The 57671-nt window shown below is 70.6% G+C and carries 49 protein-coding genes, 1 tRNA gene and 1 pseudogene (2 of these 51 only partly in view); 24 read left to right on the top strand and 27 right to left on the bottom strand.

All coding sequences use genetic code 11. From position 1 onward, the window contains the following. Positions 1-355 carry the final stretch of a LacI family DNA-binding transcriptional regulator gene (locus BG482_RS08470; RefSeq protein ID WP_069768287.1) on the top strand. 695 nt of this gene lie to the left of the window's left edge, so 355 of the gene's 1050 nt are visible here — the last part of the coding sequence; its start codon lies beyond the left edge, outside the window; its stop codon occupies positions 353-355. A 254-nt stretch (positions 356-609) separates the two neighbouring features. Here the strand turns inward: BG482_RS08470 and BG482_RS45790 are convergent, their stop codons facing one another. The 5 genes from BG482_RS45790 to BG482_RS08495 all read right to left on the bottom strand — a co-directional run bounded on the left by BG482_RS45790 (position 610) and on the right by BG482_RS08495 (position 6437). Then, positions 610-2556, bottom strand: coding sequence for a protease pro-enzyme activation domain-containing protein (locus BG482_RS45790; protein ID WP_079141682.1), 1947 nt, complete (start codon positions 2554-2556; stop codon positions 610-612). A gap of 96 nt (positions 2557-2652) precedes the next feature. Beyond that, complete coding sequence (locus BG482_RS45040) at positions 2653-3846, bottom strand: M23 family metallopeptidase (RefSeq protein WP_069768288.1); 1194 nt, start codon at positions 3844-3846, stop codon at positions 2653-2655. Between the two features lie 156 nt (positions 3847-4002). After that, the gene (locus tag BG482_RS08485) at positions 4003-5091 is read right to left on the bottom strand and encodes an HTTM domain-containing protein (RefSeq protein WP_141746556.1); all 1089 of its coding nucleotides are present in this window, start codon (positions 5089-5091) and stop codon (positions 4003-4005) included. After that, on the bottom strand, positions 5088-5696 hold the full coding sequence (locus BG482_RS08490) for a DUF5819 family protein (protein WP_141746557.1): 609 nt from the start codon (positions 5694-5696) through the stop codon (positions 5088-5090). The genes BG482_RS08485 and BG482_RS08490 overlap by 4 nt, the downstream gene beginning before the upstream one ends. A 288-nt stretch (positions 5697-5984) precedes the next feature. Then, positions 5985-6437, bottom strand: coding sequence for a hypothetical protein (locus tag BG482_RS08495; RefSeq protein ID WP_141746558.1), 453 nt, complete (start codon positions 6435-6437; stop codon positions 5985-5987). A gap of 224 nt (positions 6438-6661) precedes the next feature. Here BG482_RS08495 and BG482_RS08500 point away from each other — a divergent pair, with 224 nt between their 5' ends. Then, positions 6662-7330, top strand: a complete 669-nt coding sequence (locus BG482_RS08500; RefSeq protein WP_069768292.1) for a response regulator transcription factor — start codon at positions 6662-6664, stop codon at positions 7328-7330. After that, positions 7327-8463: a sensor histidine kinase gene (locus tag BG482_RS08505; protein ID WP_069768293.1), complete on the top strand. Its 1137-nt coding sequence runs from the start codon at positions 7327-7329 to the stop codon at positions 8461-8463. Before BG482_RS08500 ends, BG482_RS08505 begins: the two co-directional genes overlap by 4 nt. A 223-nt stretch (positions 8464-8686) precedes the next feature. Here BG482_RS08505 and BG482_RS08510 read toward each other — a convergent pair whose 3' ends face one another. Both BG482_RS08510 and BG482_RS08515 read right to left on the bottom strand, forming a co-directional pair. Continuing rightward, a complete protein-coding gene (locus BG482_RS08510) occupies positions 8687-9268 on the bottom strand; it encodes a DUF6234 family protein (RefSeq protein ID WP_256096304.1) in 582 nt (193 codons plus the stop codon). Between the two features lie 346 nt (positions 9269-9614). Continuing rightward, a tRNA-Gly gene (locus BG482_RS08515) sits at positions 9615-9688 on the bottom strand. A 274-nt stretch (positions 9689-9962) separates the two neighbouring features. Between BG482_RS08515 and BG482_RS45045 the strand changes: the two genes are divergently transcribed. From BG482_RS45045 to BG482_RS08525, 3 genes are all read left to right on the top strand, one after another. After that, the gene (locus tag BG482_RS45045; protein WP_079141683.1) at positions 9963-10154 is read left to right on the top strand and encodes a hypothetical protein; all 192 of its coding nucleotides are present in this window, start codon (positions 9963-9965) and stop codon (positions 10152-10154) included. A 166-nt stretch (positions 10155-10320) separates the two neighbouring features. Then, a complete protein-coding gene (gene dcd / locus BG482_RS08520) occupies positions 10321-10896 on the top strand; it encodes a dCTP deaminase (RefSeq protein WP_069768295.1) in 576 nt (191 codons plus the stop codon). Positions 10897-10919: 23 nt separating this feature from the next. Continuing rightward, on the top strand, positions 10920-11453 hold the full coding sequence (locus BG482_RS08525; protein ID WP_069768477.1) for a phosphoribosyltransferase: 534 nt from the start codon (positions 10920-10922) through the stop codon (positions 11451-11453). A gap of 320 nt (positions 11454-11773) precedes the next feature. Here the strand turns inward: BG482_RS08525 and BG482_RS08530 are convergent, their stop codons facing one another. Together BG482_RS08530 and BG482_RS08535 are read right to left on the bottom strand one after the other, a co-directional pair. Further along, entirely contained in the window at positions 11774-12799 is a 1026-nt protein-coding gene (locus BG482_RS08530) for a Yip1 family protein (RefSeq protein WP_069768296.1), read from the bottom strand. Between the two features lie 251 nt (positions 12800-13050). After that, positions 13051-15342, bottom strand: a complete 2292-nt coding sequence (locus BG482_RS08535) for a (Fe-S)-binding protein (RefSeq protein ID WP_069768297.1) — start codon at positions 15340-15342, stop codon at positions 13051-13053. Positions 15343-15549: 207 nt separating this feature from the next. Here BG482_RS08535 and BG482_RS08540 point away from each other — a divergent pair, with 207 nt between their 5' ends. The 5 genes from BG482_RS08540 to BG482_RS08560 all read left to right on the top strand — a co-directional run bounded on the left by BG482_RS08540 (position 15550) and on the right by BG482_RS08560 (position 21102). Further along, complete coding sequence (locus BG482_RS08540) at positions 15550-16797, top strand: MraY family glycosyltransferase (protein WP_069768298.1); 1248 nt, start codon at positions 15550-15552, stop codon at positions 16795-16797. A 95-nt stretch (positions 16798-16892) separates the two neighbouring features. After that, positions 16893-18743 carry a molecular chaperone DnaK gene (dnaK, locus tag BG482_RS08545; protein WP_069768299.1) on the top strand — a complete coding sequence of 617 codons (1851 nt, stop codon included), beginning with the start codon at positions 16893-16895 and terminating at the stop codon, positions 18741-18743. Then, positions 18740-19411: a nucleotide exchange factor GrpE gene (grpE, locus tag BG482_RS08550; RefSeq protein ID WP_069768300.1), complete on the top strand. Its 672-nt coding sequence runs from the start codon at positions 18740-18742 to the stop codon at positions 19409-19411. Before dnaK ends, grpE begins: the two co-directional genes overlap by 4 nt. A 57-nt stretch (positions 19412-19468) precedes the next feature. Continuing rightward, positions 19469-20644 (top strand): molecular chaperone DnaJ, encoded by a 1176-nt coding sequence (gene dnaJ / locus BG482_RS08555; protein ID WP_069768301.1) that lies wholly within the window; start codon positions 19469-19471, stop codon positions 20642-20644. 5 nt (positions 20645-20649) lie between these two features. Further along, positions 20650-21102 carry a heat shock protein transcriptional repressor HspR gene (locus tag BG482_RS08560; protein ID WP_069768478.1) on the top strand — a complete coding sequence of 151 codons (453 nt, stop codon included), beginning with the start codon at positions 20650-20652 and terminating at the stop codon, positions 21100-21102. 124 nt (positions 21103-21226) lie between these two features. On the opposite strand, the gene BG482_RS08565 is transcribed toward BG482_RS08560, so the two are convergent. Beyond that, the gene (locus tag BG482_RS08565; RefSeq protein ID WP_069768302.1) at positions 21227-24031 is read right to left on the bottom strand and encodes a hypothetical protein; all 2805 of its coding nucleotides are present in this window, start codon (positions 24029-24031) and stop codon (positions 21227-21229) included. A 60-nt stretch (positions 24032-24091) separates the two neighbouring features. Here BG482_RS08565 and BG482_RS08570 point away from each other — a divergent pair, with 60 nt between their 5' ends. Further along, positions 24092-24691, top strand: a complete 600-nt coding sequence (locus BG482_RS08570) for a hypothetical protein (RefSeq protein WP_069768303.1) — start codon at positions 24092-24094, stop codon at positions 24689-24691. Positions 24692-24818: 127 nt separating this feature from the next. Here the strand turns inward: BG482_RS08570 and BG482_RS08575 are convergent, their stop codons facing one another. From BG482_RS08575 to BG482_RS45050, 13 genes are all read right to left on the bottom strand, one after another. After that, the gene (locus BG482_RS08575; RefSeq protein ID WP_069768304.1) at positions 24819-25082 is read right to left on the bottom strand and encodes a hypothetical protein; all 264 of its coding nucleotides are present in this window, start codon (positions 25080-25082) and stop codon (positions 24819-24821) included. A 43-nt stretch (positions 25083-25125) separates the two neighbouring features. After that, a complete protein-coding gene (locus BG482_RS08580; protein ID WP_069768305.1) occupies positions 25126-26676 on the bottom strand; it encodes a WhiB family transcriptional regulator in 1551 nt (516 codons plus the stop codon). 133 nt (positions 26677-26809) lie between these two features. Next, positions 26810-27505, bottom strand: a complete 696-nt coding sequence (locus tag BG482_RS08585; protein ID WP_256096305.1) for a hypothetical protein — start codon at positions 27503-27505, stop codon at positions 26810-26812. A gap of 7 nt (positions 27506-27512) precedes the next feature. Beyond that, complete coding sequence (locus BG482_RS08590; RefSeq protein WP_079141684.1) at positions 27513-28766, bottom strand: hypothetical protein; 1254 nt, start codon at positions 28764-28766, stop codon at positions 27513-27515. Continuing rightward, the gene (locus BG482_RS08595) at positions 28763-29371 is read right to left on the bottom strand and encodes a hypothetical protein (protein ID WP_069768306.1); all 609 of its coding nucleotides are present in this window, start codon (positions 29369-29371) and stop codon (positions 28763-28765) included. Before BG482_RS08595 ends, BG482_RS08590 begins: the two co-directional genes overlap by 4 nt. Positions 29372-29408: 37 nt before the next feature. Beyond that, positions 29409-30038 carry a hypothetical protein gene (locus BG482_RS08600; RefSeq protein ID WP_069768307.1) on the bottom strand — a complete coding sequence of 210 codons (630 nt, stop codon included), beginning with the start codon at positions 30036-30038 and terminating at the stop codon, positions 29409-29411. Positions 30039-30077: 39 nt separating this feature from the next. Then, positions 30078-32306 (bottom strand): hypothetical protein, encoded by a 2229-nt coding sequence (locus BG482_RS08605; RefSeq protein WP_069768308.1) that lies wholly within the window; start codon positions 32304-32306, stop codon positions 30078-30080. 51 nt (positions 32307-32357) lie between these two features. Further along, positions 32358-32966, bottom strand: coding sequence for a hypothetical protein (locus tag BG482_RS08610; RefSeq protein WP_069768309.1), 609 nt, complete (start codon positions 32964-32966; stop codon positions 32358-32360). A gap of 6 nt (positions 32967-32972) precedes the next feature. Next, positions 32973-33677 (bottom strand): hypothetical protein, encoded by a 705-nt coding sequence (locus tag BG482_RS08615; RefSeq protein WP_069768310.1) that lies wholly within the window; start codon positions 33675-33677, stop codon positions 32973-32975. Next, the gene (locus BG482_RS08620) at positions 33674-36670 is read right to left on the bottom strand and encodes an ATP-binding protein (protein WP_069768311.1); all 2997 of its coding nucleotides are present in this window, start codon (positions 36668-36670) and stop codon (positions 33674-33676) included. Before BG482_RS08620 ends, BG482_RS08615 begins: the two co-directional genes overlap by 4 nt. A gap of 54 nt (positions 36671-36724) precedes the next feature. Beyond that, positions 36725-37210: a hypothetical protein gene (locus BG482_RS08625; RefSeq protein ID WP_069768312.1), complete on the bottom strand. Its 486-nt coding sequence runs from the start codon at positions 37208-37210 to the stop codon at positions 36725-36727. A gap of 62 nt (positions 37211-37272) precedes the next feature. After that, positions 37273-37536 carry a TrbC/VirB2 family protein gene (locus BG482_RS08630; RefSeq protein ID WP_069768313.1) on the bottom strand — a complete coding sequence of 88 codons (264 nt, stop codon included), beginning with the start codon at positions 37534-37536 and terminating at the stop codon, positions 37273-37275. Between the two features lie 63 nt (positions 37537-37599). Then, positions 37600-39273, bottom strand: a complete 1674-nt coding sequence (locus BG482_RS45050; protein WP_256096306.1) for a conjugal transfer protein — start codon at positions 39271-39273, stop codon at positions 37600-37602. 329 nt (positions 39274-39602) lie between these two features. Here BG482_RS45050 and BG482_RS08640 point away from each other — a divergent pair, with 329 nt between their 5' ends. The 8 genes and pseudogenes from BG482_RS08640 to BG482_RS08675 all read left to right on the top strand — a co-directional run. Further along, a complete protein-coding gene (locus BG482_RS08640) occupies positions 39603-40139 on the top strand; it encodes a hypothetical protein (RefSeq protein WP_069768314.1) in 537 nt (178 codons plus the stop codon). A gap of 174 nt (positions 40140-40313) precedes the next feature. Beyond that, positions 40314-40685 (top strand): DUF4913 domain-containing protein, encoded by a 372-nt coding sequence (locus BG482_RS08645; RefSeq protein ID WP_107450441.1) that lies wholly within the window; start codon positions 40314-40316, stop codon positions 40683-40685. 181 nt (positions 40686-40866) lie between these two features. Beyond that, entirely contained in the window at positions 40867-41526 is a 660-nt protein-coding gene (locus BG482_RS08650; protein WP_069768316.1) for a hypothetical protein, read from the top strand. 7 nt (positions 41527-41533) lie between these two features. Continuing rightward, positions 41534-43657, top strand: a complete 2124-nt coding sequence (locus BG482_RS08655) for a peptidoglycan DD-metalloendopeptidase family protein (RefSeq protein WP_069768317.1) — start codon at positions 41534-41536, stop codon at positions 43655-43657. Between the two features lie 97 nt (positions 43658-43754). After that, complete coding sequence (locus tag BG482_RS08660) at positions 43755-45143, top strand: PQQ-binding-like beta-propeller repeat protein (protein WP_069768318.1); 1389 nt, start codon at positions 43755-43757, stop codon at positions 45141-45143. Positions 45144-45235: 92 nt separating this feature from the next. Further along, positions 45236-46966: a type IV secretory system conjugative DNA transfer family protein gene (locus BG482_RS08665; protein WP_069768319.1), complete on the top strand. Its 1731-nt coding sequence runs from the start codon at positions 45236-45238 to the stop codon at positions 46964-46966. A 465-nt stretch (positions 46967-47431) separates the two neighbouring features. Then, positions 47432-48541 (top strand): sugar ABC transporter substrate-binding protein, encoded by a 1110-nt coding sequence (locus BG482_RS08670; RefSeq protein WP_069768320.1) that lies wholly within the window; start codon positions 47432-47434, stop codon positions 48539-48541. Positions 48542-49112: 571 nt separating this feature from the next. Next, positions 49113-50120: pseudogene (locus BG482_RS08675) on the top strand (LuxR C-terminal-related transcriptional regulator); the annotation flags it as partial. A gap of 199 nt (positions 50121-50319) precedes the next feature. Here the strand turns inward: BG482_RS08675 and BG482_RS08680 are convergent. Then, complete coding sequence (locus BG482_RS08680; RefSeq protein WP_069768321.1) at positions 50320-51357, bottom strand: helix-turn-helix transcriptional regulator; 1038 nt, start codon at positions 51355-51357, stop codon at positions 50320-50322. Between the two features lie 37 nt (positions 51358-51394). Then, positions 51395-52378 carry a helix-turn-helix transcriptional regulator gene (locus BG482_RS08685; protein ID WP_079141685.1) on the bottom strand — a complete coding sequence of 328 codons (984 nt, stop codon included), beginning with the start codon at positions 52376-52378 and terminating at the stop codon, positions 51395-51397. Between the two features lie 142 nt (positions 52379-52520). On the opposite strand from BG482_RS08685, the gene BG482_RS08690 reads away from it, so the two are divergent. Continuing rightward, the gene (locus tag BG482_RS08690) at positions 52521-52796 is read left to right on the top strand and encodes a hypothetical protein (RefSeq protein WP_069768323.1); all 276 of its coding nucleotides are present in this window, start codon (positions 52521-52523) and stop codon (positions 52794-52796) included. After that, positions 52793-53128, top strand: a complete 336-nt coding sequence (locus tag BG482_RS08695) for a hypothetical protein (protein ID WP_069768324.1) — start codon at positions 52793-52795, stop codon at positions 53126-53128. The genes BG482_RS08690 and BG482_RS08695 overlap by 4 nt, the downstream gene beginning before the upstream one ends. A gap of 319 nt (positions 53129-53447) precedes the next feature. On the opposite strand, the gene BG482_RS08700 is transcribed toward BG482_RS08695, so the two are convergent. Beyond that, positions 53448-53861: a pyridoxamine 5'-phosphate oxidase family protein gene (locus BG482_RS08700; protein WP_069768325.1), complete on the bottom strand. Its 414-nt coding sequence runs from the start codon at positions 53859-53861 to the stop codon at positions 53448-53450. Positions 53862-53980: 119 nt separating this feature from the next. On the opposite strand from BG482_RS08700, the gene clpB reads away from it, so the two are divergent. Together clpB and BG482_RS08710 are read left to right on the top strand one after the other, a co-directional pair. Continuing rightward, complete coding sequence (gene clpB / locus BG482_RS08705) at positions 53981-56578, top strand: ATP-dependent chaperone ClpB (protein ID WP_069768326.1); 2598 nt, start codon at positions 53981-53983, stop codon at positions 56576-56578. A gap of 196 nt (positions 56579-56774) precedes the next feature. After that, positions 56775-57311 carry a YbjN domain-containing protein gene (locus tag BG482_RS08710; RefSeq protein ID WP_069768327.1) on the top strand — a complete coding sequence of 179 codons (537 nt, stop codon included), beginning with the start codon at positions 56775-56777 and terminating at the stop codon, positions 57309-57311. A gap of 124 nt (positions 57312-57435) precedes the next feature. On the opposite strand, the gene BG482_RS08715 is transcribed toward BG482_RS08710, so the two are convergent. Continuing rightward, on the bottom strand, positions 57436-57671 hold the 3' portion of the coding sequence (locus BG482_RS08715; RefSeq protein ID WP_256096307.1) for a GH59 galactosidase. It continues 2686 nt past the right edge of the window; only the last 236 of its 2922 coding nucleotides appear in the window; its start codon lies off the right edge, out of view; it ends in the stop codon at positions 57436-57438.

Consider the following 57671-nt stretch of genomic DNA (forward strand, 5'->3'; position numbering starts at 1 on the left):
CTCCGACTTCGAGCGCGGCCGTGGCGCGGTGGGGCGGGCTCGCGCGGAGGGCGTGGAGTTCGACTCGGTCTTCGCACACAGCGACCCCTCGGCGGCCGGCGTGCTGGCCGCACTGCACGAGGCCGGTCTGTGGGTGCCGCAGGATGTCGCAGTGGTGGGCTTCGACGACCTCGAGACGGCGTCGTACACCTATCCGGCCCTGACGACCGTCCGGCGGCCGGTGCGGGAGATGGGCGAGGCGGCGGCGCGTCTGCTGCTGGACCACGTGCGCGGATCGCCGAAGGCCGCTCCCTCGTGCATCGTCCCCACCAGCCTCGTGGTCCGCGGCTCGACGTCACAGCCGGGCTCGAACTGACACTGCGTCATCGCCGGCCCACTGTGTCGGTGGGGTGGCGCGGGGACGGAAAGCGGGATGGCCCGTCCGGGAAGGGATACGCCGCGTTCGTGCAGGGGATGCGCGGGCGGGTCGCCCAGGGCGGTGGAGCGGGCGCGGTGGCACGCATGCGGCACGGCGGCTGAGACCCGGAAGGGCCGGCCTGGGAGGAAACCCTCCTGAGCCGGCCCTTCCGGGGCGGGGGCAGGGACCGGGAGGAGCGAGAGCCCCACCGATCAGCGATTCACCCTCCAGCCGCCCCGGCGCCGGAACCAGTCCAGGTACGACGGGGCGGGCGAGCCCAGACCGGAGGACATGTCGTAGCCCTTGGTGGCCTTGAGGCCGTAGTCGTGGCCGAGGGTGTAAAGGAGGTAGCGATACGTTCCGGCGTCCGGGCCCATGTCGCGGACGACGGCGGTCGGCCGGGCCGGGTCCCGGATGTCGCGGAAGACTCCGGCGTTTCGCATCGCGTACAGCAAGGGATTGGCGAAGCCCAGGCTGTGGCCGGACAGCTGCTCGGCGTCCGCCTGGAGGGCGGCGAAGGCCGGGGCGGCGGCGGAGGTGCCGCCGTAGCCGACCGTTTCGTACCGCCCGGAGACGGTGTAGCCGATCAGGACAGGGAGCGCGCCGTCCCCCTCCATCGAGATGTCCGGTGTGACGCGGTGACCGTGGGCGAGCGAGTCGGGGACGGCGCCGCGCTGGTACCAGGGCCGGCGGAAGTCGCTGGGGCCGCCGCCGCTGCCGAAGGTGAACAGGCCGGGCATGGGCTCCCACTCGGTGCCCTGCGGGGAGAGGATGGAGAGGTTGTCGCCCATGCTGGTCTCCCAGGCGTAGCTGCCGTCCTTGGCGGTGGCCAGTGTCGTGCCGCCGACAGAGGTCACCCACGGTGAGCCGCTGGGGAAGTCGGCCTGTGCCCGGGTGGTGTTCGGGTCGCAGTTGAGGCCGCCAAGGGTGGCGTCGGGGGACTGGTCGCCGCAGTCGCCGGCGGCGAAGTACACGCCGATGCCCTCGGCTGCCGCCTGGCGGAACAGCATGTTCCAGGCTCTGAGGAGGTCGGGCGTGAGGTGTGGCCGACTGGTGTGGATGACCTCGGCCCACGAGTTCGATATCGCGTCGGCGGCGTGGTGGTCGATGATGTACGACTCGGCGTCCATGAGGTCCGCGTCCAGGCAGGAGTCGGCGCCGACGTAGAGGATGTCCGCTTCCGGTGCGTAGCCGTGGGCCATTTCCACGTCGAGTGCCTGTTCCCCTGCCCAACTCGCGGGTGGCGCACATGCTTTGGTGATGTTCCAGTCGGACGGGGTGACGCGCTCGCGGTACTGGCCGGGCCGGAAGGGATGGTCGCCGGTGGCCGTGGCGTAGGTGTTCGCGTCCTGTTCGGCCGTGGGGCTGCCGTAGGCGCCCACGATGGCGACGGTGCGGCCCTTGCCCGTGGCTCCTGAGGCGGTCACGCCGTAGGCGCCGCGCAGGAGGGGCGGGGTGTAGGGGCAGGGGGCGTAGGTCTGCGTTCTCCCGTATGTCTTCGGGAGGGTGGTGGCGGGACGTTCGCCGAAGTACGAGGAGCAGGAGGCCTGTTGATCGACGGAATACGGCTCGGGGTGGCCCAGGGGCCGGGCGGCGGCCGGCACGTCGAAGGAGAAGCCCTCGACACCCCTCACGTCCTGGGCCAGAGAGGGGGGAAGGCGTAGGTCCCCGGTGGGCGCCTGGACGGTCCCGCCCGGGGTGTCGTAGCGGTGGATGTCGGTGCCCAGAGCCCCCGCGAACTCCGCTTCTGTGCCTGCTATTTGGAGATAGTGCGGGGCGTTCGCGATGACGCGTAGGTGTGCGCTGGTGAGCCACTGCCGGATTCTGTGCCGTGCAGCGGGGGTCATGCCGAAGCGTCTGTCGTACTGGGGCGGCGTGAGGAAGTGCCGGTAGTGGGGGCTGGAGGGGGTGGTCACGGCAGTGAGGAAGGCGTCCAGACCGTCCGGGTCGCGGGTGCCGAGGTAGAGGCGGGCGGTGAGAGGTGTGGTTGCGGGGATCCGGCCGGCGTCGGTCCCGAGGGTGGCGTGGTGGGGGTGGTCGGTCGACAGGGATACGGGACTGGGCGGCTCGGCGGCGCGGGCTGTGGGCGCGAGGACGGCGGCCGTTGCGGCCACGGCGGCCGCGATGGCGAAAGCGCGGCGTACGGGAAGAGGGCGCACGGGAGCGCAGGCCTCCTTCGAGAGGGCCAGGTGGGCGTTTTTTTCGGGGGAGGGGTGGTGTTGCGTATCGCGGGGTGTCGGAGGGTGCGTCTTGCTTCAGGCGCGGATCGTTCGCCCGCGGTGCAGTCGCCCGGGCACTCCGGTGAACTCCAGGTCCAGCCCGATGCCGTCGCGTTCGGCGTGGATGTGCAGGTGCGGCTCGGTGGTGTTCCCGGTGTTGCCGACCTCGCCGAGGAGTTGGCCCGCGCGGACGATGTCGCCCTTGGCCACCGTCACCGAGCCGGGGCGCAGATGCGCCAGTTTGACGATCTCCCGGCCGGTGTCGAGGAACACGTGGTTGCCGTAGGGCGGCTGGTAGCGGATTTCACCCGGCTGCTGGTCCTGGACCGTGTCGGCGGCGGAGATCACGCGGCCGTCGCAGGGAGAGCGGACGGGGCGACCGTAGGCGGCGTATGCGGGCAGGTCACTGCCCGGCCGAGTGCGGGTGCCTCGGGAGCCGAGCGCTACCAGGTCGAGGGCGCCGCGCTGCTCCGGTACCCGAGCATGGTGGTTCAGTATGCGGCCGCCACCCTGCACGACGTACCACGAGCCCTCCAGCGGGAATGCCAGCGGCTGGGACAGCGGTGCCTTCCAGCGGTGCCGCCGGGCGGCGGCGACCAGCCACACGGCTCCCGCCAGGAGGGCGACGCCGCCGACGAGGCGCAGGATGCCATGCCCTGTCGGCAGACCGGGCAGCCGGCATGCGGAGGCGACGGCTGCCACGGCGGCTGCTTCGACTGTGCGGCGCAGCAGCCGGGGTTGCTGCGCCGGCGCGCCGGCTCCTTCGACGAGCACGTAGAAGGCGGCCAGGCTCCCCATGTCGCCGAGCCAGGCGGTGCGGTCCGTGGCCGTCCAGACGGTCAGGACGTTCCAGAGGGTGACCAGGGTCAGATACCCCCACCAGGCCAGGGGCGCGGGCAGACGCCGGCGGCGCCGGGGCGGGGTGTAGCGGGCGCCTTCGATGCGCAGCGCCGTGAGTTCGCCGTCGGGTGCCGTTTGGGCCCAGGCGCGTACCTGGCCGTTGCTCCCGGAAATGATCAGCCCGTCGGGACTGTCTGTCACGGTGAGGAGCTCTCCGATGCGGGCGGTGGTGGCGCGGACGATCCGCTCCAGAGTGTCCGTCCCGACCTCTTCCGTCACGCGCGGTGCGAGGCGGGGCCACTCGTCCGGGCCCGCGGTGAGGAACCGCGACAGAGCTTGTGCTTCCGGCAGTTGCGCCGGCAGCTGCGGCTCGGGCGTCAGATCGCGCACGTGTGCTCCCACGGCCCGGGGTTCAACCCGTACAAGGCCGGATCCACGGCCTGATACTTCAAGCAGCGTCCGGTGGGACGCAGACGGCGGGTACGCGCGAGGCGCGGCACCGTGGCGCGGCAGAAGCCACAGGCGCCGTCGTGGACGACCAGAGGCTCAGACATGATCGTGGGCTCCCTTCCGAAGAGTTGTACCCGGCAACCGGGGTGCGGAGCCGCCTGTCAGGAATACGCGCCGGCGCCCCGCCTCCCCCGGCCGATTCGCTGCCGTCCGGGCACGGCCTGCCCGCACGCTTCGCCACAGCGACCGGTAGTCCTCGTCACGCAGGCAGACACAGTCCGCGCCGATCATCAGCAGCCCGAAGCAGACGAGGCCCATGAAGGCCGCGATGCCCAGATGCATCGCCTCCAGCGCGAGGGTGTTGGCCTTGCGCAGCCAGGCCCGCGACGACAGCAGGGCGAACGGGAAGGCCAGCTCGACGGCGATCGTCGCGTAGGAGACTGCCGTGCCCAGGTAGGCGTTGCCCATGAGGTGGGCGAACCTGGCCGACATGTGGAACTCGGTCTCGCGGCTGACGTAGTACATCGCGACCCCGTCCTGCCATACCTTGCCGAAGATCTTCCAGTAGCCGGCCGCGAAGTACAGGACGGCGGTCTGGAAGACGATGAGATACGTGGCGAGGTTGTGCAGCACGGTGGAAACGGCCGGCGTCCGGTCGGGGGCGAGGAGCTTTTCACGCCGTTTCCCGGCACCGGGGGCGAAGTAGGCGTTGGAGACGGTGAAGGCCAGGAAGATCACGAGGATCTGGGCGAGGTTGTCGCCGCCTTCCAGAAGGTCCTGGTTGCGGTAGTGCAGTGACCACATCAGCACCGCCTGTACGACCGTGAGCACGCGGCCGCCGAAAATCATGAAGGCGGCGGAGACCAGGATCGTCGCGTGGAAGAGGAGTTCGAACCACGCCCGCGAGTCACTGAGCAGGTACAGCGAGAAGCCGCCGCCCGGGATCTGGGCGGACGCCGTGGAAGGGCTGTTGTAGGCGTGCGGGCCCCACAGGAACTGGCGGTTGGAGTAGTCGGCGAGGCAGTACAGGATGGTCGCGAAGCCGATGACCAGCCGCATCAGGGAGAGACCGATGAGGCGCCGCTCCCGGCGTGCCGTCCGCAGCGCGAACCCGTCCAGTCGGGCGAGCAGGAAAGCGCCTGTCGCTTTGCAGGCGCGCGTTGCGCGAGATGGACGCCCGGTCACTGGGCCACTCCCGGTACGTAGGGCATCCATGACGTCTGCAGAAGTCCCTTGACCTTCTCCTTCGGACGCGGACTCTCGTACCGCTCCGAGAACGGGACGATCGGTTGCGTCTTGTAGGTCGCCTGCACGGCGAGTATGCGCGCCCCCGGGTACAACGAGTGCGCACGGGCCGAGAAGAACCGCTGCATCTCCTCGAAGTCCGCCTTGTACCGCTTGTCCAAGGCAGCCTGGGCGGCCTTGCGCTGTGCCGCGGGAAGCTCCTTGATCCGGGTGGCCGTACTCGCGTAGTGACTGCTGGTCTGGTCGAAGGCGAGCATGATGCCGGGCAGCTTCGTGGGATTGATGCGGAAGCCGCGGGGGGCCTCGTCGATCGCCTTCTCGACCTCGACCGGGGCCGTCTCGACCACCTTTCCTCCGTACTGGATCCGGGCCCGCAGGTAGACCAGGTCGTTGCTGGTGCCGGGTGTGGGGCCGAAGAGCTGCCAGTCCTGCCAGAAGTACGGTTCGAGAACCTGGCGGGCAGGTCCGATCAACCGCACGGACGCCGGTGACTGCGGGGCGTTGTACACCAGACACGCCGCCGTGAAGACGAGCACGGGCAGCATGCCGAGGACCACGCAGAGCCGGACCCGTACGGGAACAGGGACGCGGGCCGTTGCGGGAGGGTGGTGGGGCAGGGACTCGCCGTCGTTCGAGGTGTCGGCTGCCGTCAGGTCATGCGATGAGTCAGGACTTGATGCGCCGAGGTCCGTCCCGTCAAGGGATTTCGTGTGCGCTGCCATCCGGGAATGCATCCCCCATGTGTCGGTCGGGCGCCGCCCGGCGCGTCTGGTGCGGCGCGCCGGGCGGCCGTGGCCGGGGTCAACTCCGGCCGGTCACTTCACCGTCGGAGCTCAGTTCGCGTCGAACTGTGCGTCGTCCGGGATGATGCCGTGCAGTGAGGCAGGGCTCGTCACCGGGCCGCCGCTGGATGAAGAGGACGATTCGGACGACGAAGACGACTCGCTGGAGGACGACCGGAGCCGGGTCGTGACCTTCACAGCCGACTCCACGGCCTTCGCGCCGACGGCTCCGGTCACGCCGGCGACGATGTCGTTGGCAATGGCGTGCAGGAACTGCGGGTTGGCGCCGCCGTCGAGAACGGTCGCGCGCTGCACCGACTCGTCGGCCGCGGTCTTCTGCTCGGGAAGAGACGACGCGGACGCCGTCGATGCCATCAGACCGCTGGCTGCCGCGGCGATCACGCCGACGGACACGGTGCCCGCTATGAACTTCTTACCTCTCACAAGGCTTTCCCTTCGGATCTGGTCAGATCGAGCAAGGCAGTTCACATCGACGATGCTCAACTATTGCGTTTCGTACGATTTCGTACGCGCTTGCATGCAGGGATCATGCTTGCGTCGATGGCACACCTGTTCCCATCCCCTGATCTGGCCAGTTTTTTCGCGTCCTTCTCCCCCAGCCGGGGGAAGGCGCACGCGTATCCTCAAGTCACGGCCAGCTCTTGAGTCACACCACCCGGCTGACCACCGGGTGCACGGGGAGAGCCACTGGCAGCAATGGGGGAGTCATGACCAGCGTGCTGATAGTTGACGACGAGTCATTGGTACGGTCCGCTCTACGCGCGATGCTTCAGCGTCCCGAATGTTCCGATCTGCGCGTGGTGGGCGACTGTTCCGGACGTGAGGCGGAACGGCTTGCTCGGGACAGCAGGGTGGACGTCGTCCTGCTCGATCTGCGGATGCCTCAGGTGGACGGCATCGCGGTGCTGCGCCGCCTCAGGAGGCTGGCCGATCCACCGGCCGTCGTCATGATGACGCGGTTCGCGGCCGACTCGGACGTGTTGCGGGCCTTCGCGGAGGGCGCCATCGGCTATCTGCTGAAGGACGCGACCGCCGCCGAACTCGCCGACGCCGTCCGAGAGGCAGCCGCCGGAGTCGGCGCCGTGTCCCGTCCCGTCGCGCCGACCGTCATCGACGGCTACCGCCAGTTCGCGACTCGCTCCGTCAGGGACGCCGAAGCCCGCGACCGTGCCGGACGGTTCACGCAGCGCGAGCGCGAAGTCCTCGAACTCCTGGGCAGCGGCCTCACCAACCGTGAGATCGCCGACTGCCTCGTCCTGAGTCCAGAGACCGTCAAGACGCATGTCAGCGCGGTCCTGGCCAAGCTCGGCACGAAGAACCGGGTACGAGCCGCCTTGACCGCGGAAAGGCTCGGGCTGCTCAACATGCCGGCGTGATCGGCACGACAGGCAGGAGGTTCACCAGGGAGCGGGCCGCCGACGCCGGGGTGCTGCTCCTCGCGGGGGCCGACCTGTTGCAGTGGCATGCCCACGCACCTGGCTGGCATCCGCACCAGCTTGCCGTGTCCGTCGTCACGGTCCTCGCCCTGGTGATGCGCCGCCGCTACCCGCTGACCGTCCTCGCGCTCGCCCTCGTGGGCATGGCCGACGGCGACATCGTGCTTGCTCCGATCATCGCCCTCTTCCACATCGGGCGGCGGTACTCACTGCGGATCGCCGGCGCCTGCACCGCGGCGGTCACGACCGTCGCCGTCGCGCAGTCCCTACTGCCCGGGCGTGGAACGCCCGGCACGCCCAACGACTGGGTCATCTGCATCGTCCACGCTGCCGCAGCCTCGGCCGCGCCGACAGCGATCGGCCTCCAGTTCCGCACCCACAAGGCGCTCGTCAGCAGCTACATCGCGCTCAGACGGAGCCGGTCCGAGGAACTGCGTCTCACCCGGCGCCTGGCCTCCATGGAGGAACGGTCCGCGCTGGCCCGTACGCTCCACGACTCCATCGGCCACGCGGCGAGCCTGATCGCCTTGCGAGCGGAGGCCCTCGGTTCCCGCACACAGGACCTGGCTGTCGCCGAGGACGCCGCCGCCATCCATTCACTCAGTCGCCGGGCGCTCGACGAGATGCGGGCCGTCACCGGGATGCTGCGCCCCCCGGAAGACGATCCGCGCATGGGCAGCCTGCGACAGATCGCACATCTCCTGGCCCGCGCCGACCTGTTCGACACAGCCCGGATAGCCGTGAAAGAGCCCGACCGCTGGCCCGCCGACATCCAGAGCGCCGCCTACCGTGTTGTGCAGGAGGCCCTGACGAACGCGGTGCGCTACGCGCCGGGCGCGCGGATCGAGGTGACGATCGAGTCGGCTGCTCAGGACGGTTCGTCGGAGCGGCTGGTCGTGATGGTGCGCAACGAGGCCCCTCGCGTCGCTGTGCCGCCGCTACCGCACGGCGGGCACGGCCTCACCGGCCTGGCCGCCCAAGTAGCCTCAGTGCAGGGCGAGTTCACCTACGGCAAGACCAACGAGGGCGGTTTTTCCGTACGGGCGGTGTTCCACCACGGTGAGCACGGGTAGCCCACGAGCGTGCGCTGGGCCTGGGGCTGCGCCCGGGCCTGGGCCTGGGCCTGGGCCTGCGCCCGGGCCTTCCGGGCGGCCCGAAGGCCGTCGACGCCGGCTGGAACAGGCTCGTATGCGACCTCCCACACGCTGTGGCCCGAGGCCGAGGGCGTACGTGCCTTCGAGGGGATGGAGTTGCGGGCCACTCGCTAGAAGAGGCCGTGCAGGACGAGCCTTTGCGTCACTGTGAGGCATGAAGCTTCGGCGAATGTGTTCGTGGGCGGCGAGTTACCACCAGCGCGAAACTGCATCCGCGCGGGGCGAGTGCGCCTGGGCCGCACCATGCCCCCACCCCGCCGCATGGAGCGTTCTCGTCACGGATGCCGGCGGCGACAGCTGGTGGGCAGTGTGCGCGGAGCATGCAACCGGCCGCTGACGGCACGTCGTGGCACAACCGGTCCTGGTGAGACTGGACCTCACCCCCACCTAAGAAGATCATGAGGATCAAGGTGGCCATTACGGCCTGGGTGGCAACCGTCACGACGGCGTCGACCCATGCGGCTGTCACGGCCGCCGCGATGGCGAGGACTCCGACTCCGCCGGCGGCGACCAGATAGCCCCACAAGGGATCGGTCGTGACGGTCTTCTCCGGGTCGAGATCGAAACCCGACAGGAACCAGAGTCCGAAGATCACCGCCAAGGCGATCAGCTCCAGGAGCACGAGACCGCACCCGGCGGCGATGTCGGCACCCCGGTCCACGCGGCGCCGCCGCCGGGAGCCGGTGGTGGCATCGAAGGCTGGAGGGGCAACGGGTAAGTCCATACTCGCCACCCTGCCTACGCGCGTAAGGCGGCACATGAGTACGAGTACTCAGCTCCGCTCCAGATGGATCCCGTGATTCACCAGGCGCCTTCCCATCGATCCTGCGTCAGCTCCTCAGGAGCGATTGCCGTCAGCCACTGCCGTCAACGACCTCGCGGCCGGCCTCGACGACCTGGTTCGCGCCGAGCGTGCGAAGCACCACAAGGGCAAGGATCCCGACCCCGCGCACCACGACGAGAAGCCCACGGGCAGCCAGTCGCGCCCTTGTGGTGCGGATGTGGTGCGCGCCCCGTCAGCCCGTCCAGACAACAAAGAACCCCCGGGTCATCGACCTGGGGGCTCTATATGGAGCGGGTGACGAGAATCGAACTCGCGCTCTCAGCTTGGGAAGCTGATGTTCTACCATTAAACTACACCCGCGTAAGACGCCGGTCAGGACCGGTGTCGGAACGCTCCGTCACTCTACCTCATGCCAGGCCTCGGGCGCTGAAGCCCTGAGACCTGTGTGCGTTTCAAGAGGAGGGATCCGGCTACATGAGGCTGGAGTTGGGGCGTACGGTGGTGCGGTGGAAGTGGGGCCGGGCGGGGTCGGAGTGCCGTCTGTGAGGTCGTCCTGTTCGTCCCGTAATGTGGCTTTCAGCGTCCGGCGAGCAGCAGCCGGACGCGGCTCTTGGGGAAGGGACTACAGGACTTGATGGAGCGCACCGTCGTCCGTTGTGCCGATGGGCACGTGTTCAGCACCGCTTCGTTCCCGATGCAGCAGGCCTTGCGGCTCGGTCCCGGGCGACTCGTCCGGTGTCCTCGTTGCGCACGGTTGCGCAACGCCGTACCGGTGGCTCTCGACCGGCATCACCGCGAGGAAGCGGTGGCCGCGGGGGAGCGGTAGTCGGGTACGAGGAGGGACGCGAGAGACGTGTGAGGTACGTGAGGTACGTGAGAGAGCAGTAGCCGTCAGGCGGCGGTCGCCGTGGCAGGGGACCGACGCACTTGCGGTTCGGCGCGTGGAGTCGTCCGATGGTGGTGGCTCCGCGCGCCTTGCGTATCCTCGGGACGTGCTTCTCTCAGACAAGGACATCCGGGCCGAGATCGACTCCGGACGCGTACGGATCGATCCCTACGACGAATCCATGGTGCAGCCGTCGAGCATCGATGTCCGGCTCGACCGGTACTTCCGGGTGTTCGAGAACCACCGGTACCCGCACATCGACCCCTCCACCGAGCAGGTCGACCTGACCCGGCTCGTGGAGCCCGAGGGCGACGAGCCGTTCATCCTTCACCCCGGGGAGTTCGTCCTCGCCTCCACGTACGAGGTCATCTCGCTTCCCGACGACCTCGCCTCCCGGCTGGAGGGCAAGAGCTCGCTCGGGCGGCTCGGACTGGTCACCCACTCCACCGCCGGGTTCATCGACCCCGGGTTCTCCGGGCACGTGACGCTCGAACTGTCCAACCTCGCCACCCTGCCGATCAAGCTCTGGCCCGGGATGAAGATCGGCCAGCTGTGCATGTTCCGGCTGACCTCGCCCGCCGAGTCGCCGTACGGCAGTGAGCGGTACGGATCCCGGTACCAGGGGCAGCGCGGTCCGACGGCCTCGCGGTCCTTCATGAACTTCCACCGGACCCAGGTGTGACCAGCGGCGTGGGCGACGGCGGCATGGACGGCACGGGCGCCGGAGACCTTGAGCCGGCGCGGGAGAATCTCACGTACGAGCAGTTCGGGACGGCCGTCCGCGAGCTCGCGCAGGCCGTCGCCGACGACGGGTACGTCCCCGATGTCATCCTCAGCATCGCCCGCGGCGGCGTCTTCGTCGCCGGCGGGCTCGCCTACGCCCTCGACTGCAAGAACATCCACCTGGTCAACGTGGAGTTCTATACCGGCGTCGGGACGACGCTGGACATGCCCGTCATGCTCGCGCCCGTCCCCGACGTGATCGACTTCTCCGACAAGAAGGTCCTCATCACGGACGACGTCGCCGACACGGGCAAGACGCTGAAGCTGGTGCGCGACTTCTGTCTGGACGCCGTCGCCGAGGTGCGCAGCGCCGTCGTCTACGAGAAGTCGCAGTCGCTCGTGAAGTGCGAGTACGTGTGGAAGCGGACCGACGACTGGATCAACTTCCCCTGGAGTGTTCTGCCGGTGGTACGTGGGCCGGGGCAGACGGTCACTCCCTCCAGGGAAGCCCTCTGACCTGCGGGTACGAGGCATCCGGCATCGGATTGCCCGCGAGGGCGTCGACTCGTCCCGGTGGTGCCCCGCCGGTGAGTGTCAGCTAGTGAAGTGACCTGAACTCGGGAGCCCGTGGGAATGCGCGGACCGTTCACGGCCCTGAGCCGGCCGGCTCGCGACCACGAGGCCCGAGCCCTCGGCTGGTGATGCCCGGGTCTCGGTGGGGGCTGCCCGGCTCCATCGGACGTTGCCCTCGGCATGCGGGAGGGCCCCCGGGTGCGGTCGTCCTCGGGGGCCCTCTCGGGTGTCTGTCTGCTGACGGGCCGACCGGCCCTCTGCTGCTAGAACGTGCCCAGCTTCACGATCGACAGCAGGGCGATCAGCTGGATCGACGACGCGCCCAGCGCCTTCGGCCACGGCAGGTCGTGGGAGCGGCTGACCATCAGGGTGAGGAGGGCGCCGGCCGCCACCCATGTCGCCCAGCCCAGCAGCTGGACGAACGAGGCGTCGCCGCCGAAGAACATCGCGAAGACGAGGCGCGGCGCGTCCGTGAGGGACATGATCAGCATGGAGAGGCCGACCGTGGGCTGCCAGGCGCCGTCTCCGCCGAGCTGCCGGGCCAGGGTGTGGGTGACCACGCCGAGGATGAAGGAGCTCAGCACCATCGCGACGGCCGTCGTCAGGACGATCGGGATGGCGTTGGAGAGGGTCGCGTTGATCGCGTCCGCGCGTGCACCGTCGAAGCCGAACACGGCGAGCAGTCCGTAGAGGAACGTGACGACGAGGGCGGGGCCCCACATCGTGTAGTCCCGCATCTGCAGAAAGGTCTGCTTGGGGGTGAGGACGATGCCCTTGATCAGTTCCTTCCAGTGCAGGCGCGGACCGACGGGGCGGGCCGGGGCCGAGCCGGCGTGGTACGTCCCGCCCTGGTTGTACTGGTCGTACTGGCTGTGCTCGTCGATCGAGAAGGCCTGGGTGTGGCCCGGGTTGTTCGCGGCGTACGGGTCGTGCGGGACGCCCCCCTGAGCGCCTGCGCCGGGACCGCCGGGCGCCCCGTAGGGGGCGTCGCCGCCGAAGTACTCCGGCTCGTCGCCGTTGCGCCCGCCGTAGCCGCCGCCGTTCGCCTGCGGCCACTGGCCGCCGCCCGCGCCCGGACCGCCGTACTGCGGTCGCTGCGGCGGGTACGGCTGCTGGGCAGACGGGTAGCCGTACGACGGCCCCGAGGGACCCGACGGTCCTGAGGGGCCCGACGGGCCCGAGGGCCGCGACGGTCCCTGGGGCGCCTGCTGCCCGTACGGAGGGTGTTGCGGTCGCGTTTGCGGGGCACGGTTGTCCCGGCCGCCGCGTCCGATCCTGAATCCAGCCACGCCTTCGAACGTACCTGGTCCCGCCGAATCACGTGCCGGGGCCGCCGTTCGCGCACGGCTTTGCTGCCGAGCTGTGACATCCCCTAAGGGGAGCAACGGTGCTGGATTCAGTGGTTGTTCAGGGGCCCGACCTAGGGGGATGTCCCAGGCGCGTCCTCCCCGGGCGAGGCGCGGGAGCGGTTGGGGGGCCGGGGAACGGCGTCGCCCCCGCGTCCGGCCGGGACACGGGGGCGACGGTACGGCCGTTCGGGTTACTCGACCGGCTGCGGCTCCGGCTCGCTCTCGGCCTGCGCCTCGCCCGCGGGGGGCTCGTCGTCGACCGGGGTCTTGACCGACTCCAGCAGCAGCTGGGAGACGTCCACGACCTGGATGGACTCCTTGGCCTTGCCCTCGTTCTTCTTGCCGTTGACCGAGTCGGTCAGCATGACGAGGCAGAACGGGCAGGCCGTCGAGACGATGTCGGGGTTGAGGGAGAGGGCTTCGTCGACGCGCTCGTTGTTGATGCGCTTGCCGATCCGCTCCTCCATCCACATCCGCGCGCCGCCGGCGCCGCAGCAGAAGCCGCGCTCCTTGTGGCGGTGCATCTCCTCGTTCCGCAGACCCGGGACGCTGGCGATGATGTCGCGCGGCGGGGTGTAGATCTTGTTGTGCCGGCCCAGGTAGCACGGGTCGTGGTAGGTGATGATGCCCTCGACCGGGGTGACCGGGATGAGCTTGCCCTCGTCCACCAGGTGCTGGAGCAGCTGGGTGTGGTGGATGACCTCGTAGTCGCCGCCGAGCTGCGGGTACTCGTTGCCGATGGTGTTGAGGCAGTGCGGGCAGGTGGCGACGATCTTCTTCGCCGACTTGGGCTTGGCGGACTCCGGCACGACCTTGCCGTCGTCGTCCAGCTCCTCGCCGAACGCCATGTTCAGCGCCATGACGTTCTCCATGCCGAGCTCCTGGAACAGGGGCTCGTTGCCGAGGCGGCGGGCGGAGTCGCCGGTGCACTTCTCGTCGCCGCCCATGATCGCGAACTTGACGCCCGCGATGTGCAGCAGCTCGGCGAAGGCCTTGGTCGTCTTCTTGGCGCGGTCCTCCAGGGCGCCGGCGCAGCCGACCCAGTACAGGTACTCGACCTCGGTCAGGTCCTCGATGTCCTGGCCGACGACCGGCACCTCGAAGTCGACTTCCTTCAGCCACTCCAGGCGCTGCTTCTTGGCCAGGCCCCAGGGGTTGCCCTTCTTCTCCAGGTTCTTGAGCATCGTGCCCGCCTCGGACGGGAACGCGGACTCGATCATCACCTGGTAGCGGCGCATGTCGACGATGTGGTCGACGTGTTCGATGTCCACCGGGCACTGCTCGACGCAGGCGCCGCAGGTGGTGCAGGACCACAGGACGTCGGGGTCGATGACGCCGTTCTCCTCGGCGGTGCCGATCAGCGGGCGTTCGGCCTCCGCGAGAGCGGCCGCGGGGACGTCCTTGAGCTGGTCCTCGCTCGCCTTCTCCTCGCCCTCCATCGTCTTGCCGCCGCCGGCCAGCAGGTAGGGGGCCTTGGCGTGGGCGTGGTCCCGCAGGGACATGATGAGGAGCTTGGGGGAGAGCGGCTTGCCGGTGTTCCAGGCGGGGCACTGCGACTGGCAGCGGCCGCACTCGGTGCAGGTGGAGAAGTCCAGCAGGCCCTTCCACGAGAACTGCTCGACCTGGGAGACGCCGAAGACGTCGTCGTCGCCGGGGTCGGTGAAGTCGATCGGCTTGCCGCCGGAGGTCATCGGCAGGAGCGCGCCGAGCGAGGTGGCGCCGTCCGCGTTGCGCTTGAACCAGATGTTCGGGAACGCCAGGAAGCGGTGCCAGGCCACGCCCATGTCGGTCTTGAGCGCGACCGTGATCATCCAGATGAACGAGGTCGCGATCTTGAGGCCGGCGAAGAAGTAGGTGAGGTTCTGGAGCGTGGAGACGTCCAGGTGCCCGAGCGCCGAGACCACCGGGTACGAGATGAAGAAGGACGCCTCGTAGCCGTCCACGTGGTGCTGGGCGCCTTCGAGGGCGTGCAGCATGAAGATGCAGACGCCGACGATGAGGATGACGGCCTCGACGAAGTACGCCTGGCCGAAGTTGGAGCCGGCGAACCGGGACTTGCGGCCCGGCCGGTCCGGCCGGCTCAGCTGGCGGATCACGATCAGCACCAGGATGCCGAGCACCGTCATCGTGCCGATGAACTCGACGAAGACGTTGTACGGGGCCCACTCGCCGATGACCGGCAGCAGCCAGTCGGCCTGGAACAGCTGGCCGATGGCGTTGACGATCGTCAGCAGCAGCGAGAAGAAGCCCACCGCGACGAACCAGTGCGCGACACCGACGATGCCCCAGCGGTTCATCCGGGTGTGGCCGAGGAACTCCTTGGCCACGGTGACGGTGCGCCGGCCGGGCTCGTCGGTGCGGGTGCCCGCGGGCACGTTCTGGCCGAGCCGCATGAAGGTGTAGATCTGCAGGACGGCGCGGGCGAAAAGGGCCACGCCGACCACGATCAGAACCAGCGACACGATGATCGCGGCGAGTTGCATTTGGGGGCTCCTCGGGCCTGCGAGGGGACTTCGTCAGTGATTACTAAGCGGTAACTTATGCAGTCCGTCTGAGACTACCCCGTCTTCTGCGTCGCACTGTAGCGGGGAGCGGAGTGATCTGAGTCGCTGAGGGTTGCCTCAGGATCCGGTCACAACCCGGCCGTGTTATTCGTACCAAATTGGTACATTTATGACTAATTTATATCCGTGCTCTACGGGATCGCCGCTGCCGCCACCGCCCTGTTCCTCTCCGCCGTCCTCGCCGCGCTGCTGCGCGTGCCCGCTCTGCGCCTCGGACTGCTCGACCGGCGGCAGCGTCAGCGGCGTGTGCCGCTGTTCGGGGGCGCCGCCGTCGTGCTCGCCACCTGTCTCGTCGCGATCGCCGGCGACCGGACGGGCATCGCCCCGCTCGGGGACGGGATCAAGGTGCTGCTCGCCGCCGGAGGCGCGGTCGCCGCGCTCGGCCTGATCGCCGACGTGTGGCGGCTCAACGTCCGCTTCCTCGTGATCGGCACCGCGGTCGCGGCCGCCTTCGTCGTGCCCTACGGCGACACCGGGACGCTTCCCGGGGTGGCGGCCGTCGCCTGGATCACCTTCGTCGCCCTCGCCTTCCGGGCCCTCGACCACGCCGACGGGGTGGCCGGGACCGTAGGCGTCGTCACGGCCTTCGGGGTGGCCGCCTGCGTCGCCGTCGAGGTCATGGACGGACTGGTGGTGTTGCTCAGTGTGTTCGCCGCCGCGCTGACCGGGTTCCTGATGCACAACTGGCCTCCCGCGCGCGTGGCTCTCGGCGCGTGCGGCTCGCTCTTCTCGGGCTTCCTGCTCGCCGCGGCCGCCGTCATCGCCCGCGCGGGACAGGACCCCGTCGTCGGCACGGCCGTGCTGTTCGCGCTCACGGCGGTCGCCGGGGCCGACGTCCTCCTGGTGGTCGTGTCGCGGCGGCTGGCCCGACGGCCCCTGTTGCGCGGCGCGCCCGACCATCTCGCCCACCGGCTGCGCCGACTCGGGCTCACCCCTCAGGGAGTGGCCGTCCTGCTCGGCGTCGCGGCCTTCTGCGCGGTGCTCGTCGGTGTGCTGGCGCACGCCGGATGGCTGCAGGCGCGGGCGGTGCTGTGGGTGGCCGGCGGGGTACTCGTCGTCGTGCCCGGGCTGCTGCGCGTCTCGGTGTACGGGCCTCCCCGCGCGCGTGCGGGACGGCAGGGCGGCGGCGGCCGGGACGCACGCGGGGGCCGTCGGGCCGTCCGGGCGCCGCGTGCTCCTCGCGCGCGGGGCGCGCTTCAGGAGGAGCGGTCCGGCGGTCGGTCCGGGCCGCGGACGATGGCACGTCCCGCGCCCGTGTATGCGCCCCGGCGTCAACCCGAGTCCGTGCGGTCGTCCCCGGATTCCGAGGTGCGAGGAGCGGGGCGATCCGTATCACCGCAGGTCAAGGCCTCCTTGCGTGTAAGGAACGGATAAGAGTTGAGTGCGCTCGACTCAGGTCTGTTGACCGGGAGGTGAGTGTCGTGCACACTTGAGTCCGTTCCACTCAAGTCAGCTGGAGGAAGATCACCATGGCACGTGCGGTCGGCATCGACCTGGGCACAACCAACTCCGTCGTCAGCGTTCTGGAGGGCGGCGAGCCCACCGTCATCACCAACGCCGAGGGTGCCAGGACCACGCCGTCCGTCGTCGCCTTCGCGAAGAACGGCGAAGTCCTCGTGGGCGAGGTCGCCAAGCGGCAGGCGGTCACGAACGTGGACCGGACCATCCGCTCGGTGAAGCGTCACATGGGCACCGACTGGAAGATCGAGCTCGACGGGAAGCCGTTCAACCCGCAGCAGATCTCCGCGTTCATCCTGCAGAAGCTGAAGCGGGACGCCGAGGCCTACCTGGGCGAGAAGGTGACCGACGCGGTCATCACCGTCCCGGCCTACTTCAACGACTCCGAGCGTCAGGCGACGAAGGAAGCCGGCGAGATCGCCGGTCTCAACGTCCTGCGCATCGTCAACGAGCCCACCGCGGCCGCGCTCGCGTACGGCCTCGACAAGGACGACCAGACGATCCTCGTCTTCGACCTCGGCGGCGGCACCTTCGACGTGTCCCTCCTGGAGATCGGTGACGGCGTCGTCGAGGTGAAGGCCACCAACGGTGACAACCACCTCGGCGGCGACGACTGGGACCAGCGCGTCGTCGACTACCTGGTGCAGCAGTTCAAGGCCGGCCACGGCGTGGACCTCGCCAAGGACAAGATGGCGCTGCAGCGTCTGCGCGAGGCCGCCGAGAAGGCGAAGATCGAGCTGTCCTCGTCCACCGAGACCTCGATCAACCTGCCCTACATCACGGCGTCCGCCGAGGGCCCGCTGCACCTGGACGAGAAGCTCACCCGCGCCCAGTTCCAGCAGCTGACGGCCGACCTGCTGGAGCGCTGCAAGACGCCGTTCCACAACGTCATCAAGGACGCCGGCATCAACCTCTCCGAGATCGACCACGTCGTTCTCGTCGGTGGTTCGACCCGTATGCCCGCCGTCGCCGAGCTCGTCAAGGAGCTGACCGGCGGCCAGGACGCCAACAAGGGCGTCAACCCGGACGAGGTCGTGGCCATCGGCGCCGCGCTGCAGGCCGGTGTGCTCAAGGGTGAGGTCAAGGACGTCCTGCTCCTCGACGTGACCCCGCTGTCGCTTGGCATCGAGACCAAGGGCGGCATCATGACGAAGCTCATCGAGCGGAACACGACGATCCCGACCAAGCGGTCCGAGATCTTCACCACCGCCGAGGACAACCAGCCCTCCGTGCAGATCCAGGTCTACCAGGGCGAGCGCGAGATCGCGGCGTACAACAAGAAGCTCGGGATGTTCGAGCTGACGGGCCTTCCGCCGGCCCCGCGCGGCGTCCCGCAGATCGAGGTCGCCTTCGACATCGACGCCAACGGCATCATGCACGTGACCGCGAAGGACCTGGGCACGGGCAAGGAGCAGAAGATGACCGTCACCGGCGGCTCCTCGCTGCCGAAGGACGAGGTCGACCGCATGCGCCAGGAGGCGGAGCAGTACGCGGACGAGGACCACCGCCGCCGTGAGGCCGCCGAGGCCCGCAACCAGGGCGAGCAGCTCGTCTACCAGACGGAGAAGTTCCTCAAGGACAACGAGGACAAGGTCCCGGGCGAGGTCAAGACCGAGGTCGAGGCTGCCGTCGAGGAGCTGAAGGCCGCGCTCAAGGGCGAGGACACCGCCGAGATCCGCACCGCGACCGAGAAGGTCGCCGCGGTCTCGCAGAAGGTCGGCCAGGCCATGTACGCCGACGCCCAGGCCGCAGGCGGTCAGGACGCGGCGGGCGCCGCGGGCGGCGCCGAGGCCCCCAAGGCCGACGACGACGTCGTGGACGCCGAGATCGTGGACGACGAGCGCAAGGACGGTGCCGCGTGACGGAGGAGACCCCGGGCTTCGAGGAGAAGCCCGACGTCCCCTCCGGCGCCACCCCTGAAGACGCCGAGCCGAAGACCGCCCCCTCCGCTCCGGCGGACGGGGCGGCCCCGGCAGGGGACGCGAACCAGACGGCCGGTCTGGTGGCCCAGCTGGACCAGGCCCGCAAGGCGCTCGACGAGCGCACGGCGGACCTCCAGCGCCTCCAGGCCGAGTTCCAGAACTACCGCCGCCGGGTCGAGCGTGACCGGATCGCGGTCAAGGAGATCGCCGTCGCGAACCTCCTGACCGAACTCCTTCCCGTCCTCGACGACATCGGCCGCGCGCGGGAGCACGGCGAACTCGTCGGCGGCTTCAAGTCCGTCGCCGAGTCCCTGGAGACCGTCGCGGCGAAGATGGGCCTGCAGCAGTTCGGCAAGGAGGGCGAGCCCTTCGACCCGACGATCCACGAGGCCCTGATGCACAGTTACGCGCCCGACGTCACCGAGACGACGTGCGTGGCGATTCTGCAGCCGGGGTATCGAATCGGCGAACGCACCATCCGCCCCGCGCGGGTGGCCGTGGCCGAACCGCAGCCCGGCGCGCAGCCCGCGAAGGCCGACTCGGAAACGGGCACGGCCTCCGCGGAGGCGGCGGACGACAAGGAGAGCGGTGGCCCGGACGAGGGCTGAGCTTGAGACGACCGACGCACCGGTCGTCATGACGACGCGAGAGGAGGGACGTCGAGGATGAGCACCAAGGACTTCATCGAGAAGGACTTCTACAAGGTCCTCGGCGTCCCCAAGGACGCCACCGAGGCCGAGATCAAGAAGGCTTACCGGAAGCTCGCTCGCGAGTACCACCCGGACGCCAACAAGGGCAACGCCAAGGCGGAGGAGCGCTTCAAGGAGATCTCCGAGGCGAACGACGTCCTCGGCGACGCCAAGAAGCGCAAGGAGTACGACGAGGCACGCGCCCTCTTCGGCAACGGCGGCTTCCGCCCGGGTCCGGGCGCCGGCGGCTCCTTCAACTTCGACCTGGGCGACCTCTTCGGAGGCGGCGCCCAGGGCGGCGGCGCCTCCGGCGGCTTCGGCGGCGGCATCGGGGACGTCTTCGGCGGCCTGTTCAACCGCGGCGGCGCGGGCACCACCCGCACCCAGCCGCGGCGCGGCCAGGACATCGACACCGAGGTCACCCTGACCTTCACGGAGGCCATCGAGGGCGCCACGGTCCCGCTGCGGATGTCCTCGCAGTCCCCGTGCAAGGCGTGCTCGGGCACCGGCGACAAGAACGGCACCCCGCGCGTGTGCCCGACCTGCGTCGGCACCGGTCAGGTCGCTCGGGGCTCGGGCGGAGGCTTCTCGCTGACCGACCCCTGCCCCGACTGCAAGGGCCGCGGCCTGATCGCCGAGCACCCGTGCCTGGACTGCAAGGGCAGCGGGCGCGCCAAGTCGTCCCGGACCATGCAGGTCCGCATCCCGGCGGGAGTCACGGACAGCCAGCGCATCCGGCTGCGCGGCAAGGGCGCGCCGGGCGAGCGCGGCGGCCCCTCGGGCGACCTGTACGTCGTGGTCCACGTGGGCGCCCACCCGGTCTTCGGCCGCAAGGACGACAACCTGACGGTGACGGTGCCGGTGACGTTCACCGAGGCGGCCCTGGGCGGCGAGATCAAGGTCCCGACGCTCGGCGGACCGTCGTTGACGCTGAAGCTGCCGCCCGGCACACCCAACGGCCGTACCATGCGGGCGCGGGGCAAGGGCGCGGTCCGCAAGGACGGCACGCGCGGCGACCTCCTGGTCACCGTCGAGGTGAGTGTTCCGAAGGACCTGTCGGGGAAGGCTCGTGACGCGCTGGAGGCGTATCGCGAGGCGACCGCGGACGAGGATCCGCGGGCGGAGTTGTTCGAGGCCGCGAAGGGAGCATGAGCGTGATGGACGGCCGTCGACGTAACCCGTATGAACTGACCGAGGAAACCCCGGTCTACGTCATCTCGGTGGCGGCCCAGCTCTCCGGCCTGCACCCGCAGACGCTGCGCCAGTACGACCGTCTGGGCCTCGTCTCCCCCGACCGCACGGCCGGCCGGGGCCGGCGCTACTCGGCCCGCGACATCGAACTGCTGCGCACCGTCCAGCAGTTGTCGCAGGACGAGGGCATCAACCTGGCCGGTATCAAGCGGATCATCGAGCTGGAGAACCAGGTGGCCGCCCTGCAGGCCCGGGCGGCCGAGCTGCAGGCGGCGCTGGACGGCGCGGCGGCCGCCATGCAGCAGCGGGAAGCCGCGGTGCATGCCTCCTACCGGCGGGACCTGGTGCCGTATCAGGAGGTCCAGCAGACCAGCGCGTTGGTGGTCTGGCGGCCCAAGCGGCAGCAGACAGCCGACTGAGCGGCACCTGACAGGTCCTGGCGGGCCGAGCGCAGGGCCGAGGGCAACAGGGAGGGCCCGGAGACGTCACCGTCTCCGGGCCCTCCCTTCGTGTCCGGCGTCGCCGCGTGTTCGGTCGCGCGGGTCAGTCGCCCATGCCGACGCCCGGTTCCGGACGCTCGTGGCCCGGCGGCCTGTGCCGCGGCTGCTGGGCGGGGGCGGTCGGCCTGTCGCCGCCGTCCCGAGGGACGCCCAGCTGCCAGAGATGCGATCCGGGGACCGCCGGTGTCGGGCCCGGTGCCGCTGTTCGGCCGGGTGCCGGCGTCGGCGCCGGTGCGGGCGTCGGGGCTGGGGCCGACCCTGGGGTCGGCCCTGGGGCTGGGCCTGGGGTCGGGGCTGAGGGCGCGGCCGGTGTCCGTGTGGGCGGCGCCGCTTCTGCCGCCGTTTGCGGCGCAGCTCTCGTCGCCCCGGTCGGCTCCGCCGCTTCCGTCGGCCGGTGGAGGTCAGGGCGTTGCCAGCGCTCCGGAACGGTCGAAAGGCGTCGTACCGCTTCCGGGTCGCCGGCCGCTGCCGCCGCGACGGCACGCGCGCGCAGGGCGCTCTGGCGGGCGACCGGGGAGAAGCCGGGGGCCGCGTTGCCGGTCTCGGACGGCAGCCCGCGCACGCCCATCGCGTTCAGGTCGGCCTGGAGGCCCGTCTCCGGTGGGAAGATCTCGCGCGGCAACTGCCAGGAGGCCGCGCCGTCCACGTCGACGCGGTGTTCCCTGCCGTCCACGGTGAAGGTGAGGCCGTAGCCGATGTACTGGTCGTCCCTGTCGAACAACAGGTCGCCGGAGATCTCGCCGCCGCGGTCGCGCACCTCGTTCGCCAGGTCCTGGAGGGCCGACGGCAGGGGGTTGGTGCGGCCGAGGCTGGTGACGTAACCGTCGCTCCGGGCCGTCCGCCGCTCCCCGGTCCCCTTCTCGGTGTAGGGGACCTGGAACCGGGTCACGCCCTTGTCGTCCTGGTAGGTCTCGATGGCCCCGACACGCGCCTCGACGAAGGTCAGCCGCCGCTCGCCGTGCTCGCCGTGGCCGTATTTCTGCTGCATCGCCGGGAACTGGACCTGGTGCTGGAGCGCCGGCGGCGGCTGCGAACCGATGATCGTGACGTGGGCCCCGGGATTCTGGACGAGGAGGATCTCCGCGTTGGCGACGGCGGTTCCGCCGGAACCCACGACGATCCACTCCCGGGCCGCACCGGCGTCGAAACGGTTCTCCGCGACTTCGTCGCCCAGCAGCGCCCGCCCCGGCGCTGCCGCACGGGCCGTCTCCCACTTCCGCGTGGATTCGAGTGCGGTGAAGCAGTTGCCCATGCGGGTCGCGGCCGCGCCGCTTGCGCCGGCCGGACCGGCCGTGAGGGCGTCCTTCAGCGCCGGGGAGGAGCTCAGGGCATCGAGCACGGTGCGGGTGTCCGCGCGTCCGCGCTCGGCCCGTGTCAGCCAGGCGCGCAGTTCGCCCGCCCCGGCGACGCCCTGGCCCTGGAGCTCTCCCAGCCGGTCGCCGATCAGCCGCACGGCTTCGGCGCGGCTCTCCACGGGGAACTCGCCGCGCGGCATTCCCGGTACGAGCTCCGGCGTGAGGCCCGTGGCGATGCCGGGGACGCCGTCGCAGGCCACCCAGAGGGGAGTCGCGCTCTCCTTGCCGTCGTCGCCCAACGGCCTTACCTCTGCGAGAAGTTCACCGTCGCGGCCGAGTCGCAGCCGGGCGTGGCCGTTGACCACGTCGCCCTGCGTGGCGAGCTGGTCCTCCCAGACCCGGACGGCGTGGACGGAGATGCGGTGCCGGGGATCGTCGACGGCGGAGTAGGGGTCCACGCCCATCCACTGAGTGAGGTCGCGGTCCTGATCGGCGGACTGCACGATGCCGGCGCCGGGGTCGAGGTGCCATCGCCCGGCGCCGTCGATCAGCAGGGCCTGAGGATCCCGTCCGGTGAGACTGGCGCCGCCGCCGATCACGACCTTGCGCAGCGGAAGCCGCCCTTCGGCGAGCTGCCCCTCCAGCGTTCGCACGGTCCGCTCGCTGATCTGCGCGCGGTGGTCCGCCCACTGCACGGCGGCGGTCTCCAGCTGGTCGCGGGGGAGGGGGAGGCCGTCCTGGTCGTATCCGGGCATGGGCATGGTGAGTTCACGCCGCCCGATGAAGGCCTCGACCTGGCGTTCCGCGCGCAGGGCCGCGTCGCGGGACGCCCGCAGGGCGGAGGCGTCGGCGGGGGAGAGGTGTTCCACGGGGCGGGCGAGGTCGTCGACGAGGTGCAGTGCCTCGTAGGACAGCAGATCCGCGGACGCGAAGAGCCTGACCTGCGCAGCCCTGAACTCGGCGCCGTAGGCCTCTTCCCGCTCCATGGGGGCCACGGGCCGCAGACCGCACCGGTCGAGCAGCGCCGAGAGCTCGGCGCGCGCCTCGGTCCGCCGCTGCTCCGGGAGTCCCGCGTCGGACGCTCGGGCGGCGAGCCAGTTGAGCTCGCCGACACGGCCGTGGTCCTGACTCGACAGCTCACGCCGGTCACCCGGCTCGGATCGGTCGAGAAGGCTCTCGCGCACCGGAGGCAGACCCGCGCTCGAGCGGTCGCGTACGGCGGCGAGTTCCCCGAGCTCGTGGGCGAGCACCTGCGTCAGCTGCTCGGTGGACAGCCGATCCGATATCTGCACGACGTAGTGCTCCGACGTCGTGTTCGTCACCGTTCTGGCGATCAGGCCCGCCTCCATGGGGACGGCGTCCACCAGGACGTTCGCCGTATCGCCCTGCGCGTCCACCAGGACGAAGCGCAGATCCTCGGCTTCGGCCCGGTCGATCGAGCCCAGTCGATCCCCCAGGACGGCGGCCGCCACTCCGCCCAGTTCACGCTCGGCCGCGGCGAGCAGTCTCGCCTGCCGAGTCCGCGACTCCGTATCGGCGACCGTGCCGTCCATATGAAGCCCTCCCCCGTGCCTTCCTTTATGAAATAGTCGAACAGCCTTTAGAATCATGACATGTTGACAGCGCGCTCATCGGCCGAAGCCCACCTGTACATGGACCTTCACGCATGTGAGTGCGGTTCCGGGGACTTCGAGCGCCGGCACCGGCTGGAGCAGCAGGGCGACGAGATCGTGTCGGTGTACGAAGGCGCTTGTCAGCAGTGCGGCACGACCCGGCGTTTCACCTTCCGGACGGCCGCCGAGATTCCTCCCCCGCTGCCCGCCTTCGGCGGCTCCCAGCCGTCGCAGATCATCGACCCCGGGGAATTCGCCGACGTCGCCTTCCGGATCTCCGAGTCCGTCGGGGTGGAACTCCTCCACACTCCTGAATCCGAACACCACAAGCTGCGCAATGCCGTCGCCTACGCGCTCGCGGCGTTCGAGGAGATCCCCAAATTCATTCCGGCCGGCGAGGACGCCGTCCCGGAATCCGCTTTCACCTCCGAAGCGGGCAGGGCCCGCTACCGACGGGAACCGCGCAAGTTCGAGCGCGGCGTTCTCGACATGAACATCAGAAGGACCCGGGCGGTGCTGGCGGGCATCGACGAGGCGGGCGGGGCCGACGGGGCGGACGGGGCAGACGAGGGCCGTGGGGGCGCCGCGCCCGACGCGTGACCGCCGGGAGTGGGCGTGCCCGACGCCTGACCGCCTGGACGGGGGCGCGCCTACCCGCACGGGCGTCGGCCGGGCCCAGGGAGCGGTCGGCCGGGGTTCCCGGAGCGGTCGGCACCCGGAGCCGGGGTCAGCCCAGCTGTTCCGTGGTGCCGTCCGGGTGGATCAGGAGGCGGATCGCGCCGCCGTAGCGGTTGTCGGTGATGGTCGCGGGTGTGGGCGCGCCGAGCTGCTGGGCGCGCTGCTGGAGGATCGACAGGACGACGTCCTGGATGTCGCCGTAGGGCGGGGCGGTGACCGGGACGCCGTCGATGAGGCCGGCGTTGGGGGAGAAGACGTGCACCTGGGCGTCCGCCGTGGCGGGGGGCGGGGGCGGCGTCGTCGGTTCGGTCATCGGGGTCGGGTTCCTTCCGGCTCGGTTCCGGATCAGTTCCGGCTCAGGCGCTCTTCGCCTCGTCCTGCTCGGGAGCGCTCGGGGTGACGTTCACGGTGACGTCCGGGGTGACGTCGGCGGTGCGAGCGTACGTGCCTCGGGCGAGACGTCGCAGGCCGCCCGACTTGACCATCGCGGACAGGACGTTGCTGATCGTCTTCGAGGGGTCGCCGTAGACGCCGTGGGGCAGTGCGCGCAGCACGTCGCGGGCGGAGAACGCGCCGGGAAAGGCCGACACGGCCGTTTCCACGGCCGCCCGGATGCTGGGCACGTTGGGCGCGGTGGCGTGGCGGGCGCCCGAGGCGGCGAGGGTGGCCGCCTGGCCCGGGCCGGCGGTCGTCCTGCGGCTCGGGACCGGATGCGGGAGGCATGTGCGGATGCCCTGCAGGGCGGTGCGGACCGGCTCGAGGTCGATCTCGCCGTCGTCGTCACCGACGGCGGGGGCGCCCGCCGCGGCCAGCATGGTCGCCACCTTCTCTATGTTCGCGAGCGAGGAGGCGAGTTCGCGCAGCAACGGTTCCAGGAAGTCGCGGCGCAGAGCCGTCACCGGGTCGGTGGTGGCGAGCTCGACGGAGACCGAGCCGGTCAGGGCGCGCAGGGGCGAGGTGTCGGGGGAGACCGCGGCGCGGTCCTGGGCGTCCCGCGGAGCGAGCGCCTCCACGGCCTTGCGCGCGGCGCGGACGGTGTCCGGCGTCTCCGGCGCGATCTCGCCGCCCGGCACGCTCACCAGCATCGTGGCCAGCTGCTCCAGGCTGTCCAGCGTGGGCAGCGCGGCGCGGATCAGAGGGGCCAGCAGAGCCTGTCGTACGGCCTGGGCGGGGTCCTCGTACGAGAAGGCGATCCGCTGCCCGGACTCGGCCGCTGCCATGTCCTCGCTCCTGCTTTCCGGGTGTGCGTGGGGGTGGGGGTGTCTGGAAGCGGCGGGGCGGTGACCGTCGTCGGGCGTCCGCTGTGTGGCGGTGTGCTGGTGCAACTGCCTCGGGATGCCCGGCAACTCGCGCTGTGACCTGGCCGGTTGGTCCTGGCGCGCGTCGAACGCGTCGAGGATCCGCTCGAGTGTGGGCATACCGCGCTCGGCGGCGGCGCGGGCGGCCGGGCCGGCGCTGCGCGAGCGCAGGCGCAGCAGGCGGCGTGACGTTTCGCCGGAGTGGTGGCCCGGGGCCCCGCCGGGCGCCTCCGCCGTGTGGCTGGGCAGGTCGCCGTTCGCGTCGCCGACGCCGAGGGCCCGGCGGATCCAGCGGCGGTCGTCGAGTGTGGTCGCCGCCGTGTAGCCGTAGGGCTCGGCTCGGGCGACGGCGTCCTGCAGGCATTCCGCCCACAACGGGCAGGAAGCGCACAGGTCGCGGGCGGTGCGGAGCAGCACGAGGTGCTGGTGGCGCTGCTCGGGCGAGGTGTACGGAATGTCCGAGGGCGCCTCCAGCAGTGGGTGCTGGAAGACGTCCGGTCGGCGCTGGCAGGGCAGGGCGGCGTCGGGGCTGTGTACCCCTGCGCCCGCTCCGGTTCCCCGTGCCGCCCCGCGCGCGGGGCGCGCGGGAAGCGCCGTATGGCTGGCCATAGGCATGCGTGTATTCCCCCGTGGTGATGCGTGATCCGGGGGGACTCTAAAGCGTTCGGTCAAGCAGGTGCAACGCATCTGCAAACCATGTGCCGACTTGGCACAGTGACGAGACGAAACGTTCACACCGGCCTCAACTGTCCGCCGGGTCACCGGCTTTGCCGGACCGCAGGCGGCCGAGTGCTTGGCGCGCCCGGGCCGTAACCGCTTTCGCGGTGCCTCCGCGCAACGCCAGCACCGCGAGCACGCCGAGGAAACCGAGCGGTACGCCCGCTTCCGGCAGGAACATTCCGACGACGGACGCGATGACGAGGATCACATCCGCGAGCACGACGGTGACGCCCCGTCGGCCCGGGTGCGCCTTGACCATCCACGCGCCGAGGAGCGCCATGCCGGCGAGCGCCCAGTAGCCGAAGGCGGCTTGGCCGGTGACGGTGGCGCTGGTGGATGCGCGGACCGAGTCACCCACCGCGGAGAAGTACCCGGTGAAGGCCGCGGCAAGCAGGGTCGAGCCGAGTCCGAGGAGGAGTTGGGCACGGCGGCGCAGCAGCCAGACCAGTCCTCCGACGAGGATCAAGGCGCACACCGTGACGAAGCTGGAGCCGCTTTCGGAGGCGATGACGAAGAACGTGCAGACGGCGGCGAGACCGAAGACGAGACGGGGCAGAAGCTTGACGGCCCAGGGATCGTTCCGGTCCTGACGGACGAGGCGGTGCAGGCGGGCGAGCGCGGGGACGGTGGGCGTGTCCGTCCGGTCGGCGGCGGACCGTTCGGCGGGTCCGGACACACGGGGCGTGCGCGTGGTGCGTTTCGGCGCAATGCGGTTCATCGGCGCGTCAGACTCCCATTCCGGCGTCACGGGACTGCTCGGGTGCGGGAGGGGCCTTCGGGGAGGCTGTCGGGGGGTCGGTCCTGCCGGTGGCGACGACGGACTTCGCCTGCGCGTTGACACCGGGCAGGAAGGCGTGGGCGTGCACGGCCGCCGCCCCCGGGCTCGGGAAAGCGAGTGGCTCCAGCGGGGTTGGCCCCGTCCTGGCGTTGACCTTGACGCCCGGAAGGTACTGGCCGTGGGTGCTCACCGGGACGGGCTCGGGCGCCGCCGCTGCGTTCACGTTCCGCTCGCGGAGTCCGGCAGCCCACTGCCGGTCCTCGACGCCGGGCAGTGTGACCTCGTGGTCCGGGCGCAGGACTTTTATCTCCTCGACCAGCTTCTCCACATCGGCCGCACGCGCCGGGCCGTCCATGGTCGCGACCCGGGCGCACACCTCCAGGACAGCGGCGCGCTGTGCCTCAGCAGTCGGGAGTGCCTTCAGCGCTTCCAGATCGAGGTGGCCCGCCTTGGTCAGCGGCGTGTATTTGGGGTCGGTCTCGTCGTACCCGAACGTGTGGATCTGCGCGCGGACGGCCTGGGAGGCCAGCAACTCCTGTGTCTCCGGAGCCAGGTCGGCGTACTTCTCCGTCGGCGCCGGGTACATGAACTCGATGATGCCGAGCTTGCCGTCCTGGCGGAGTTGCCGGGCTTCGGTCTGGTAGGCCACGGTGCGGGGATTGAGCTCGGCCATGAAGAAGAGAGCTTCGTTCTCGGTCTTCGCGGCGTATTTCTCGGAGAGGGTTCCCCAGGCGTCGTAGGCGAGGGCCAGACCCGCCTTCTCGTCCAGGTCCAGTGCGTCCTGCACTGCCGCGTCCCACAGATGGAGCCGGCCCAGCGCTTTCCCGCCAGGGGTTCCCTCCAAGTACCGCAGGGTGTCTTTCACGATCGCGTTCTGCGCTTCGGTGTACGCAGCCGCCATGTGCATGCTCTCCAGGCTTTCACCGGTCTCGAGATCGAGATCCGGGTGATCCTCCAGTCGGTAGGACCAGAAGGTCGACCGGGTGTCGGGACCGGGCAGGTCCACGTCCTGAGCCGCCGCGAACTGCTTGAGCCGCTGGTGCAGTTGCTCTCTGTATTCATGGTCCGGGAGGTGGTCGATGCCCTCGCGCAACGTACGCGCGATCCGTTTCGCGTCGGCCTCGGTCAGTTCGGGCTCGACGAACTGCTGCCGATCACGGGCGTCGCCCAGAACGCGGTCGGGGATGTGTGCCTGGATCACTCGGCCTCCGGCGGATAGCAGGTCACTTTGATCATCGTGCGGCGGAGCGCGTCCCGCGTCCGCACGGATCCCGGCTTGACGGTGAGAACGGTGGTGTGGCCCTCTGGTCCGCCGTCACTCCAGACCGCCATGCGGTAGGGGTCCATGTCCTCCAGGCGAAGGTCGCGGGGCATGAGCCAGTGCCGCTCGTGAGGCGGCTCCGGGAAGGCCGGGTCGTCCCACGTTCCTGCGAAGGAAGGATCACCAAGCACGGTGCGGGCAGCCGCCACGTACGCGTCCCATGTGCCGGCGGCCCGAGCGAGCACCTCGTCGTTCTCGGCCGAGTCATCCGCGGACATCTGCCAACTCGTCCAGCTGAGCTGCTTGACCGGAGCCCATCCGGCGGCGCGCACGGGGAAGAGAGCGAACTCCTGCCCCGAGCCGCTGCGCACGGTCAGCACGCGCTCCGCCGATGTCGGCGTCCAGCCGAACAGCGCGCACCAGTCGTCCAGCGCCTGGCCGGGGTTCGGCGGCCCGGCCCAGATCGACGGCCAGTCCACATGCTCCAGGGCCTTGAGCTCTTCGGCCAGCTGCTCGGGGCTGCGCTCGATCCTGAGGGTCGTCATCGTTCGTCGCCTTCCTCGTGTTCCGCACGGCTCCGGTTCATCCGCGCCGCTCCTGCCGACGGGATTCCACGTGGTCGGGGTCGTGGCAGGCGAGCCCGATCCTTGCATTGGCCGGCACCGGACGGTTTCGTGCGGTGGCTCCGCGCGTCATCCTCAGCTCGAAGACGGGTGCCTGCGGAACGCGGAACCGCCATACGGAGACGCGGTACGGATCCTGGTGGTCCGCACGCCATGAGGCGTCGGGCCACGCTCCTGACCACGGCAGTTCAGGAAAACCCGGGGTGTCCCACGTGCCGTTCCAGGAAGGGTTGCCCAGCAGGCCGCGGAGGGCGGTCAGGCAGGCCGTCCAACGGGCCTCGGCCAGCTCGGTGACGCGGGCGCTCTCGTCCGCGTCCCGCGCCCGGGCCGTCCACACCGTGTGGTCGATCCGGGTCACCGGGCGACCGGGGGCCTCGGAGACGAGGTTCAGCCGGCCGCCCAGTTCCGTACGGACGCGCAGGCCCGCCTCGAACCACAGCGGCCGCCAGCCGAAACCGGCGCACCACATCGCCCGCCGCTCCTCGTCCCTCGGAACCCCCGCCCACACCGTGGGCCAGTCCACGCCGATGAGCCGCTCCAGCTCCGCGACCAGCTGGTCGGGGCTGCGGTCGGCGGTCAGGGCGGGCATGGGGCGGCTCCTCGAGGGCTTACGGGCGGGTGGGCGGGGCTAGACGCGGCCGCTGGGGCCGCGTGGGTCTCGGGGCGGCGCCGGAGCGGGCGGGGGCGTCGCGGTCGCCGGCGGCACCGGTGGCGTGTGCTGCCGCGGGGCCGACGAGGGCCCGGCCGGGGCCGGCCGGGGCCGGGGGGCCGAAGGCTGTGACTGCGGCGCGGGCGCCGGGCGGGTCTCGGCCGGTGTCGTGGACTGCGGGGTCTGCTTGCCGCCGGAGTCACTGACCCGGCGGCCACGCTTGGGCGCGGGGGAGGACGGGGGAGCCTCAGCCTCGTTCTGCGGCTGCTTCGTCCCCTGGGCGTCACGTGCCGCCTCCGCCGACCGGTACGCGGTCTGCTGTTGTTCGCGCTTCGACTGACCGAGCCAGCCCCGCTTCTGCAGCGCGGCTCGGCCGCGGCCCTTGTTGCCGAACTTGTCCAAGGCCCCGACCACATGGCCCGCGCCCCTGGCGGTGGTCCCCGAGATGCGGCCGGTGGCGCGGGCGGTCCCGACGGCCATGCCCGGGGCCATAACGGTGGCCTTGTCGAAGGTGGCGTTGGCGCCGTCCCGAATGCCTAGCGCGTCCTCGCCGCCCGCGACCTGCGGGGTGAAGTTCCCGGACAGCAGCTTCTTCAGCATCATGACGATGGCGACGGTGACCAGGAGCAGCATGAGCAGCTGGGTGCCCAGGGCGATCTGCGCCGGGAGGATCATCTGATACAGCACGAGCAGCACGGTCAGGATGACACCGAAGCCCGCGCGGAGCACGAAGCTGTGGATGAACGTCTCCAGCCAGCTCTTCAGCAGCTTCTGCTGGGAGGGGTGGATGCCGAGCGTGGCGACCAGCGGCAGCAGCATGACCAGGATCAGCGTGACGGCGTGCCAGAGCAGGGTGAGCGCGCTGAGCACGAGAACCATCACGCCGACGATGAAGGCGGCCACGAGCGAGTAGAAGGCGATGCCCACCCGGTCGGTGGCGTTCTTGCCGGCCCAGTCGTTGAAGGCCACCGGGTAGATCTTCCCGTCCGCGACGTGCTCGCCGCCGGCGATCTCCTTGCGGATGTCTTCCCAGTCCCCGAACTTGTCCCCGTCCGGCTTGTCGTCTCCACGCTGGTCGTCCATGTTGGTCCAGGACTGGGCGACGGCTTGACGGACACGGAGGTCACCGCAGCGCGGTGTGTTCTTGTCGCCCCAGTAGCAGTCGTATTTCGTGTCACTGTTGAATGTGCAGGTCCCGTCCTGAGTGGAGACTTTCCCGCCGCTGTCTTTCCGGAAGATGCAGTTCGCGCCCACGTCGCCGAACTGGCCCATGGCCCACGGACGGAACGCGAGGGTGTCGTACATGGCACAGCTCGACAGCCGCAGACCCACCTCGCCGGATTCGTGCTTGCCGTTGTCGGGAAGGTCGCAGGGAGACTGCATCCGACCCGACACGCCTGCGAGCACGGTGGAGCTGAGCGCCGAATTGGCGCTGGCTATCCACTCGTCGGAGCTCTGCACGACCTTGTCGTAGTTGTTGCCGGTGAGGAACGCCATGACGGCGATCACGGTGAGGGCGGTCCAGGAGACACCCGCCCAGACTTCGCGCATGTCTCCCTTGCGCCACTTGGTGAACACCCAGAGGCCGACCAGCAGGATCATGACGGTGACGGCGGGCTTCAGGACATTGTCACGGAGGGTGGTCACGACGTTGTCGCGTCCGGTGTAGAGGCCGGAGAAGGGGCTCGGGTTGGACGCCATCTCCTTGATGGAGATGGAGAAACGGGTCAGTACCTTGGTGCCGTAGAAGACCGCGTCCGCGATGCCGTTGTTGACGTAGGCCATGACCTGGCAGGAGTCGGCTCCGCTGCCCCATGAGCCGTTGTCCTCGGAGGCGTCGCCCTTGCCCTTGAACGTCATGGACCAGTTCAGGCCCCGCATGCCGTTCAGCTCGTACAGGGTGTAGTGCTTCGCCTGGTCCGGTTCGACCTTGAAGGAGCCTTTGACCGTTCCCGTCTGGTCACCGAGGTTCTCGGAGCCGCCGTCGTCCTGCCATTGGGCGACTGCGGGCATGATCCCTTCGCCGTTGCTGCCCGGCGAGTCCATGTGGTAGCTCTCGTCGCCGGTGAAGTTGCAGGCGAAGTCCGCGTAGGCCGAACTCGGCGCGGCAAGGGTGAGGGCGATCAGCGCCAGCACCAGGAACAGGCCGGCGCGGACGGCCACACCGGCTTTCCGTATTCGGCGGCCCAGTGCTTTGCGCGGATGCATCGGTATTCCTTCGGGGTACGCGTGGGCGGATGGAGTGGTCGAGGTGCGGGCTCAGTCGCCGAAGTGGTCGGTCAGGACGCAGCCGTCCACGAGGGCGGGCTTCTTCTCGAAGCCGCTCGGCACCACGAGGTCCGCGTCGCAGGCCAGGAACCGCAGATCGGACCGCTGAAGGCTGCGGATCGCCTGGCCGGCGACCGGGACGACGGCGAAGTTCTCGCCGACCAGGAACTTGTCGCCGCTGGCCTTCGCCGCGGCCTGGAACTTCTTCATGTCGGGAACCGTGAGCAGTGCGATGGGGCGGCCGGACCCGTCCGTGCACACGGCACGCTCCTCGATGGCCCAGGCAGGGTCCTCCGACTCGTCCGTTCCCCAGGCGTCGCCGTCGTGGCCGGTGTCGTATGCGTCGCCCGTCGCGACGTCCTGGCAGGGGGTGTACCGGTTGACGTAGCTCGCGATGGACTCCGGGTCGGAGGCCTTGGGCAGCCCGCCGGAGCCGGCCGGTCCGGTGGGGTCTGCCGGGTCGTCGCCCGCTGCGCCGGTCGAGGGAGCGGTGGGGGCGGACGCGGCGTTGCCGCCGCCGTCCTCGCTGCTTCCGCACGCGCCGACCGCCGTCAGCGCGACGAGGGTGAGGCCGAGGGTGAGGGCTCTGCTGAGTCGCATGTCTGCCTACTGGTCCAGGGGATCGAGGAGATAGTTGGTGAGCACGCAGCCGTCCGCCTGCGCATCCTGGATGCGGTACCCGTCCGGCGCCTTGAAGGCGGGGTCGCAGTTCAGCAGCAGCAATCCGGCTTCGAGGAGGCTCTTGCTCGCCTGGTAGTTCGTGGGATCGAGGACGAAGTCGGCACCGACCATGAACTCCCCGCGCGCCAGGGTGCGCTTCCAGCCGTCTTCCTTCGTGGCCTGCTTGCGGTAGTTCTCCTGGAACGCCTTCATGTCGCTCGGCAGGTAGATGATCCAGCCGCCGAGGTCGGATCGCGTCTCACCGCAGAAGCCCGATTTCCTGATCGCCCAGGCGTCGATCTCGGCCTTCTCTGCGGCGGAGTCGTTCTCGTCGGACGGTCCGAGGAATCCTTCCGCCGGCGTTCCCTTGGCGCTCTCGTCGTCCGTGAGGTTGTCGCACGGCAGGCCCGCGCCGGAGATGAACTTCTGGACGTCCCGCAGCGTTTTGGCGCTGGGCAGCTTCGCCGCGTCGGAGCCGGCTCCCCTGCCCGACGGGGAGGCGGACGAGCCGCCGGAGCCCGTGTCCGAGTCGGATCCGCAGGCGCTGAGCGTGGTGAGCAGGACGACGGCGGCGACGCCCTTGGTCAGGGACTTGTGCAGGGCCATGGGGGTGCGGGCCTCCGGGGACGAGGTGGGTGCGGGCGAGGTCATACGGCGGCCGTCTCCGGCGCTGTGGTCGGTGCGGACGCCGCCGGGTCCTCCTCCGCCTCCTGCAGGAACGTCCAGTCCCAGACGCTCAGGGGCGGGTTGACGCCCTGGCGGGCGGGGCGGGTGGTGCCGTTGGTGTCCGTGGCGGCGAGGATCTCCTGGAAGACCAGGTCGACGGCGACCGTGCCCACGCGCTTGTCCGCGTCGCGCTGCAGGCAGACGCCCGTACGGAGCTCCTGCAGGGCGGCGATGACCTTCGGGTCGTTCTCCGGGCGGCCGAGGAGCGGTGCCACCAGGGACGCCTCCTGCGCCGACTTCTGCTTGAAGGCGAAGACGGTGTGGATCTGGTTGGCGCCGCCGCTGCGGGCCTCGGAGTCCTCGATCTGCACGAGGTCGATGGCCTGCTGGGTGATCAGGACCGTCACCGCGAGGTAGGAACGGCCCTGCTTGAGGGCGCGGCGCATCAGGTCGCGGCCGGACTCGGTCGCCGTGACGACGTACGCCTCGTCGACGAAGAGGGCCTTGGGGCGCAGGCCGATCTCGCCGGTCACCGGGTTCTTCTCGTAACCGACGTCGAGCATCTGGCTGCCGAGTTCCACGACCGCCATCAGCGCGGTCGCCGCGAGGCGCTCCGCCGGGTTCCAGTTGCGCGGGTCGGAGGCGGCCGGCGACTGGAAGCCGCGCAGGGTGATGACCGTGCGGCGCTTGCGCATGCTGGACAGCGGCTGCGGGTGCTCGGCGAAGGAGAGACGGGCGTAGGGCAGCGTGCGCAGCTCGGTGAGGAGCATCTGCGCGAGCTTGAGGTCCTTCTGCGCCTCGCGGTCGCCGGTGGCCACCGCATGGTCGTAGGCCGCGACGACCTCGTCGACCACCTGCCACAACGTCGGCCGCGGTACGGCCAGTTCGGCGTCGCGTGCCGTGTGTCCCTGCTCGACGGCCTGGCGGATCGCGGAGTTGTAGCGGCCGATGACGGTCGCCATGCCCTCGATGACGGGCAGGCGGACGCGCTGGTAGTCCTCGTCGCCGAGGAAGCCGCGGAGCATCGACTCGGCGAGCAGACGGCCGGCGGGCACGTCCCGGGCGATGACCCACGGGTCGAGGACGCCCGCCTGGCCCTTGAGGAGGTCGACGACCTCCGTCTCCGCCCAGAAGTCGGGGTTGACGGGCTGGAACCGGCTCTGCGGGGTGCCGAGGAGGCCCGTCTCCGCGTCGCCCGCGAAGTCCGGGTCGTTCACCTGGGCGCCGAAGGCCAGGTAGTAACACATCTGGGCGAAGTCGGTCTTGGGGTCGATGACCAGGCAGCGGACGCCCGACTCGGACTCCTCGTAGAACTTCTGCAGGGCGAGGGAGGACTTGCCGCCGCCGGACGCGCCGACGATGGCGAGGCCGCCGCCGTCGTTGCGGGCCGGGCCCACGTGCAGCGAGTAGTGGACCGGCATCTTGCCCGCCCAGCCGACCAGATTGCCCACCCAGCCCAGGCGCTTGCCGGAGCGCTGCTCCGGGTTGTCGCCCAACTCCGTTCCCGCCGTGGGAAGTCCGGCGCCGAGCTGCTCCACCTCCTGGAGCCGGAGGTAGGGCGCGATGGGCAGCTTCGGCGCGTCACCGGGCAGTTGGGACTGAAGGAGACGCCACTGCTGGCGGGTCGGCCGCAGCAGGGTGACCTTCAGGTCCTGCTTGAACTGCATCTCCAGGATCCGGCGCCGGCGCTCCAGCTCCTTCACGTCGTGGGCCGAGATCGTGAACCGGATCTGCGCCTCCATGCCCGGCATCTTGTGCTCGTCGATGTCGTCGACGAGATCCTGGGCGCGGGTGACCTGGGTGGCGAGCTTGGTGTCGGGGCTGCGGCCGGAGTTGGCCATGTCGTTCATCTCGTCGACCAGGTTGCCGCGGATCTTGTCGGCGCGGTCTTTGAACTTCAGGTACGGGATGAGCGTGAACCGCATGTCGATCTCGACGGGGAAGTCCACGTGCTGGGCGGCGTACCGCGCCCACGCGGTCGACTGCCGGAAGCGGGTCTCGGCCGGCCAGTTGGCGGCGACCAGGGTGGTGGTGTAGCTGGTCTGCTGCTCGCCGGTGACCTCGTCGTACTGGTTGAGCACGATGTGCGTCTTGCGGTTCTCGCCGGAGAAGTCGACGACCAGGTCGAACTGGTTGGGACCCCAGGCGCGCGAGCCGAGCACCGGCTCCGGCGGGACCGGGAGGTCGCCGTGCAGCGGCTTGCGGATCAGCCAGACGAGCTCCTCGCGGCTGAGCGGGGCGCCCTTGAGGCCCTCCAGGCTCTCGTGGACCTCGACGGCGACCTGCGTCCACTCGGCGAGGACGTGCGGGGAGAGATACTCGTCGGCGACGCCGGTCGCGGTGGCGGCGGCCTGGTCGGCGGCTCCGCGGACACTGCGGAGCAGGCCGGGCTCGTCGTAGGGCTCGTCGTCCTGGGCGACGACCCCGCTGCCGCCGTTGGTGCGCTTGAGCGAACCCAGCTTCACCAGCAGGATGTTGCGCTCGCGCTTGGCGCCGATGCGCTCCTGGTACTCCGCCTTGCGCAGGTTGTACGCCTTGTAGTTCTCGGTGGGCTCCCAGGCGATCGCGTTCAGCTCCTCCGCCCAGGTCATCGCGGTGATCGGCTGGTACACCTTGCGGTAGTGGCACTCGACGTTGCGGTCACCGCGGGCCAGGTTGAGCAGGCCGCGGGCCGGCCCCTCGGCCATCGCCTGGAGCTCGCCGGCGTTCAGGTACTCGTCGATGGCGTTGGGCAGGACCAGGCCCGTCCACACCGAGTCGCCGTGCACGAAGATCATGTCGTCGGCGTAGCGGTAGGGGAGGCGGAGGTCCTCGCGGCGGGCGGAGGCCGAGGAGCCGGAAGGCCTGGAGCGGGTCGAGGAGGACCGGTTCGAGCCGCCCTGGCCGCCCTGGCCGTTCTTCTTGCTCGACGAGGCGGCCATGATCATGGCGACCACGAAGAAGGCGGCCGCCCCGCCCAGAAGGATCAACATGAACATGGAGGACTCATCCTGCGGTAGTCGACGTCGGGGAGTGGTGACGGAGGCGGTGGGTCAGCGCCTGGCGGCCGCGAACGCGCTGCCGCGTTCGGCGGCGGCGCGGCGCGCGGCCTCGTAGCGGGCCTGCCAGCGCGGCGAGCCGGGGGCGAAGAGGATGACCTGCCAGTGCAATTGCTCCGGCTCCTGGTCGGCGGCGAGGCCCTGGAGGCGCTTGGGCTGGAACCACCAGTCGGTCCACACCACGATCTGCTGGCTCAGCGTGAGCGCCGAGGGCAGCGGCCGCCCCCAGACGAAGTAGACGGCGAACGGCGGCCCGAAGTACAGGATCGACGTCCACATCGACATCCCGAGGAACGGCAGGAACGCCGACACGGTGAACAGCGTGATGAGCCAGACCAGCCCGAAGCCGAAGGCCGCGCCCAGTGCGGGCAGCAGCAGGCCCGGCAGGGGGATGTTGCCCCAGTTCCAGATCCGCTTGGGGCGGTTGACCAGATCGGTGTGGTCGTACGCGACCAGCGGCTCCGGCGCCTCCTGGCTCATGTCTGGTGACTCCCCTGTTCGGAACGGCTACGAGAACGCGTCGGGCGTCGCCCGGGCGTCGGTCAGTTGCCGCCGCCGATTTCCGTTCCGAGGCCGATCAGCACGCCGGCGAGACCGCTGGCGCCACCGATGATCAGCGCGGCGAGCGCGATCATTCCGAAGCCCTGGAAAGCCTCGCGCATGCCGTCACCGCGCTTCATGGACATCAGCATGCGGATGCCGAGGATGAGCAGGGCGATGACGGCGACCATCGTGCCCGCGTTGCGGAGGATGTCCTCGATCTTGCCGAACATCTCGTCCAGGGTCGTACCGGCAGCCAGGTACATGGTGGTTCCTCTCAAGTGGTGAAGCAGCGAAAGATGCGTGGGGGGTGCGGTGCCGCGGTCCGGTCAGGACTTGCCCGGCTTCGCGGCCTTCGACGGCTTGGACGGCTTGGACGTCGTCGGGGCGGAGGCAGAGGTAGAGGCAGGCGCGGAAGGAGAGGCGGTACCGGTCGCGGGGCCACCGTCCGCCTCGTCGCTGTCGGCCCGGCCGCCCTGCTCGTCGAGGACACCGCCCCGGATGTCCTTGATGAACCAGCCCTGTGCCGTGTTCACGATCGTCATCCGATAGGCGCGGCTGACGGCGACGCTCTTCGCATCGCGCCAGCCGACCGTCACCCGCACCTGAACGGTCTGCCCGACGGCGTAGGCGTAGGGGTCGGTGTCCTGGACGCTCGCCGGGACCAGCGCGACGACGGCGCCGACCTCCGGGTTGGTCAGGCGTCCGGACAGGCCCGTGGTGGCCGTCAGGGTCGCGTCGGGGGTGATGAACCGGGACATGGCGGTGGAGTCCGAGGCCCCCCAGGCCGCGAAGTAGCCCGGCAGCACCTTCTGCTGGAGCTGCGTGGAGAGGGTGTCGTCCACGACCTCGTCGCGCTGGTCGATCTCCGGCACGTCGGCGCGTGCCGGCAGCGGCATCTGACCCACGTCGCCGGCGATGCGCATGCCCTCGCCCGTCTTGAGGTTCTGCACGTAGACGGGGACCGTGAGCGTGGTCAGCGTCCCGTCGTCGGTCCGTACTTGAACGCCGAGGTAGCGGCCGTGGTCACCGTACTCGGGAAGGTTCTCGGCGGTGCCGTCCCAGGTGGCTGAGACGGCCTTGCTGACGCCCTCGCCGCTCCAGCCGCACTCGGGGTCGACGCCGGCGGAGGCGTAGCGGGCCAGGTCGGCGCGACGGGCGGACGAGGTGTCCGGGGAGAACGTCATGCACAGCTGTGCGTACTGCTCGGCGAAGGCCGCCGCCTGCTCGGTGGGGAACTCGGTGAGCCGGTACCGGGTGGCGTCGGCCTCGTCCAGCCCGGCGGTGGTGGCGCCGGACGACTTGCCGACCACCAGTCCCATCACGCCGCACGAGCCCAGCGCGAAGACGCAGGTCGTGATCAGGAGGGTGGCGCGCAGAGCCACGTGCGTGCGGCGTCCTCCCTGGGGAACGCGGCCGCCGGGCCTGGGCACGTCGAAGTCGCGTGCGGTGGCGGGCCTGGGGCCGGCCGTACCGGGAGGGACGGCGCCGACGGCCGGGGCGCCGCCGCCCGCGTTCCTCGGCGATGTCGCGGAGGAGTCGGCGGCGGGGGGCCGGTGGTCGGGCCGGGACGCGGGCGGGGTGACCGTGGCAGGCGCGGTGGCGGTGGCTGCGCCGGTCGTGGCAGCGCCCCTCTTGCGCTGCTCCTTCGCCGTCTTCTTCTGCTCGTAGGCGGCCTTGCGCGCGGCCCGCTCGCGTTCACGCTTGTCCTTCTTCGACTCGCCCTGCGGACGGGTCTCGCGCGGCGGCAGCGACGGGACGGCAGCCTGCCCGGCCCGGGGCGTGCTACGCACCCAGGCGGCGGCGACCTGCGCGCGGGCCGCGTCGGAGGGGAGCTGCTGGGGCTGGGCGGGCTGGGACGCGGGCTGCGGCTGCTGCGGGGCCGCGGCTTGCTGTCCTTGCCAGGCCTGCTGCGGTGGCTGCTGGGAAGGACCGAAGGGCCCGGGCTGCCCCAAGGGCTGGCCGTCGCCGACCGCGCCAGCAGGGCTGTTGTGGTCTGTCATCGAGTCGGTTACTCCAGCGAGTCGGTTCCCCGTCCGCCTGGGCGGGCGCGACGGCACCGCACGACGGGCCCTGGCCCGGCCAGGTGCGCTGGCAGTGTGACAAAGACCTGTCACCGGATCGGTGCCGCTTTCCTCGCCGGGACTCCGGGAATTCCCGATGGGGCGCTCGATGGGAAATCGGCCGGGAATGTGTCAGGAACACGGCGGGGAGAGGTCGTGCCCCGTCGGGTCGCCCTGGGCGCACAATGCGCTGGGCGCGTCTGCCCGACGAGCCCGGTATCGCTACCCGGTACCACCCCGCACCCGACGGACCCGGCGAAGGACGAGAGTTGACCGACCACAACGGGCAGCCGCAGCAGCCCGACGCGCGTACGTGGGAGACCCCTCAGCAGACCCCGCCGGTCCAGCAGGTCCCCGCTCCCGTCCCGGCCCCCCTGGCCGCCGCGTCACCGCAGGCCGTCCCGGCGCCGCAGGTGTTCCAGGCGGATCACGCCTGGGTGGACGGCTACGAGCCCGGTAACCCCTGGCAGGCGCGGCTGTGCGTGCAGACGCCGTACGGGATCTTCGTCCACCCCCTCACTCCGAACACGATTCCCGAACTCCTGGAGCAGATGGTCCTGGTGGCCCAGGAGCAGCAGGGGCTGCCCGTCGGCTTCGAGGAGACCGGCGAGCAGGAGCCGGTCGAGGCCGGGCGGGAGGAGGGGGACCAACTGGGCGCCGCCCCCGGTATCCATGAGGGCCGCGCGGCCCGCCTGACCGGCTGGGCCGTCGTCCACGACCTGTGGGAACGCGAGGATCCGACGGCGCGCATCGTGATGGGTGCGATCGTGGCGGCGCTTTTGCTGCTCGGCATCATCCTGACCTGACCACCTGACCACCTGACCACCTGACCACCTGACCACCTGACCACCTGACCACCTGACCACCTGACCACCTGCCCACCTGACCACGCGACTGCCTGGCTACGCGACGACCCGACGACCGGTCGTCGCCGGCACGTCGACGGCCGAAAACCCGCAGACCCACCGATGGGGGGACCGATGTCCGACGCCGAAGTGGCCGCAGACACACCGGAGTTCTACTTCGCGGACGTCTTCGTCTTCGTCTCCGACTACCTCGCCCAGTTGATCCGCCGCCGTGTGAACGGCACTTCGGCCACCTGGTGCCCCACGTGGTGGGAGCACCCCGAGGCCGGCGCTCGTCTGTCAGCGCTGTGGCTGGCCTGGGAGCATCTGCGCCAGGATCCGGCACTCGGCATGTCGACGTGGTGGCTGCATCACGCGGACCCGCATCTGCGGGTGCTGATGGACGCGGACTCCGGTCCCTTCGCCGCCTGTTCGCCCAAGGACGGTCACACGGCCTACCCGTTCGACCCGCTGCCGGTGGATCCGCGGCCACAACCGGAGTCCTAGACCCGCCGAGCGTCCGCTCGGGGCAGGCGCCCGGGCCGCCCTTTCCTCCGCTGTCCCGACGACTCCTGCGCGCCTTTCCCCGCCGGGAAAAGCCGAGCCTTCCTCCTGCCAGGTCCTTCTACGGTGTCCCGGTCACTCGTCGATCGCATCTACCGGCTCAGCACAAGAGAGGCGCGGGAACGTGGAGTTGCCTGCCGACAACAAGCGCACGGCACTGCTGCCCCTGGTCGTGCTGGGCGCCCTGCTGGTCATCGTGCTGACGGTGTTCACCGTCTTCGACGGGGACGACGGCGACGACGGTGGCGCGGCGCCCGTCGCCAGCGCCGAAGGCAAGAACGGCGCCGGCGCCGGCGCGGGGTCGCGCTCCGCCGCGCCGGGAGGCGAGGCGACGCCGATCGTCGAGGGCTCCGAGGTCGCCGCGGCCCATGCCGTCATGGTCAGGTACATGGCCGGGCTCACCACCTACGACCACACCAGCACGGCGCCTGCCTGGAGCGCTCCGCTGCTTGAACTCACCTCCGGAGACCCGCGGATGAAGCAGGCGACCGTGCTGCCGTCCGGCAAGGAGTGGGCCACCTGCCAGGCCGAGGAGTGCTCGTCGAAGGGGACGGCGGTCGTGGAGCGCGACGCGCTGATGGCCGACGACCTGGTGCGCGGCAGCGGCCGGACGATCTCCACCTTGGTGAAGGTGACCGCCGAGCACACCGCCGGCGGCCGGTCCTCGACCGAGGAGAACGAGTGGCTGGTCACCGTCAAGGAGGACGGCGCCCGGTGGAAGGTCTCCGGGTTCGACGTCTTCGGCCTCGGCGACGTCGGCGCCTCCGACGACTCGGGGGAGTGAGCAGGCCGTGGTGGCGCCCGCTGTACTCGCGGCCGCGGCGAAGGCCGCGAAGGTCGCCAAGTCCGCCAAGAAGGCCGGCAAGCTGGCGGCCGGGCCCGCGGGGGACCAGAACGGCGACGACGGCAAGAAGAAGGACAAGACCCTCAAGTGGTCGTTGATCATCGGCGGCGGAGGCGGGCTGGCCGCCGCGTCCGTGATCTTCCTCGTGCTGTTGCTCATCGGCAGCATGGTCGGCGGCGTCGGCAACGGCGCCTCCAACGCGGCCTGCGGTGACTATGCCGACAACGCCGCGGCCGGCAACTCCGGGGACGCCGCCGCCACCAATCCGATCATGCCGGCGGGCAAGATGTACATGCCGAGTGAGACCGCGCGTGCCGAGATACCGCCGAAGATGATCCTCGCCGCGATGCGTGCAGCCGCCAACTACGACGGCCTCGACTGGACGCTCATCGCCGGACAGATGTACCAGGAGACCAAGTTCGGCCAGGACAAGTCGGCCGCACCCGGCGGCGCGAACTCCCTGGGGTACATGGGCCTTCTCCAGTTCGGCAAGCCGGCCTGGACGGACTACGGCGCCGACGGCAACGGCGACGGCAGGAAGGACCTGTACAACATCGACGACGCGGCCTGGGCGGCCGCCAACTTCCTGCACGCCAAGAAGGCGGAGACCGCCCCCTTCAAGGCGCTGCAGACCTACTCCGGGTCCACGGCCTCCAACACGATCTACCCGCGTGTCGTCCTCACGCAGGCCGCCCGCTACCGCGGGGTGCTCACGGGCGACCAGGACCTCATCAAGCGCTGGTACGCGCATCTGAAGGAGACCGTCGAGAAGAACCCCGGATTCCCCACCCTGGGACGGCAGTCGGACATCCCGGAGCCGGTCGGGAACGACGCCCAGCCCACCAAGGCGCTGAGCATCGCGGCCTCTCCGGCGCGCTCGTGGTCGACCCCGCCGCTGTCCGGCGACGACGGCTCCACCACCACCGCCATGGCCCCGGCGGCGTACTCCACGGCCGTCACGCGCTCGGGAAGCGGGACGCGCGCCACGGGCGTGACCACCGTCGCCTTCCCCGAAGCCAAGACGCCTCCCGTCGGCGGCAAGGACTGGCAGTGGCCCATGCAGTCGGGCTCCTACGCGGAGGGCACCCCCTACCACCAGAACGGAAGCATGTGGAGCCTCGGCTACCACACGGGCCTCGACCTGGTGGCGGACAGCGGCACGCCGATCTACGCCCCGGCCGACGGCAAGGTGATCCATGCCGGCCCAGGCGGCTCGTACGGCAACGAGACCGAGATCCAGCACGCGGACGGCGTCATCACGCTCTACGCGCACCAGACATCGATCCATGTCACCGTCGGCCAGCAGGTCAAGCGTGGCCAGCAGATCGGCACGGTCGGCGCGACCGGCAACGTCACCGGACCTCATCTGCACTGGGAAGTCCGTGTTCCGGGTGTGGACAACCCGTTCATCGGAGGGCAGGACCAGGGCCCCGGCATGGTCGACCCGAAGGCCTGGATGGACGGCCGGATCACGGCCAACCCGGACTACGGCACGGTTCCCGGCTCCGACGAGGACAGCAGGGACGCCCAGTACGCCCAGTGCGCTGCGGGCAACGGGGGCACGGCCGTCGCCCCCGACGGCGCCGGCGCCTCCGGGGTCCTGCCCGACTCCGACGATCCGGTGATCCGCGCGGTGCTCGGCTGGGCCCAGCGGGGCATCGGCGTCCCGTACGTGTTCGGCGCGCCGCGGCTGCAGGGACAGAACCCCACCAGCTTCGACTGCTCCAGCTTCACGCAGTGGGCGTACTACATGGCCAGCGGCGGCAAAATCGACATCGGCACCACGACGTACACCCAGGAGCCGTACCTCAAGAAGTACGAGGTGCCGCTCTCCCAGGCCCAGCCGGGTGACGTGATCTTCTTCCGGCCCGAGGGCAACCACTCGGGCCACGTGGGCCTGGTCTGGGACCCCAAGGGTCACAAGATCATCCACGCTCCGCGGCCGGGCAAGTCGGTCGAGTTCAGCAACTGGGACTACCAGGACAAGATCACCGGCGTCTACCGGGTCCCCATCCCCGCGGGCACGAATGCGGTCGAGGGCAACGGCGCGGGCAGGGCGGCGGGGGCGTGACGCCTGCGCCGCGTCAGCCACCCGATTCCGTCCTCTCTGTCCTCGCCCCCCAGCCCTCCTTCCCCGCGTTCCTCTATTCCGTTACGGAGCACTGCAGTTGACCAGGCCGCGCATCGCCCTCATCGCCGGGACCGTGCTGTCCCTGGGACTCGTCGCCGGCTGCGGCGGCGATGACGCGCCGGCCGGTGCGGACACCACCGGTTCGGCGTCCCCGAAGGCATCGGCGGGCGCGGCGAAGTCCGCCGCCTATACCGGCGGCCCGATTCCCGGCCTGTCCGCGAAGCCCGCCTGGAGCCTCGCCCGGAAGACCGGGGCCGCGATGTGGTGCGCCGGCCACGCGGCCCGTCCGGCCGACGACCAGGGTCAGGCCGGCGACTGCGCCGTGGGCGACGCCTTCCTCCTCGTCGAGGACCTGTCCCCGTCGGTCCAGGAGGGCGAGACGGACCCGCAGACGGCGCATTTCGTGGGTCACCTCTACGACGCGGCCACCGGGAAGGAGCGCCGGACCTTCACCGTGGAATGCACCTACGACCCGTCCGAGAGCGACGCGCCCAGCCGCGACCTCCACGTCCAGGTGGGGACCTGGAAGGACGGCTCCCCGGCCGTTCTGATCCGCAGCTGCGAGAACAGCGCGGCGAGCGGTCTCAAGAAGGCCGTCGTCAAGACCGTCTACACCATGTACGCCCCCAGCGGCGCCGAACTGGGCAGCTCCACCTACGCCGACGAGCAGCACGCCGCCCTGCCCGTCGTCCGCGGTCATGTGCTGCTGCCGGGCGCCACGTACGACGACCGCACCCTCGCCCCGATCGGGGGCGGCAAGGACCTGGTGCTCCCCGCGAAGCTCGCCGCAGCCGAGCCCCTGGGCACCGGACAGGGGTACGTCCCCGAGGGGGACGGGGTGAACGAGCCTCTGAAAATGATCGACCGCGGCACAGGCAGAGCCCTGTGGACCACGACCGACCTCGCTCCGCCCGCCGACGTCGTCGCGCAGGGCGAGAAGGGGGAGGAGGCGGACGCCGAGCTCTTTCCGCTGTCCGGTGACCGGGCGATCCTCGCCTGGTCGGCGAGCGGTTCCAACGACGCCGTGCTCACCACGGTCGACCTGCGTACCGGAGCCACCCTGGCCGTCGGACCGCACACCACGCTCAAGGAGTTCGACCAGACCGCCCTGCCCGTGGTGTCCCCCGACGGCACGACGGCCGTCGTGAACTTCACCAAGGGCGCCGTGGCCTGGGACACCCGGACCGGAGCCGAGCTGTGGCGGCAGAAGACCGACGACAAGGACGTCCAGCCCCTCGTCGCCACCGACAGCGGCGTGCTGTACGCGAACCTCGATCACGACCAGGGGGCGCTGGCCATGAAGACCGGAAAACTGTTCGGCCTGCTTCCCCAGGGGACGGACGCACCCGAGGAGTTCACCACGGACGGCTACACGCTGATCCGGACCGACGGCGCATACTTCGCCTTCGCGGCGGAGAAGGCCTGACGGGTTCGGCACCGGCGCTCCTCCCTCCGGCGTCACCACGCTCTCCCTCCCCTGTACGCAGCTTCCCACGTCCAGAAAGGACGGACCCGCGGGTGACCGCAGAACAGCAGAAGAAGCCCCGCGCCGAGGACGACTGGACCTTCGAGATCGTCATCGCCGTCGTCGTCGTGCTCGTCGTCGGCGCCGGTGCCTGGCTGGCGGCGAAGATCGGGGCGGGGTACTCCGACGCGCCCGCGCCGGCCGGCAATCCGCTGACCTTCCTCGTCGACGTGGTCAAGGGCGACTACAGCTGGCCCGGTTCCGCGGCCAGCGCCGTCGCGGCCGGGGAGGCGGTGGTGGCCGGGTTGCTCGGCCTGGCCGTCCACCGGGTGCGCGAGCGGTTCCGGAACAAGCCGAAGGTGGACGGCGCCGCCCGGCATCTCGCCAAGGGCGAGGAGCTCGGCAGGCTGACCATGAAGGGCGCGGCCGCCACCGCCGAGCGTCTCGGCGTGCAGTCGCGTACGCCCGGCGTGTTCATCGGACGGTCCGTGAAGGGACGTCAGCCGCTGTTCGGTTCGTACGAGGACATGCACGTCGACATCTGGGGCCCCCGGACCGGCAAGACGACCCGGCGGGCCATTCCCGCCATCCTCGACGGGCCCGGCGCCGTCCTCGTCACCTCGAACAAGCGTGACATCGTGGACGCGACCCGGGGGCCGCGGACCGCGCGCGGACCGGTGTGGGTGTTCGACCCGCAGCAGGTCGCGCAGGAGGAGCCGAGCTGGTGGTGGAACCCGCTGTCGTACGTCACCGACGTCGCCAAGGCCCGCAAGATGGCCGACCACTTCGCCAGCGGCTCGCGTGACGCCAACGCCTCCACCGACGCCTTCTTCGACCCGGCCGGCCAGGACCTGCTGGCCAACCTGCTGCTCGCCGCCGCCTGCGCCAAGACGTCGATCACCCAGATCTACACCTGGCTGTCCAATCCCAGGGACGACACCCCGGAGCGGATCCTGCGCGGCGCCGGGCACGCGATGTCCGCCGACGCCGTCGCCGGTGTCGTCAACGCTCCCGACAAGCAGCGCAGCGGTATCTACGGCGTCGCCCAGCAGATGGCGTCCTGCCTGGTGAACCCCGAGGTCAACCGGTGGGTCACGCCGCCCGCCGACCAGTACGCGGGGGAGTTCGACCCGCACGCGTTCGTCCGGGGCGGCGGCACCCTGTACTCCCTGAGCCGGGAGGGGCGCGACTCCGCCGGGCCGCTGGTGACCGCGCTCACCGTGGCCGTCGTCGAGGCCGCCGAGGAGTACGCCACCACCCAGCGCGGCGGACGCCTGCCGCTGCCCCTCGTCGGCGTCCTCGACGAGGCCGCCAACGTGTGCCGTTGGCGGAACCTGCCCGACCTGTACTCGCACTACGGCTCGCGCGGCATCATCCTGATGACGATCCTGCAGTCCTGGGCGCAGGGCATCGAGGTGTGGGGCGAGCGCGGGATGGAGAAGCTGTGGTCCGCCGCGAACGTCCGCGTCTACGGCGGCGGCGTCTCCGACACCCGCTTCCTGGGCGATCTGAGCGAGCTGGCCGGCGACTACGAGCTGCGGGAGTACCAGACCAGCCGGGAGTCGGAGTTCGGCGGCTGGTCCGGCAACCGTGCCATCAGCGAGTCCACGCGCCGGGAGCGCGTCCTGCACGTCTCCGACCTCGGGGCGATGCCGCCCGGCCGGGCCCTCGTCCTCGCCTCCGGCACCAAGCCGGTGCTGGTGGAGACGGTCCCCTGGTGGGAGGGGGCGTACGCAGCCGAGGTCCAGGCCTCGTTGAGGAAGTACGACCCCGGGGCGCGTTGACGGCCCTACCGCGACACCCGTGCAGCGGCCGCGCCGAGGGGCCCGGGGGCATCCGCCTCCGGGCCCCTCGGCGTTCGTCGTGCCGTGGATCGGACGCCCGCGGTCCGGCGGCGGCGCGTGCCGAACCACGCCGCCACGCCGCCACGCCGCCACGCCGCCGCACCGCCGACGGCCGGCGGGCTCGACGACTCCAGCGGACCGCGGTCAACGCCGTTGGTTGTATGGTTTCTTGGGCGCTTTTCCGGACGGGCCTTCGCCGGGCCTTCGCAAGGTCTCCGCTTCGTCTCCATGCGTCTCCACCCGTTAAGCGGAGTGTGATGTTGCTACTTCGTTAAGTAGTTCCGCTTGACGTCGGCGGCCGCCGACGCGTTGTCTTTTCAGACACCTGGGTCACCATGTCGCACCCATGTCCGTACTGCATCGATTGCACCGAATGCACCGAACGCACCTGAAGTGAGCCCCCGAATGCGTCGTATCGCCATAGCTGTGGTCGCCTCCACGATGTCCCTCTCGCTCGCCGGGTGCGGCATGCTCGGGGCTTCGGAGGACGGCGCCAGCGCGACACCGACCCGGAGTGACGACATCACGGTGGGTGTGCTGATGCCGGAGGAGACGAACACGCGGTACGCCGAGTTCGACTACCCCATCATCAAGCGGAAGGTCTCCGAACTCACCGACGGCAAGGGCAAGACCGAATACGCGAACGCCGCCGCGTCGACCGAGAAGCAGAACACCCAGATGCAGCGGATGATCGACGACAAGGTCGACATCATCCTGCTGGACGCGGTCGACGCGAAGGTCATCGCGCCCATGGTGCAGAAGGCCAAGGACGCCAACATCCCCGTCATCGCCTACGACCGTCTGGCCCAGGGGCCGATCGAGGGCTACGTCTCCTTCGACAACGAACTGGTCGGCGAGGTGCAGGGCCGCACCCTCGCGGAGGCCATCGGCACCGTCAGCCTCGCTGACAAGATCATCATGATGAACGGGTCGCCCACCGACCCCAACGCCGCGCAGTTCAAGCAGGGCGCGCTCAGCGAACTCAGCGGCCGGGTCACGATCGCCGAGTCGTACGACACCGACAAGTGGAGCCCGGAGGCCGCCCAGGCCAACATGACGAAGGCGATCGAGGCGGTCGGCAAGAAGAACATCGCCGGCGTCTACTCCGCCAACGACGCCATGGCCGGCGGCATCATCAAGGCCCTGGAGTCGGCAGGCGTCAGCGCCAACGACCTGCCCCCGATCACCGGCCAGGACGCGGAACTGGCGGCCGTGCAGCGCATCATCGCGGGCGAGCAGTACATGAGCGTCTACAAGCCGTACCCCGCCATGGCCGAGGCCGCCGCCCAGGCTGCCGTCGCCAAGGTCCAGGGCCGCGACCTCCAGTTCGACGCCCTCACCCGCGACAAGGTCGACAGCCCGACGACCAAGGGCATTCCGGCCAAGCTGGTGACCGTGGTCGCGCTGAAGAAGAACAACATCAAGCAGACCGTGGTCGCCGACGGCATCTACAAGATCTCCGACATCTGCACCGCCAAGTACAAGGCCGACTGCCAGGCGCTGAACATCTCCTGATCCCCGGCCCGACCCGCCGGCCCGACCCGCCGGCCCGACCCNCCCCCCCCCCCCGCCCGCCCCCCCCGCCCCCCCCCCCCGCCCCGCCCCGCCGGCCCGACCCGCCGGCGCGCCCGACCGGTCGCCGCCGCGCCGCCTGACGACGGCGGCGCGCGAGCGGATGTGAGGTGGCCCGCGCGGCCGTCGAGGGAACCGGCACGGTCCCCTCGACGGCCGCGCGCGGTTCCCCGGCGTCGCCGGTGCTCACCGGCGCCCCGTGCGCAGGCCGCGCACACCGCTGCCCACCGCCGACAGCCCGGAGCCCGGCCGGACTCCCCCGTGGCCCGGCCGGGTTGGTTCCGCTTGTTCCCGGGTGAAGAGGCCCCCGGGGGGTAAGCGGAACCAACCATGCACCCCGCGAAGGCCCCGCACCACCGTCAGCTTGTTGCAGTGCCGGGGGAGGAGGCCGGGAGGAACTCCCGCATACGAGTGGATTTCGACGGCCCTGGCCGGGGAAGCCGTGTTGCGGAGCCGGTCCGGGCCGCGCATAGTTGCGCTCCGGAAGAGGCGTACGGCGGGGGTGGGATGGGCGATGGCCGGGCACGGGACGGAGGAGCATCCACACGGTGCCGACCGACTGTGCGAGGCCGGGGATCGCGTGTATTCCCGGGCCGTACGACGCGGTCGAGTGGCGCGCACCGACGCCGAGCCGGTCCCGTGCCTGCTTGAGCTGGCCCTCCTGCACCCCGACCCCGACGACATGGACTGGCTGGTGCCGACCTCCCCGCAGGAGGTCATGACCCGGCTGCTGCGCGGCCTGCACGACGAGGTCAGCGCGAGCCAGCGCCGCGTGGGCTCCGCGGTCGCCGCCTTCGAGTGGTACGCGGGTCTGGGCGGGCCGGAGCGGGGGGCGACGACCGGCGAGGGCGCGGCGATCCGCGTCCTGGACGGCCCCTCCCGCATCCAGGCCGCGCTGGACGCGGCGACCGAGGCGTGCACCACCGAGGTCCTCACCGTGCAGCCCGGCGGCATCCGGCGTGAGCACGAGCTGTCGGAGGGCCTGCACCGCGCGCTGGAGCTGCGCGGCCGGGGCGTGCGCATGCGCGACCTGTACAACCACGTCGCCCGGCACGGCCAGGGCCTGCTCAACTACCTGGAGCTGATGGGCGACACGGTGGAGGCGCGCACGCTGGACGAGGTCATCGACCGGCTGATGCTCTTCGACCGCAAGGTCGCCTTCGTCCCGGCCAACGCCGACCGCACGATGGCCCTGGAGCTGCGGCACCCGGCCCTGGTCTCCTACCTGGTGACGGTCTTCGAGCGCCTGTGGCGGCTGGCGATCCCGCTCACCGCCCCGCTCCCCGACCCGCGCGTCGAGGGCGTCTCCCATCGCGAGCAGTCCATCGCCGCCCTGCTGGCGGAGGGCCACCAGGACGCGGTCATCGCCGAGCGCCTGGGCATCAGCGTCCGCACCTGCCGTGCGCACATCGCGCGCCTCTCGGAGACCCTGGGCGCGGCCAGTCGTACTCAGTTGGGGGTGCGGATCGCCCAGGTCGGCCTCGACCGGCCGTCCGACGAGGCGGTGCCGCAGACCACGGTGGACGTCCCGGCCCAGGGGGACTGCCCCGACATGCCCGCCGAGACGCCCGCCGGCACATCCGCAGAGACGTCCGCCGGCTCCGCCCCCGAGCCTGCCGCTGCGGCCGCCACAGCCCCAGCCACCGCCTCCGCCCCTGTCTCCGCCGGGGCCCCGGCCTCTACCGCGGCCCCGGCCTCTACCGCCGCCTCCGCCTCCGCAGCTACCCCTGCCCCTGCCCCTGCCCCGGGCCCTGCTCCGGCGTCCGGCGCTGTTCCTGGTCAAGGATCCCCGACTGCCCGATGAGATAGCCGAGTTGGGCGCGGCTCTCGCTGCCGAGGGTGGCGGCCAGCTTGGCGATGTGGACGCGGGCGGTGCGGATGTTCATGCCGAGCCGGTCGGCGATGACGGCGTCCGTGTGCCCCTCGACGAGGAGGGCGGCGATGGCCTGCTGCCGGGGGGTGACGCCGCCCCTGGACGGGCGCTGGACGGCCTGCGGGTACATCGGGGTGGCCAGCCGCCAGAGCCGGTCGAAGGTGGTCGTGAAGTACGTCAGGAGGGCCGGGTGGCGGACCTCCAGGGCGAGCCGGCCGTCCTCGCCGGCGGGGATGAAGGCGACGGCGCCGTCGATGGCGATGAGACGGTCGGTGACCTCGTCGAGGGTGCGGGCCTGCGCGTCGCCCCGCAGCTGTTCGTAGCGGGCCAGGACGAGGGGCTGGTGGCGCTGGGTGTGCTGGTAGAGGGTGCGGATGCGGCAGCCCCGGTCGAGCAGGGCCTGGTCGCGGGCCATGGCGACGGCGTGGGCCGTCTCGCCGCGCGGTCCGCTGTAGTGCACGTGGGGCTGGACGCAGAGCACCTCGGTGGCCGCCTCGGACGTCGCCTCGGTGATGGCCTCGTTGATGCGCTCCGTGCCGCTGAGGAGCCGCAGGGAGACGGGCTCGGCGGTGGCCGTGCGGGCGCCGGTGATCCGCATGAGGGGCTCGAACAGTGACGCCAGCCGCTCCTCGCGGCGCCGTTCCTCGGCGATGCGCGCGCCCGAGGAGCGCAGCAGCCGGTGCAGGACGAGGGCCGGGGCCACGGGCTCCAGCTGGGCCACGTCGTCCACGACCGGGTGCAGGAGACCGATGGACAGCAGGCAGGGAGCAGTCGTCTCGGCGTCCTCGGTCTTGACGCGCCCGTCGTGCAGGGCCTGCTCGTAGAGGTGCAGGCCCGCGGTGCACAGGTCCTCCACGCCGTGGTGGGGATGCGGCGGCGCGTTCACTGCGTTCCTCCCTGTCGTTCTTCGTTCTCCGGGCGGGTCAGGGCTCCTGCTTGAGGATCCCCGACTGGGCTATGAGGAAGCCGAGTTGGGCGCGGCTGCCACTGCCCAGGGCGGTGGCGAGCTTGGCGATGTGGGCTCGGCAGGTCCGCACGTTCATGCCCAGCCGGCGGGCTATCGCCTCGTCGACGTGCCCCTCGACGAGCAGCTTGGCGATGGAGTGCTGGATCTCGGTGATGCCGTCGGGCGCGGTCTCGTAGGGGGCGCCGGTGGCGAGCGGGACGGCACGGCCCCACATGAACTCGAAGACCTTGATCAGGTAGCGGACCAGTCCCGGGTGCCGTAGTTCGAGGGCGACCTGGCCGTCGTCCCGGGTGGGGATGAAGGCCACGGTCTCGTCGCAGATGATCAGCCGCTCCACGAGTTCGTCGATGGTGCGGTACTCCACCTTGCCCTCGGTGAACTGGGAGACGTAGGCCAGTGTCTCGGGGCTGTAGCGGGCGGTGTGCTGGTAGAGCGTCCGGATGCGGCAGCCGCGGTCGATGAGCGGTCTGTCGCGCTCCAGTCCCTGGACGAGGGTGTGCTCCAGGCGGCGGCGGCTCGGCTGGACGGTGAGCATCTCGCTCTGGCACTGCGAGGTGGCCAGATCGAGGGCGGCGTTGATCCGGTCGATGCCCTCCAGCACCGTGATCGAGTGTGTGGTCGGCGTCGGCTGGGCGCTGAGGGTCATGAACGGCTCGAAAGCGTCGGCGAGTTCCACCGAGAGCCGTCTGCGTCGGGTGATCTCGCGTTCGATCGGGTTGAGCAGCTGGGACAGGGCGATCGACGGGGGTACCGGGCGCAGCCAGTTCGCGTCGTCGGGGTCCGCGTGGAGCAGGGCGAACTCCATCAGACACGGAGCGGGCTCCACGTCCGCACGGGCTATGCGGCCCGTCCGAAGTGCGTTCCCGTAGAGACGGCGACCTTCCTCGCACAGCTCAGTCGACGCATGAGGATGTGTCTGCTTTGTCTCATTTTTCGTCAAATCTCCACCCCCCAGGGTCCTGAACGTGCAGGAGCATGATGCATCGATTGTGTGGCCATGACGTGCCCGAATGGGCCATCGTCGTAGTCGACGGGGGAGAGGTGACCTTCAAATGAGGACGAAGCCGACTATGCATAAGAGAATGCTTCGCTCGGCGCTTGCCGCCGCCTTCTCCGCAGCGCTCGCCTTCGGAGCGCTGAGCGGTCTTGCGGGCACGACGGCCGACGCGGCGCGTGACAGCACGTGGAGCCCGGGCGTCGACACGGTCGCCGTGGCCGGCGACAGCACGTGGGTCGCCCCCCGGGACAGCACCTGGGTCGTCACCGCGGCAGGCGTGCCGGGCGACAGCACCTGGGTCGCGCCCGCCGACAGCACCTGGGTCGCCCCGGCCGACAGCACGTGGGTCGCCGAGTCATGACCACGCCACCCGACGACCGCTCCTTCCGCCGTGAAATGGCGACCGCCTACCGCTCCGGCTGGCACTTCATCGACCTGGTCACCGCCATCCCCCACAGTGGTGACTCGTTGATGGTGACCGTGTTCGGCGAGCCGGTGGTCGTGACGCGCGACGAGGACGAGGACGTACGGGCCTACCGGTGCCTGCGCAAGCCCCGCGGGGCGCCGCAGCCCGTGCGCTGTGCCATCCGGTACGGAATGATCTTTGTGAATCTGGACCAGCGGGACCACAGGCTCGTCGAGCCCGAGGCCCCGCCCCTGAAGACCATCTCAGCCACCCCCCGCAGTGCCTGACGCGATTCCCCCGTCGTAACAGATCGCTCAGGCGCTTCCCCCCGCAGCGGCGTCACCGTGACCTGAACACGGTGACGCCGCTGCAGTTTGCGGGGACATTTCCGGTTATGTTGCTGGTTGAGCGTTGGCCGGAAATCGACGGGAGCGAATCCGGTCAACTGACCCGCTCGTGTCGCTCGCGCGCCTCACGGTTCCCTCACAGCTCCCCTACAACTCCCCCGGCGATCCCTCACGGGCCGGTCCGGGCTGCACGGGCCTCGGGAGCCGCGCGAGCCGCACGGGCCTCAGGCGTCCGGCAGGTCTCGCGGGCCTTCGAGGCTCAACCCCGCCCCATCGCCCGGGTCAGCTCGATCTCGATCACCACGCGCGTGGGGTTGGGGCCGGGCGTGCGCCCGTAGCGCACCGCATACCGCCGCACGGCGTCCGCGACCCGCTCCGGCTCCGAGCGGACGAACGCCCGCCCCTCCAGGGTGGCCCAGCGGCCGCCGTCCACCTGGCACACCGCGACCCGGGCGCCGTCCGGGCCCGCGGCCAGGACGTTGACCGCCTTGCGGCTGGCCCTGTCGGTGATGACCCGGGCCAGCCGGCTCTCGGGCTCGTACGTCACGCCGACCGGAACGACGTGCGGACTGCCGTCCGGGCGTGGTGTGGTCAGTGTGCACAGATGGCGTTCCTGCCAGAAGGCGAGATACGACGCGTCAGGGGCGCCCGGGTCCTGCGGGTATGCGGCCATGGTCGGAACTTAGTGCGCCGGAAGGACCCCGCGCACACCTTGAGCGGAATAGACTCAACTTTGTGTACGCTGACAGAGTCAGTACGGGAGAGCGCTGACGCAAGGAGGAGACAGCGAACGTGGACGCCGAGCTGACCAACCGGAGCCGGGACGCGATCAACGCGGCCAGCAGCAGGGCCGTGTCCCAGGGGCACGCCGACCTCACCCCCGCCCACCTGCTGCTGGCACTGCTGCAGGGTCAGGACAACGAGAACATCACCGACCTGCTGGCCGCGGTGGACGCCGACCAGGCGGCCGTCCGGGCCGGCGCCGACAAGGTGCTCGGCTCGCTGCCCAGCGTGACCGGGTCGACCGTCGCGCCCCCGCAGCCCAACCGCGACATGCTGGCCGTCGTCGCCGACGCGCAGAGCCGCGCCGGCGACCTCGGGGACGAGTACCTGTCCACCGAGCACCTGCTGCTCGGCATCGCCGCCAAGGGCGGCCCGGCCGCCGAGGTGCTCACCCGGCAGGGCGCCACCCCGGAGAAGCTGCAGCAGGCCTTCCGCAAGGCCCGCGGCGGACGCCGGGTGACCAGCGCCGACCCCGAGGGCCAGTACAAGGCCCTGGAGAAGTTCGGGACCGACTTCACGGCCGCCGCCCGCGAGGGCAAGCTCGATCCGGTCATCGGCCGGGACACCGAGATCCGGCGGGTCGTGCAGGTGCTGTCCCGCCGCACCAAGAACAACCCGGTCCTCATCGGCGAGCCCGGCGTCGGCAAGACGGCCGTCGTCGAGGGGCTCGCCCAGCGCATCGTCAAGGGCGACGTGCCCGAGTCCCTCAAGGACAAGCGGCTCGTCGCGCTCGACCTCGGCGCGATGGTCGCCGGGGCGAAGTACCGCGGTGAGTTCGAGGAGCGGCTGAAGACCGTCCTGGCCGAGATCAAGAACTCCGACGGCCAGATCATCACCTTCATCGACGAACTGCACACGGTCGTCGGCGCGGGCGCGGGCGGCGACTCCGCGATGGACGCCGGCAACATGCTCAAGCCGATGCTGGCGCGCGGCGAACTGCGCATGGTCGGCGCGACGACGCTCGACGAGTACCGGGAGCGGATCGAGAAGGACCCGGCGCTGGAGCGGCGCTTCCAGCAGGTCCTGGTGGCCGAGCCGACCGTCGAGGACACCATCGCCATCCTGCGCGGTCTCAAGGGCCGCTACGAGGCCCACCACAAGGTGCAGATCGCGGACGCCGCCCTGGTCGCCGCCGCGACCCTCTCCGACCGCTACATCACCTCCCGCTTCCTCCCCGACAAGGCCATCGACCTCGTCGACGAGGCGGCCTCCCGCCTGCGCATGGAGATCGACTCCTCCCCGGTCGAGATCGACGAGCTCCAGCGCTCCGTCGACCGCCTGAAGATGGAGGAGCTGGCCCTCAGCAAGGAGACCGACGCCGCCTCCCGCGAGCGCCTGGAGAAGCTGCGCCGCGACCTCGCGGACCGGGAGGAGGAGCTGCGGGGCCTGACCGCCCGCTGGGAGAAGGAGAAGCAGTCCCTGAACCGGGTCGGCGAGCTGAAGGAGAAGCTCGACGACCTGCGCGGCCAGGCCGAGCGGGCCCAGCGTGACGGCGACTTCGACACCGCCAGCAAGCTGCTGTACGGCGAGATCCCGACCCTGGAGCGCGACCTGGAGGCCGCGTCCGAGGCGGAGGAGGAGGCCGCGAAGGACACCATGGTCAAGGAGGAGGTCGGCTCGGACGACATCGCCGACGTCGTGGCCTCCTGGACCGGCATCCCGGCCGGCCGCCTCCTCGAGGGCGAGACGCAGAAACTGCTGCGCATGGAGGACGAGCTGGGCAAGCGGCTCATCGGCCAGGCGCAGGCGGTCCAGGCGGTCTCCGACGCCGTGCGGCGCTCGCGCGCGGGCATCGCCGACCCCGACCGGCCGACCGGCTCCTTCCTCTTCCTCGGCCCGACCGGCGTCGGCAAGACCGAACTGGCCAAGGCCCTCGCCGACTTCCTTTTCGACGACGAGCGGGCCATGATCCGCATCGACATGTCGGAGTACGGCGAGAAGCACAGCGTCGCCCGTCTGGTCGGCGCGCCTCCCGGCTACGTCGGCTACGAGGAGGGCGGCCAGCTCACCGAGGCGGTGCGCAGGCGGCCGTACAGCGTGGTCCTGCTGGACGAGGTGGAGAAGGCGCACCCGGAGGTCTTCGACGTCCTGCTCCAGGTCCTCGACGACGGCCGGCTCACCGACGGCCAGGGCCGCACGGTCGACTTCCGCAACACGATCCTGGTGCTGACGTCCAATCTGGGCAGCCAGTACCTCGTCGACCCGGTGTCCACCGAGGCGGAGAAGAAGGAACAGGTCCTGGAGGTGGTGCGGGCCTCCTTCAAGCCCGAGTTCCTCAACCGGCTCGACGACCTGGTGGTGTTCTCGGCCCTGAACAAGGAGGAGCTCCGCCGGATCGCCCGCCTCCAGATCGACCGCCTCGCCAAGCGGCTCGCCGAGCGCCGGCTCACCCTGGAGATCACCGACGCGGCCCTCGCCTGGCTCGCCGACGAGGGCAACGACCCGGCGTACGGCGCCCGGCCGCTGCGCCGGCTGGTCCAGACGGCCATCGGCGACCGGCTCGCCAAGGAGATCCTGGCGGGCGAGGTCAAGGACGGAGACACGGTCCGGGTGGACGCGTTCGGCGACGGTCTGATCGTCGGCCCCACGACCGGCAAGACGCTGTAGACGGGCACCCGCGCCACCCGCGGGGCCGCCCGTCCCGCTTCGCCCGTCCGCCCTGCGATCCCCCTCCGCCCGCGGCCGTCCCTTGGTGCAACAGGCCGGATCCTGTCAGCTCAGGGCTGACAGGGACCGGCGGGGGTTGCCACCCCCCTCCCCGCATGGGGGAGGATGGCGGGATCCGTACGAAGGGAAAAACACGGTGACCATCGACCCGTCCTCGATTCCGAATTTCGGGGGCCAGCCCGAGCCGCAGCCCCAGGGTGGACCGGCGGGCCCCGTCGTCCCGGATCAGGATCTCGTGAAGCAGCTCCTCGACCAGATGGAGCTGAAGTACGTCGTCGACGACGAGGGAGACCTCGCGGCGCCGTGGGAGGAGTTCCGCACCTACTTCATGTTCCGCGGCGAGGGCGACCAGGCGGTCTACTCGGTGCGGACGTTCTACGACCGGGCCCACAAGATCGGCGACAAGGTCCAGCTTCTCGAGTCGATCGACGACTGGAACCGGCGCACCCTGTGGCCCAAGGTCTACACGCACACCCATGACGACGGCACCGTCCGCCTCATCGGCGAGGCGCAGCTGCTGATCGGCGCCGGCGTCAACATCGAGCTGTTCGTCTCCTCGACGGTGAGCTGGGTGCGCGCGGCCATGGAGTTCGACAAGTGGCTGGTGGAGCAGCTGGGCCTGGAGTCCGAGGTCGACGACGCGGAGACCAAGTCCGAGGAGGACGACGAGTAGGTCCCGAAGACCTGCACGCGCCCCCCACGCCGAGAGGCGCCCGCCCACACCCTGTGGACGGGCGCCTCTCGCGTTCGGTCAGTCCGCCGACGCCTCCGGCCCGGTCGCCGCGCCCGCGGAGGCGTCACGGCTCACCAGTCGCCCGTACGCCGCCGCCAGCCTGTGCGCGATCTGCTCGGCCCCGATCGTGTCGAGGCCCCTCTGCCCGGTCAACGCGGCCTGGGCGGCCGAGCGCGCGGTGGCGAACAGCGCCCACGAGTCGGCCGTGTAGTCGTCCTGCACCGGGCTGCCGATCTCCTTCAGGGCGCTCCGGATCGGTGTCGTGTCCACGCTGCCGCGCACCTGGTCGGAGAGGGCGTT

The sequence above is a fragment of the Streptomyces sp. LUP30 genome, assembly GCF_001746365.1.
GTDB lineage: Bacteria > Actinomycetota > Actinomycetes > Streptomycetales > Streptomycetaceae > Streptomyces.

What these genes read in the sequence shown, in the direction of transcription:
- BG482_RS08490 (WP_141746557.1), bottom strand. Translation starts at nt 5,696, where the DNA reads ATGCTGCCCGTGCTCGTCTTCACGGCGGCGTGTCTGGTGTACAACGCC.
- BG482_RS08500 (WP_069768292.1), top strand. Translation starts at nt 6,662, where the DNA reads ATGACCAGCGTGCTGATAGTTGACGACGAGTCATTGGTACGGTCCGCT.
- BG482_RS08510 (WP_256096304.1), bottom strand. Translation starts at nt 9,268, where the DNA reads ATGGACTTACCCGTTGCCCCTCCAGCCTTCGATGCCACCACCGGCTCC.
- BG482_RS45045 (WP_079141683.1), top strand. Translation starts at nt 9,963, where the DNA reads ATGGAGCGCACCGTCGTCCGTTGTGCCGATGGGCACGTGTTCAGCACC.
- BG482_RS08525 (WP_069768477.1), top strand. Translation starts at nt 10,920, where the DNA reads ATGGACGGCACGGGCGCCGGAGACCTTGAGCCGGCGCGGGAGAATCTC.
- BG482_RS08535 (WP_069768297.1), bottom strand. Translation starts at nt 15,342, where the DNA reads ATGCAACTCGCCGCGATCATCGTGTCGCTGGTTCTGATCGTGGTCGGC.
- dnaK (WP_069768299.1), top strand. Translation starts at nt 16,893, where the DNA reads ATGGCACGTGCGGTCGGCATCGACCTGGGCACAACCAACTCCGTCGTC.
- dnaJ (WP_069768301.1), top strand. Translation starts at nt 19,469, where the DNA reads ATGAGCACCAAGGACTTCATCGAGAAGGACTTCTACAAGGTCCTCGGC.
- BG482_RS08560 (WP_069768478.1), top strand. Translation starts at nt 20,650, where the DNA reads ATGGACGGCCGTCGACGTAACCCGTATGAACTGACCGAGGAAACCCCG.
- BG482_RS08565 (WP_069768302.1), bottom strand. Translation starts at nt 24,031, where the DNA reads ATGGACGGCACGGTCGCCGATACGGAGTCGCGGACTCGGCAGGCGAGA.
- BG482_RS08570 (WP_069768303.1), top strand. Translation starts at nt 24,092, where the DNA reads ATGTTGACAGCGCGCTCATCGGCCGAAGCCCACCTGTACATGGACCTT.
- BG482_RS08575 (WP_069768304.1), bottom strand. Translation starts at nt 25,082, where the DNA reads ATGACCGAACCGACGACGCCGCCCCCGCCCCCCGCCACGGCGGACGCC.
- BG482_RS08580 (WP_069768305.1), bottom strand. Translation starts at nt 26,676, where the DNA reads ATGGCCAGCCATACGGCGCTTCCCGCGCGCCCCGCGCGCGGGGCGGCA.
- BG482_RS08585 (WP_256096305.1), bottom strand. Translation starts at nt 27,505, where the DNA reads ATGAACCGCATTGCGCCGAAACGCACCACGCGCACGCCCCGTGTGTCC.
- BG482_RS08595 (WP_069768306.1), bottom strand. Translation starts at nt 29,371, where the DNA reads ATGACGACCCTCAGGATCGAGCGCAGCCCCGAGCAGCTGGCCGAAGAG.
- BG482_RS08600 (WP_069768307.1), bottom strand. Translation starts at nt 30,038, where the DNA reads ATGCCCGCCCTGACCGCCGACCGCAGCCCCGACCAGCTGGTCGCGGAG.
- BG482_RS08605 (WP_069768308.1), bottom strand. Translation starts at nt 32,306, where the DNA reads ATGCATCCGCGCAAAGCACTGGGCCGCCGAATACGGAAAGCCGGTGTG.
- BG482_RS08610 (WP_069768309.1), bottom strand. Translation starts at nt 32,966, where the DNA reads ATGCGACTCAGCAGAGCCCTCACCCTCGGCCTCACCCTCGTCGCGCTG.
- BG482_RS08615 (WP_069768310.1), bottom strand. Translation starts at nt 33,677, where the DNA reads ATGACCTCGCCCGCACCCACCTCGTCCCCGGAGGCCCGCACCCCCATG.
- BG482_RS08620 (WP_069768311.1), bottom strand. Translation starts at nt 36,670, where the DNA reads ATGTTCATGTTGATCCTTCTGGGCGGGGCGGCCGCCTTCTTCGTGGTC.
- BG482_RS08625 (WP_069768312.1), bottom strand. Translation starts at nt 37,210, where the DNA reads ATGAGCCAGGAGGCGCCGGAGCCGCTGGTCGCGTACGACCACACCGAT.
- BG482_RS08630 (WP_069768313.1), bottom strand. Translation starts at nt 37,536, where the DNA reads ATGTACCTGGCTGCCGGTACGACCCTGGACGAGATGTTCGGCAAGATC.
- BG482_RS45050 (WP_256096306.1), bottom strand. Translation starts at nt 39,273, where the DNA reads ATGACAGACCACAACAGCCCTGCTGGCGCGGTCGGCGACGGCCAGCCC.
- BG482_RS08645 (WP_107450441.1), top strand. Translation starts at nt 40,314, where the DNA reads ATGTCCGACGCCGAAGTGGCCGCAGACACACCGGAGTTCTACTTCGCG.
- BG482_RS08670 (WP_069768320.1), top strand. Translation starts at nt 47,432, where the DNA reads ATGCGTCGTATCGCCATAGCTGTGGTCGCCTCCACGATGTCCCTCTCG.
- BG482_RS08690 (WP_069768323.1), top strand. Translation starts at nt 52,521, where the DNA reads ATGCTTCGCTCGGCGCTTGCCGCCGCCTTCTCCGCAGCGCTCGCCTTC.
- BG482_RS08695 (WP_069768324.1), top strand. Translation starts at nt 52,793, where the DNA reads ATGACCACGCCACCCGACGACCGCTCCTTCCGCCGTGAAATGGCGACC.
- BG482_RS08700 (WP_069768325.1), bottom strand. Translation starts at nt 53,861, where the DNA reads ATGGCCGCATACCCGCAGGACCCGGGCGCCCCTGACGCGTCGTATCTC.